Here is a 48,491-nt window from a genome sequence, read left to right on the forward strand (position 1 = left end):
GCACGACCCTGCGGAAACGCGCAGGGCGTGCCAGGGTGTCCGATTTGCGGCCGTCCGGGGGCGGTGTCCGGTGCCGCTGGCGCGTGGTCGGGGAATCCCGGCGTGCCGCCGGTGGTTACACCCTCTGAACGATCGCAGCAGCCCTCGCTGCCTGGCCCGACACCCCGGCGCTTGACGCCGTCGGCGGAATGATGCCGGGCCGGTGGTCGTTACACATGGTCCCGGCGCCGCGAGCGAGGCCGCCACGGCCCCCCGGCCCGCCGGACACCGATCCCCCTCTCATGAACTTTCCGCGCGCCTGTTCGCAGGCGTCCGTGCGTGGCCGCACCCCCATGCCACCCGCGCGTCGATGTGTGAAGGAGTCACCCCCATGAACACGATCATGCGTAAGAGCGTTCTCGGTATCGCCGGTCTGGCGTTCGCCGGTGGCCTGGCCGCCGGCCCGCTGAACCACGGCACCACCGGCGAGCCCGTCGACACGAACCCCATCGCCTTCGTCCAGGCCGACAAGCCGGCCGTGGACACCGCGAAGCTGGTTCCGCACGGTGTGCAGGGCGAGCAGTCGCGCATCGAGCTCTCCGACGAGCAGGTCGGCAACGTCAGGGCGATCATCGCCGCGACGAAGAAGGCCGGCATGGACGAGCGGGCCGCCGTGGTCGCGGTCGGGACCGCGTTGCAGGAGTCGAAGCTGGAGAACCTGGGCCACCTGGGTGACCGCAACGACCACGACTCGCAGGGCCTGTTCCAGCAGCGTCCGTCCTCGGGCTGGGGCACGGTGGAGCAGATCACCGACCCCGAGTACGCGACCACCGCGTTCCTCACCGGCCTGAAGCAGGTCGACGGCTGGCAGGACATGCCGCTGACCCGAGCCGCGCAGACCGTGCAGGTGTCGGCCTACCCGGACCACTACGCCCAGTGGGAACAGCAGGCCGCCGACCTCGTCGCCCAACACTGGAACAGCTGACCCACCCACAGCACGCTGGCCGGCACCCCACCCGGGGTGCCGGCCAGCGGCGTGCAGGCACCCTGCTCAGCTCGTCAACGCGTCCAGCGCCAGGTCGACGTCCGCCTCGGTGGTGTAGAGGTGGAAGGAGGCGCGGACCCGTCCGGCGCGGACGGCAGCCCGTACCCCGGCCCGTGCCAGCTTCTCCTGCGCGCCCGGCACCTCCACCGTGACGATCGCGCTGTCCCCGGGCGGCTGGCCCAGGCCGGCGAGGAAGCGGTTGGCCAGCGCCACGTCGTACGCCTGGATCACCGGCGGGCCGATCTCGGCGACCAGTTCCAGGGCGGGCGCGGTGCCGACCCAGCTGAACCAGGCCGGGGAGATGTCGAACCGACGGGCGTCGTCAGCCAGCCGCAACGGCGGGCCGTAGTAGGAGGAGTGCGGGTCGGCGCCCGCGTACCAGCCGGCGGCGTCCGGGCGCATCCGCTCGCGTAGCGCCGGGGCCAGATAGGCCAGGGCCGAACCCCGCGGCGCCATCAACCACTTGTACGCCCCGACCGCGACCGCGTCGGCCAGGCCCGCGTCGAAGGGCAGCCAGCCGCATGCCTGGGTGGCGTCGACCGCCACCAGCGCGTCGTGCGCACGGGCGGCGGCGACGACCTTCTCGTACTCGGCGACCGTGCCGTCGGCGGACTGCACCAGACTGAACGCGACCAGGTCGGTGTCGGAGTCGATCGCGTCGACCAGCCCCGCCAGCGGTACGGTACGCACCCGCACCCCACGCTGCTCCTGCACCAACCAGGGGAAGAGGTTCGAGGTGAACTCCACCTCCGGCACCACCACGCTCGCCCCGGCCGGAAGGGCCGCGGCGACCGGCGCGAGCAGCTGCGACACGGTACTGCCGACGGTGACGTCCGCCGCCGGTACGCCGACCATGGTGGCGAAGGCTGTCCGGGACCGTTCGGTGGCCTCCCCCCACACCTCCCAGGAGGTACGCCCCACCCGCCAGTCCGCGAGGGCGTCCTGCACCGCCGTCCAGACCGGTTCGGGCGGCAGCCCGTAGCTGGCGGTGTTCAACCAGCCGGGCTCCGGCTGCCACAACTTCTGCGCCTGCTCCAGTTCCATGCGGCCGACGTTAACCGCGCCCCGGCGGCGGCGTCAGCGCCAATCTCCGCCTCGTGGCCCGGGTCGCCGCCGACGTCGGTTGGCCGATGCGGGAAATGCGGCCGGGCCTGTCCGACCCGGGGACCGTGACCGGAGGCAGGTGACGACCGCGCGAAACGGTCAGCCGCCGCCTCCGGGACCACGGCGACCAGCGGGGCCTGCCAGCGTCAGCTGACGTTGGCCGGGCCGAGGACGCTCTTGAGGTCACCCATCAGCGCGGTGGTGGGCGCCACCCGGAACGGGCCGAGCCGCAGGGTGGTGGTCCTGCCGCCGTTGAGCAGCTTGACGTGCACCTCGGTGTCACCCGGGTGCAGCACCAGGGTTTCCTTGAGCCGCTCCACCAGCGGTGGGGTGCAGCGGTGCACCGGGATGGTGAGGGTCACCGGCTTGTTCGCCGGGTTGCTGCTGATATCCGGCATGGACATGTCCATCGCCATGATCCGTGGGGTGTCGTCACGGCGGTCCACCCGCCCCTTGACCACCACGATCGCGTCCTCGGCGATGTACTGCCCGATCACCTCGTACGTGTTGGGGAAGAACAGCGTCTCGACCCCACCGGCCAGGTCCTCCAGCGTCGCCGACGCCCAGGCACGGCCCTGCTTGGTGACCCGCCGCTGCACCCCGGAGAGGATGCCGGCGAGGGTGACCACCGCCCCGTCGGGGACGGTTCCCTCCTCGGACAGGGCGGCGATGGTGCAGTCCGCCGCCGCACCGAGCACGTGTTCCAGGCCGAAGAGCGGATGGTCGGAGACGTACAGGCCGAGCATCTCGCGTTCGAAGGCGAGCTTGTCGCGCTTGTCCCACTCGCTCTCGCCGATGGTCGGCATGACCGTGGTGCTGCCCCCGGTGTCGGCGTCACCGAAGCCGGCGCCGAAGAGGTCGTACTGCCCGACGGCCTCCTTGCGCTTGACGTCGGCGAAGGCGTCGATCGCGTCGGCGTGCACGGCGAGCAGGCCCTTGCGGGTGTGGCCCAGGGAGTCGAAGGCGCCCGCCTTGATCAGGGATTCGATGGTCTTCTTGTTGCAGACCACCGCGTCGACCTTGGACAGGAAGTCGTAGAAGTCGGCGTAGTCGCCCTTCTCCTGGCGGCACCGCATGATCGCCGCCACCACGTTCGCGCCGACGTTGCGCACCGCCGCCAGGCCGAAGCGGATGTCCCGGCCGACCGGGGTGAACGGGCCGGCCGAGGTGTTGACGTCCGGCGGCAGGACCTGGATGCGCATCCGCCGGCACTCCGACAGGTAGAGCGCCATCTTGTCCTTGTCGTCACCGACCGAGGTGAGCAGCGCCGCCATGTACTCGGCCGGGTAGTGCGCCTTGAGGTACGCCGTCCAGTACGACACCAGGCCGTACGCGGCGGAGTGCGCCTTGTTGAAGGCGTACCCGGCGAACGGCACCAGGACGTCCCACACCGCCTGGATCGCCTGGTCGGAGTAGCCGCGCTCGCGGCAGCCGTCCCGGAACGGGATGAACTCCTTGTCGAGGATCTCCTTCTTCTTCTTGCCCATCGCCCGGCGCAGCAGGTCGGCCTGGCCGAGGGTGTAGCCGGCGAGGATCTGGGCGGCGCGCTGCACCTGCTCCTGGTAGACGATCAGGCCGTGGGTGGGGGCGAGGATCTCCCGCAGTGGCTCCTCCAGCTCCGGGTGGATCGGGGTGATCTCCTGGAGGCCGTTCTTGCGCAGCGCGTAGTTGGTGTGCGAGTCCACGCCCATCGGGCCGGGCCGGTACAGCGCCAGGACGGCGGAGATGTCCTCGAAGTTGTCCGGTTTCATCAGCCGCAGCAGCGAGCGCATCGGCCCGCCGTCGAGCTGGAACACGCCGAGGGTGTCGCCTCGGGCCAGCAGTTCGTACGCGGCCTTGTCGTCCAGCGGCAGGGCCAGCAGGTCCAGCTCCTTGCCGTGGTTGAGCTGGATGTTCTTGACCGCGTCGTCGATGATCGTCAGGTTGCGCAGGCCGAGGAAGTCCATCTTCAACAGCCCGAGCGACTCGCAGGTCGGGTAGTCGAACTGGGTGATGATGACCCCGTCGGAGTCCCGGCGCATCAGCGGGATGTGCTCGATGATCGGCTCGGCGGACATGATGACGCCGGCGGCGTGCACGCCGGTCTGCCGGATCAGCCCCTCGATGCCCTTCGCGGTGTCGATCACCTTCTTGACGTCCGGGTCGGACTCGTACAGGCCACGGATCTCGCCGGCCTCGGCGTAGCGCGGGTGCTTCGGGTCGAAGATGCCCGACAGCGGGATGTCCTTGCCCATCACCGCCGGCGGCATCGCCTTGGTGATGCGGTCACCCACGGCGTACGGGAAACCGAGCACCCGGGCCGAGTCCTTGATCGCGGCCTTCGCCTTGATCGTGCCGAAGGTCGCGATCTGGGCGACCTTGTCCTCACCCCACTTGTCGGTGACGTACTTGATCACCTCACCGCGCCGGCGCTCGTCGAAGTCGATGTCGACATCCGGCATCGAGACCCGCTCGGGGTTGAGGAACCGCTCGAAGATCAGCCCGTGCGGGATCGGGTCCAGGTCGGTGATGCCCAGCGCGTACGCGACCAGCGATCCGGCGGCCGAACCACGGCCCGGGCCGACGGCGATGCCCTGGCTCTTCGCCCACTGGATGAAGTCGGCGACCACGAGGAAGTACGACGGGAAACCCATCTGGACGATGACGCCCAGCTCGTACTCGGCCTGGACGACGTGCCCCTCCGGGATCCCGTTCGGGAAGCGGCGGGCCAGCCCCCTGAAGGTCTCCTTGCGGAACCAGGACTCCTCGGTCTCCCCCTCGGGCACGGGGAACCGGGGCATCAGGTTGTGGAACTCGAACATCCCGGCCGGGTCGACCTTCTCGGCCACCAGCAGCGTGTTGCGGCAGCCCTGCTGCCACAGCTCCGAGGAGTCGACCGCGCGCATCTGCTCGGCGCTCTTGACGAAGTAGCCGCCGCCCTCGAAGCGGAACCGATTCGGGTCGGCGATGTTGCTGCCGGTCTGCACGCAGAGCAGCACGTCGTGCGCCTCGGCCTGCGCCTCGTGTGTGTAGTGCGAGTCGTTGGTGACCACCGGCGGGATGTCGAGCTTGCGGGCGATCTCGGTGAGCCCGTCGCGGACCCGGCGCTCGATCTCCAGGCCGTGGTCCATGATCTCCAGAAAGTAGTTCTCCCTGCCGAAGATGTCCTGGTACGCGGCGGCGACCTTGAGCGCCTCGTCGAACTGGCCCAGTCGCAGCCGGGTCTGCACCGCCCCGGAGGGACAGCCGGTGGTGGCCATGATGCCCTCGGCGTGCTCGGCGATCAGCTCCATGTCCATCCGGGGCCACTTGACGTAGTGGCCCTCCATCGAGGCGCGCGAGTTGAGGGTGAACAGGTTGTGCAGGCCGGTCTTGTTCGCCGCCCACATGGTCATGTGGGTGATCGCGCCGTTGCCGGAGACGTCGTCGCTCTTCTGTTCCGGCCGGCCCCACTTCACCCGCGCCTTGTGGAACCGCGACTCCGGGGCCACGTACGCCTCGACGCCGAGGATCGGCTTGACCCCGGCGGCCATCGCCTGCTTGTAGAAGTCGTTCGCGCCGTGCATGTTGCCGTGGTCGGTGATCGCCACCGCCGGCATGCCGAGCCGGTTGGCCTCGGCGAAGAGATCCTTGAGCCGGGCCGCCCCGTCGAGCATCGAGTACTCCGTGTGCACGTGCAGATGCGCGAACGAATCGCCCATGCGGAGCGCCCCCCGGGGTCGGATCGTGGATGGTCGGCCTACCCTATCGCCGGCCGGACGAGCGTCTCCAGCGCACGCGCGGAGACACCCGCGGCCAGTGGCGTGGATCTCCCACGGCCGGTGTGGATCTTCCCGGAACGGTGGGCCAACGCCGTCGCCGAGTCGGCTGCCGGACTCGGTCCGCGCACCGGCGCAGGTGTCGTCGTAGCCTGGACGCCAGCGCGGCATCGGCGAACACGGGACGGCGCAATGGGCCTGGGCAACGGCATCGACGAGCTGGCCGCGGCGGCGGCGCGCGGCGAGCCGGGGGCACTGGACGCCCTGCTGGCGGCGGTACGTCCGGAGGTGCTGCGGTTGTGCGGCCGGCTGCTGCCCAACCGGGAGGACGCCGAGGAGGCCTGCCAGGACGCGCTGCTCGCGCTGGCCCGGGGCATCACCCGGTTCGAGGGCCGGTCGTCGTTCCACACCTGGCTGTACCGGCTGACCGCCAACCGGGCCCGCTCGACGTACCGGGCGCTGCGCCGGCGTTGGCAACTGGAGGCCGGTGGGGTTCCGCTGCCGGATGCGGCCGACCCCCGGCGAACCAGCGTGGTCGCCGGCACCCGGCTGGACCTGCTCGACGCGCTCGACCACGTCCGCCCCGAACTCGCCGAGGCGGTGGTCCTGCGCGACGTGCTCGGACTGAGCTACCGCGAGATCGCCGACCTGCTCGACCTGCCGGAGGGCACCGTGAAGTCACGGATGCACGAGGCGCGCCGGCAGGTGCGCGGCCGGTTGGCCGGCTCCGGCGACTGATCCGCCGGACCGTCGGGTCGGTGGCGACCGGCGGGTGTGGGTGGGGGGTGGTTCCACCGCGCCGGAGAAGAGTCGACCATCCGACGAACCGCCACGGCCGGCGCGGGGACCAACAGGGCAGGCAAACCCCGCCGTCGAGAAGGAGACTCCCGTGCACCGTCTTGCGTACGTCGTCGTCGCGGCCGTGCTGGCCCTCGCCGGGCCGGCTCCGGCCGCTGCCCGGCTGGCGTCATCCGGCCACCAGTCGCCCGGCCGTCCGGCCGTGGCGCCCGCCGCGCACCCCGACAGCACCAACCCCGCCGGCGCGGGCCGCACCGGCACCATCGCACCGGCCGGGGTGGACCGCACCGGCACCGCCCGGGCCGGGGCCGGCCACCCGCGACCTGTCACCCCTGGGGCCGACGAGGTCGACCTGATGAGTGTCCGGGGTGCCGGCCCGTTCCGGATCGGTGCGCGCCTGGATGACCTGTCGGCCGCGGGCCTGATCGACTGGACGGCGTCCGACTGCGCGGGCGTGGTCCGGGCCGGGGTCACCGGCACCTGGGCGGGGGTGATCCTGCTGGCCTTCCGGAGCGGACGGCTGGTGGAGATCGGCACCGCCACCGCCCCGCCCCGCTCGCCCGCCGGGGCCGCCGTCGGGATGAGCTTCGCCCAACTGGAGGAGATCTACGGGCCCCGGGGAGAACTCATCGCGAACGACGCCGGGACCGCCAGCGCGTACCTGGTGCGGGTGGGTGCCCGGGTGGAGCTGTTCACCGGCCACCCGATCCGCTCGGGGGTCGGCTACTTCCAGGTGGGTCCGGCGTCCTTTGTCGAGCGCGCCTTCCGGCGAGGCGCCTGCTGAGCGGTGGGTACGGGCGTCCGGACCAGACCGGGCGCCCGGTACGCCGGATCCGTCCCGTTGCACAAATGACTGAACACAGCAATGTCCGCTCATCCATTAGTGTGTGCCGCACAGTATAGTGCGACACATGGTCAGCGATGACGTGCTACGAACACACCTCCAAGAGCTCCGCCGGGGCACGGTGGTGGTGGCGAGCCTGGTCGCCCTACGCCGCCCCGACTACGGCTACGCGCTGCTGCAACGCCTGACGGCGCACGGCTTCCCGGTCGACGCCAACACGCTCTACCCCCTGCTCCGCCGGCTGGAGGAGCAGGGGCTGTTGACCAGCGAGTGGAACACCGAGGAGAGCCGGCCCCGCAAGTTCTACCGCATCAGTGCCGACGGGGAGACGGTGCTGGGCCGCCTCCTGGACGACCTCGCCGCCGTGCAGACCTCCGTCACCGGGCTGATCGAAGGAGTGGAGCGATGACCTCACTGACCGACCGTTACCTCGCCGCGACCCTGCGGACCGTGCCCGCACCGCGGCGCACCGAACTCGCCGACGAGCTGCGCGCCTCGATCGCGGACATGATCGAGGGCCGGACCGCCGCCGGGCAGGACACCGCGGTCGCCGAGCGGGAGGTGCTCACCGAACTGGGCCACCCCGACCGGCTCGCCGCCCGGTACGCCGACCGCCCGCTCCAGCTCATCGGCCCGACGTACTACCTGGTCTGGTCGAGCCTGCTGCGCCGGCTGCTCACCATCATCCCGGCCCTGGTGGGGGTGGTGGTCGGCGTCCTTGAGGCCACCGTGGGTGACCAGCCGCACCGGGCGATCGGGGCGGGCATCGCCGCGGCCTTCCAGACCGCCGTGCAGATCGCCTTCTGGGTGACGGTCGTCTTCGCGGTGCTGGAACGCACCCGCACCCCGCTGGAGCTGCCGGAGTGGAGCGTGGACCAACTCCCGGAGGTGCCGTTGGAGCGGAACGTGCCCCTGACCGACACCTGCGCGTCGATCGCCTTCCTGCTGCTCACCCTCGCCTTCCTTCCCTGGCAGCACCACCGGTCCTGGGTCTCCGACGCCAACGGCGACAACCTGCCGATCCTCGACCCGGCACTGTGGACGTCCTGGCTGCCGGTGCTCGCCGCCGTGCTGGTCGCCAGCATCGGTCTGGAGATCGTCAAATACCGCGCCGGCCGGTGGACGTGGCCGCTGGTGGCCGTCAACACGGCGCTCGGCCTGGCCTTCGCGCTCCCGGTCGGCTACCTGGTGCTCACCGACCGCCTGCTCAACCCGGCCCTGGTGGACCGGTTCGAGTGGCTGCGCGAGGGTGACAACCAGGGCCTCACCGCCGGCATCGTGGTGGTGGTCGTCGCCGCCGTCACCGTCTGGGACATCGCCGACAGCGTGGTCAAGGCCCGCCGGCACCACCGCTGACCCTGCCCCGCCCCGGCGCGACCCGCGCCGGGGCGGACGGCTGTCCGGTCCGTCCGCCCCCGCCGGGTCGGCGCGGCGGCCGGGCGGCGGGGGTGCGATCCTCGACCCCGATGAGCACCATGACCGCCAGCGAATGGCGCCGCCCCGGCCCCACCCCCGAGCAGCAGCGGCTCGACGTCTACGCCGGCCTGGCACTGACCGTGCTGGCCCTGCTCAGCCTCACGCTGGCCCGCAGCACCGGAGCGTTCCTGCTCGGCCCGCCGCCGTCCGGGCCGGAGCAGATCTTCTGGACCGTCGCGGTCACCCTGCCGCTGCTCTGGCGGCGCCGGTTCCCCGCCGTGGTCATGATCGTGGTCTCGGTCACCTTCATCGGCTCCCAGGCCCGGTCCGCTCCGGAGACGCAGCTCTCCGGCTGGGCGCTGTTCGCCGCCCTCTACACGCTCGGGGCCTGGGGACGGAACCGCCGGACGGCACGGCGGGTGCGCGTCGCGGTGATCGCCGAGATGTTCGTCTGGCTCGGGATCTACCACGCGGTCAGCTACGGCAGGATCCCCGAGGACGCCTTCTCCGACGCGGTCGGGCCGGTCCCCCCGCTGCTGGCCGCGATCATCACCAGCGTCCTGGCCAACGTGCTCTTCTTCGGCTTCGCGTACTTCGTCGGCGAGACGGCCTGGTTGGCCGCCCGCCGACAACACGAACTCCAGGAACAGGCCGAACAGTTGCGCCGCTCGCAGGCCGAGGCCCGCGAGCGGGCCGTGGTCGGCGAGCGGGTCCGCATCGCCCGGGAGCTGCACGACGTGGTCGCCCACCACGTGTCGGTGATGGGGGTGCAGGCGTCCGCCTGCCGGCGGGTGTTCGACAAGGACCCGGCCAAGGCGCTCACGGCGCTGTCCTCGATCGAGGAGACCGCCCGTACCGCGGTCGACGAGCTGCGGCGCATGCTGGGCGTGCTGCGCACCTCCGACAGCGCCCCGGTCGGGCCGGAGCCGGACCGGCCGGCCGCGCTGGACCAGATCGCCGCCGTGGTCGATCGGGCGCGCGAGGCCGGGTTGCGGGCCACGCTCGGGGTGTACGGTGAGCGTCCGCCGCTGCCGGAGTCGGTCTCGCAGGCCGCGTACCGGATCGTGCAGGAGGCGGTCACGAACACACTCAAGCACGCCACCGGCGCCACCATGATCGACATCCGCATCCGCTACCTGGCCCAGGAACTGGAGGTCGACGTGACCGACGACGGACGCGCCACCCGGCCCACCAACGCCGACGGACTCGGCCTGGTCGGCATGCGGGAGCGGGTCGGCACCCATGGCGGTGTGCTGGAGGTCGGCCCCCGCGCCGGAGGCGGCTGGCGGGTACGCGCCCGGTTCCCGGTGTCCACGATGGCGGAGCGTTCCGCGTGAGCGCGACGCACCCGACGGCTGCGACCGGTCGGCCCGTCCGAGTTCTGCTCGCCGACGACCAGCACCTCGTCCGCACCGGCTTCCGGGTCATCCTCGAGGTGGAGGACGACATCGAGGTGGTCGGTGAGGCCGCCGACGGCGAGCGGGCCGTCGCCATGACCCGGGCGCTACGTCCCGACGTGGTGCTGATGGACGTCCAGATGCCGGGGATGGACGGCCTGGAGGCGACCCGGCGGATCATCACGGAGTTCCCCGCCGGCCCCGCGGTGCTGATCCTGACCACCTTCGATCACGACGACTACCTCTTCGCGGCGCTGCGGGTCGGCGCGAGCGGGTTCCTGCTCAAGAACGGCACCCCGGAGGACCTGGTGGAGGCGATCCGCGTGCTGGCCCGCGGCGACGGCCTGCTCGCCCCGGAGCTGACCCGGCGGGTGATCGCCACCTTCGCCCGACCCGGCGTCGCCGGTCCGACCGGGGTCGACGCCCAGGGGGCGCTGGGCGAGCTCACCCCCCGGGAACGGGAGGTGCTGGTGCTGGTGGCCAGCGGGGCCAGCAACGCCGAGATCGCCGCCGCCCTGCACCTGGGCGAGGCCACGGTGAAGACCCACGTCAGCCGGGTCCTGGCCAAGCTGGGGCTGCGCGACCGGGTCCAGGCGGTGGTCTTCGCGTACGAACACGGGGTGGTGCGACCCGGCGGCTGAGCTAATCCGCCTCGCGGCGGACGCCCAGGACCACCGCCGGACGGACGGCGACCCCACGGCGGCCGATCTAGCGTGAACGCCGTGACCAACGTGCTCCGTCTCGACGGCGTCGACCGCAGTTTCGGCGACCGTCGGGTACTCAGGAACGTGTCGTTCGACGTGACGGCGGGCCGGATGACCGGCTTCGTCGGCGGCAACGGCGCCGGCAAGACGACCTCCATGCGGATCATCCTCGGATTGCTCGCCCCCGACGCCGGCCAGGTGAGCTGGCGGAACGCGCCGCTGACCCGGCAGGCCCGCCAGCGCTTCGGCTACCTGCCCGAGGAGCGGGGCCTCTACCCGAAGATGAGCGCCCGGGAACAGGTGATCTACCTGGGCCGGCTGCACGGGATGGACGCGTCGGCGGCCCGGCGCGCCACCGACGCCCTGCTGGACCGGCTCGGCCTGGCCGAACGCGGCGACGACCTGCTGGAGACGCTGTCCTTGGGCAACCAGCAGCGCGCCCAGGTCGCCGCGGCGCTGGTGCACGACCCGGAGGTGCTCATCCTCGACGAGCCGTTCTCCGGGCTCGACCCGCTGGCCGTGGAGACGGTCGTCGCGGTGCTGCGGGAGCGGGCCGCCGCCGGCGTGCCGGTGCTCTTCTCCAGTCACCAGCTCGACGTCGTCGAGCGGCTCTGCGACGACCTGGTGATCATCGCCGACGGCACGATCCGCGCGGCCGGCTCCCGGGAACAGCTACGGGCGACGTACACGGTGCCCCGATACGAGTTGGTGGTGGCGACCGACGCCGGTTGGCTGCGGGACCAACCGGAGGTGACCCTGGTCGACCTCGACGGGGCACGGGCCGTGTTCGATCTCGCCCCCGGCGTCGACGAACAGCCGGTGCTGCACGCGGCGCTGGCCCGCGGCCCGGTCCGTGCCTTCCGCCCGGTCACCCCGTCCCTCACCGAGATCTTCCGAGAGGCCACCCAGTGAGCACCACGCAGGCCACCGTCCTGGTCGCCGCCCGGGAGATCCGGGTCAAGCTGCGCGACCGCACCTTCCTGATCAGTACGCTCTTCTTCCTGCTCATCGCCGCCGCGGCGACGGTGCTGCCGCCGTTGCTCGACGGCGGCCCGGCCAGCGTGGCGACCACCGAGGCGAGCGCCGGGAAACTGCGCGCGGCCGGGCTCGACGTCCGGGTGGTGCCCGACGACCGGGCGGCCGAGCAGGCGGTCCGCGACGGCGACGTGGACGCGGCGGTGGTCTCCGGCCCGACCGTGCTGGCCATGGACGAGACCCCCGACGAGGTGGTGTCGGCGTTGAGTGCGGCACCGCCGGTGCGGCTGCTCGACCCCGACGCGGTGGACCCGATGGTGGCTTTCCTGGTGCCCTTCGCCTTCGCCTTTCTCTTCTTCGCGACCTCGCAGACCTTCGGCGTGCAGATCGCGCAGAGCGTGATCGAGGAGAAGCAGACCCGGGTGGTGGAGATCCTGGTGGCGGCGGTGCCGGTCCGGGCGCTGCTGGCCGGCAAGCTGATCGCCGGCACCCTGCTGGCGTTGGGCCAGATCATCCTGGTCGCCCTCGCCGTGGTGGTGGGGATGCGGTTCGCCGACACCGGCGGACTGCTGGACCTGCTCGCCCCGGCGATCGGCTGGTTCCTGCCGTTCTTCCTGTTCGGGTTCGTGCTCGTCGCCGCCATGTGGGTGGCGGCCGGCGCCCTGGTCGCCCGGCTGGAGGACATCGGCGGGGTGTCGATGCCGGTGCAGTTGGCGGTGATGCTGCCGTTCTTCGCGGTGATCTTCCTCAACGACAACCCGGCGGCCATGACCGCGCTGTCGTACCTGCCGTTCTCCGCCCCGACGGCGATGCCGCTGCGCCTGTTCACCGGGGACGCGGCCGGCTGGGAGCCGCTGGTGTCACTGGCCGTGCTGCTGGTGACCGCCGGGCTGGTGCTGGCCGCCGGGGCACGGGTCTACGAGGGTTCGCTGCTGCGGACCAACGGCCGCACCTCGCTGCGGACCGCCTGGCGGGGACGCGAGCCGCTCGGCTGAGCGGCAAGCGGGCGCGAGGCTGCCGGGGCCGGGTCGCGGCGCGTCAGTGGACCGGCACGGCGGCCCAGCCGGCGGGCAGGGCCGGCAGCGGCCAGGTGGGATCGGGCCGCCACCGGGCCCAGCCCTCGTCCCACCAGCGTTTCCCGGCGTCGAGCAGCGCGGCGATCCGGTCGCCCTCGGCCCGGATCGCCGCCGCCATGCCCGGGTAACGCCCCTCGACCAGCCGTTGCGCGAACATCTCGACGTCCTTCCAGACGTACCGGTCCGCGCCCGCCGGCCACCACAGGTCCAGCTCGTGATCGAGGGTGTCCACCCCGATCGGGGTACGCCGCAACGGGTCCTGGAGGTTGAAGTACCAGCCGGCGAAGGCGCGGTCGGGACCGGTCCAGAAGACGTCCACCGAGTGCGCCTCACCGGGGCGCTGGAGCATCAGCTTGCCGTGCCCGGACCACGCGGTGTGCCCGGCGACCTGCCAGGGATGCCGGCCGCAGGGGAACGCGCCCCGCTCCGGAAAGCCGAACTCGGCCCCCGGCGGCAGGTAGAGCGCGAGCAGGTCGGCGGAGTCCTCGACGCAGATCGTCGGGCAGCCGAACCAGACCTCGCCGCGCAGCACCTCACGCCGGACGACCACGTCACCCGGCGTGAACCGGTGCCCGGCGACCGCCTGACCGGCGCTGTCCCCCGCGCCACCGCTCAGCTGCATCAGCCCAGCCTAGCCACGGCCCGGCGAGGCCCGGGCGGCCTGCCCGCACCGTGCGCAGCCGCGACGGCGGGGGCGTACAGGGCGGTGACCTCCCCGCGCCGGATCACGGGAGCCGGACGTGGGCAAGGCCGGGGTCGCAAGTCGGACAGCAGTCCCGCGCGGAATCGATGACATCGCCTTCGCTGCATCGCGCACCGCGGCGGGTCGATAGGGTGGCGCGGTGTTCTCCGCCGAGGAACGTGACACGATCCGGCAGCGCCTGCTGGACCTGGCCGCTGCCGACCCCATGATCGTCGGCGCGGCCATCACCGGTTCACAGGCCACCGGCGACGAAGACCGTTGGTCTGACATCGATCTCGTGTTCGCGGTCGACGGCTCGCTCGCCGTGACCATGCAAGGCTGGACCGACCGGCTTTATGACGACTTCGACGCGGCGCACCATTGGGACGTGCCGTCCGGCTCGGCCGTGTACCGAGTGTTCCTGCTTCCAGCATGCCTCGAGGTAGATATCGCGTTCACGCCGGCCGCTCACTTCGCCCCGCACGGCCCGAGCTGGCGGACCGTCTTCGGCAACCCCGCCCAGCCGCAACCCGCACCGCTGCCGGCCCCGGACCACCTGGCCGGCCTGGCATGGCACCACGCCCTACACGCCTGGATCAGCATCCAGCGGAATCGACTCTGGCAGGCCGAGTACTGGATCAGTGCACTGCGCAGCCACGTGATTGCACTGACCAGTCTGCGCCTCGGGCATCCGACCAGCTACGCAAAGGGCGCCCACCTGCTCCCGGCTGACCTGACGGAAGCACTTCACGCCACCCTCGTCCGTACACTCGACCACGCCGAGCTACACCGCGCCCTCACCGCTGCCATCAATGCCCTGATCGCCGAACTCGAGCGCACTGATCCGGCGCTGGCGAACCGGCTGTTTCCCGCCCTCGCAGAACTCGCGGGACATCAACCTCGTCACGCACCCATCCACACGTCTTGACAATTCCTCGCCGCGACATCACCGAAGCCACTCACTGGGCCAGCCGCAGCACGACCCGACCCTTCACCTTCCTCGGACTCAGACCATCGGGTGGAAACGCCTGTGTGGGCACGAGGAAGGGAGAGCCTCCGGGGCTCTCCCTTCCTCGTTATCCGCGACGACACAGGCCACAACCCTGGGTACCGGCTCCGTCGTCGGACGGGTCAGCTCAGGGCATCTGCCCGCACGCTCTCAATGAAGGTCTGCCAGGTCTGCGGAGCGAACACCAGGGCCGGCCCCTGAACATCCTTGCTGTCGCGGACGCCGACAATGCCGGGCAGGTTGTCAGCCACCTCGACACAGGCCCCCTCATTGCCGCTGCGGGTGGACTTGCGCCAGAGGGCACCACTCATGTCACTCATCGTAGCTCTCCTTGATCACGATACTGACCAGATCCTCTGACGCGCACTCATCGAGGGCAAGCTTCCACAGCGTCTGCCATGCGTCAACGTACGTCTCAACCTCACTTGGCCTGTCCAGGTAAAGGCTGCCTGTTAGTGACTCACAGTAGATGGTGGATGGCTCGGCAGGCCGAGTGCCGACCGCCGGGAAGTCCAGCACGATGAACGCGCCAGCAACGGACGCCTTGTGCGGGCCGACACTCAGAGGCAGCACGCGGAAGCTCACGTTTCGAGCCTGCGAGGCGTTGACCAAGTGGGCAAGCTGTCTACGCCACGCCTCGAGGTCACCGATCGGGCGCCGGATCACAGCCTCGTCAATGATTGCCTCGAAGCGTGGCGCAGCAGGACTACGCCTGGCGAGAAGCTTCTGACGCTCCATCCGCAGAGCGACCTTCTGGGCGACCTCCTGCGGCGAACGGCTCTGCTTCGTAGCGAACACAGCAGACATGTATTCAGGAGTCTGAAGTAGGCCGGGGATCAGGTTCGGCTCATAGTGCCGGACGTAGCAGGCTGCGGCCTCCAGACCGACGTATAGCTCGAACCATCCCGGGATCACTTCTCCGTAGGCGTGCCACCAGCCCCGGGCCTTGCTCTCCTTGGCAAGCGACACCAACACTTCCGTCAGGTCCGACGCGGTGCCGTACAGGTCGCACATGAGTTTCACGTCATGGGTACGCAGGGACGTGTGCCCGCCCTCAAGCCGATACATCTTGGCCCGGGACCACTCCAGTGCTTCTGCTGCCGCCTCAAGGTTGATCCCGGCTTCCTCCCGTGCCTGACGGAGGAGCCTGCCGAGCTGCCGTCGTGGGACGGAAGATCCACCATCGCCCATGTCGCCTCGTCTCAGTCTGCCGCAACCGACTGTCTCATTCAGAACACACTGCCGTGCTAGATGGCACGCCGTCAATCTCTAAGCACGAATTTCGCAGTGAGACGTTGCAGATACTTGCGCATCACCGCATCGTGGCAGGTAGAGAAGCTGGACGATGATCACGGGAGGTTGATTCATGTTTCGGTGGAAATGGTTTCAGCGTCGCAACGAGCCGGTCGACGTCGTGAAGCGACCCCGCTACGGGCACCAGACTGGGGCGTACGGCCCGTACCCGGACCAGGCGGCGGGCCGGAACCAACCGACCGTGCTAACGCCGGTCGTAACCCCGGGTGACTTGCGAAGGAACTGCCGTGGGTGAGTGCGACCTGGTTCCGGCTCCCCGGTGGCCCTTGGTGGAAGTGGGGGACGTTCTGACGGTCCAGCCGTGGGACTACGTGTACGGGGATGTCGTGCTACGGCTCAAGGTCACTCACGTGCCGAGCAACGCAGACCTGCTCTCCCTCGAATGGGTACGCCTGTTCGGCATTGAGCTACGCCCGGACGGTAGTCCGTGGAGGGAGCGGGATGCCCTGATCCGCGTCAAGGCGATACGCGCCAAACCTCCGGCACGAGACGGCGTTGGAGACGTGGGGCGTCTGCCGTGAAGTTCCAAGCTGGGGAACTGTTCTACGTGACGCGTCAGGCGTCACCGCAGTTCGTGAAGCCGATCTACTTCCGGCTCATCCGCGTTCTCGATCTGGTGACATACCAGGGGTGGATCTGGCTCGACGGCTACGAGCTGAACGCGGCGGGGGACGCCACCGAGCGACGGGAGATATACGTCCAGAAGGAAGGGCTCAAGAGGCTTCGCGTCATCCCTCGGCAGTACCGGCACCAGAAGGAGCCATCGGCATGAACGCGACAGAGGCCCTACCTCTGTCCGAGGTAGGGCCTCTGTCGCAGGCGTGGTCAGCCGACCGCGGCCATGACCTCGTCGGAGACGTCGAAATTGGCGTAGACGTTCTGCACGTCGTCGCTGTCCTCCAGGACGTCGATCAGCTTGAAGATCTTGCGCGCGCCCTCCTCGTCCAGCGGCACGGTGACGCTGGGGATGAGGGAGGACTCGGCGGACTCGTACTCGATGCCGGCGTCCTGCAACGCGGTACGGACGGCGATCAGGTCGCCCGGCTCGGAGACCACCTCGTACGCCTCACCGAGATCGTTGACCTCCTCGGCCCCGGCGTCCAGGACCGCCATCATCACGTCGTCCTCGGTGGTGCCGGCCTTGGGGACGATCACCACGCCCTTGCGGGAGAACATGTACGACACCGAGCCGGCGTCGGCGAACGAACCGCCGTTGCGGGTCAGCGCGGTACGCACCTCGGTCGCGGCGCGGTTGCGGTTGTCGGTCAGGCACTCGATGAGCAGCGCCACGCCGTTCGGGCCGTACCCCTCGTACATGATCGTCTGGTAGTCGGCACCACCGGCCTCCAGGCCGGAGCCCCGCTTGACCGCGCGGTCGATGTTGTCGTTCGGGACCGAGTTCTTCTTGGCCTTCTGGATGGCGTCGAACAGGGTCGGGTTACCGGCCGGGTCGCCGCCACCGGTGCGCGCCGCGACCTCGACGTTCTTGATCAGCTTGGCGAACATCTTGCCGCGCTTGGCGTCGATGACCGCCTTCTTGTGCTTGGTCGTCGCCCACTTTGAGTGGCCGGACATCTGTTACCTCCGTTGCTACCCGCCGTCTGCATCGACCGCACCGCGTACGCCCCGTTCCCGCTGGCGCACGCGGACGGTGCCGGTCAGCCCTGCGGGAAGCCGTGGCGGGCAGATGGCCCTGCCGAATCTCGGCAATCCTACCGACGTCCCGCCGGCCGGTGTCACGCGCCGCGCGCCGCAGCACCACCCCGCCCGCCCCTATCAGGACAGACGGGGCGAAAGCGCCGGCGCGAATCCGTCGCGCCAGTCAGCGGGCGGTCCGCACCAGATCCACGAAGTACGCGTGCACCCGCGTGTCACCGGTCAGCTCGGGATGGAACGAGGTGGCCAGCAGGTTGCCCTGCCGGACCGCGACGATCCGGCCGGCGGACGGCCCCTCGGTCACCGTGCCGAGCACCTGGACACCCGCACCCACCCGCTCGACCCACGGGGCCCGGATGAACACGGCGTGGAACGGCCCGCCCTCGACACCGGCCACGTCGACCGGCGCCTCGAACGAGTCGACCTGCCGGCCGAACGCATTGCGTCGCACCGTCATCTCGATGCCGGCGAATCCGCGCTGGTCGGGGCGACCGTCCAGGACCTCGGTGGCCAGCATGATCATGCCGGCGCAGGATCCGTAGACCGGCATGCCGCCGGCGATTCGCTTGTCGATCGGCTCACGCAGCTCGAAGATGTCGGCGAGCTTGCTGATGGTGGTGGACTCCCCACCGGGGATGACCAGGGCGTCGACCGCGTCCAGCTCCGCCGGCCGGCGCACCGGCCGGGCGTCCGCCCCGGCACCGGCCAGGGCCGTGACGTGCTCGCGGACGTCCCCCTGGAGGGCGAGCACCCCGATGACGGGCGTGTCGCTCATCGCGTCGTGGCTCCTTCTCGTGTCGTCCCCGCCACCGGCGCGGGCGGCGGGCGCGGGGCGCGCCGGTGACGCGCCCCGCGTAATCACCAGCCGCGCTCGGCGAGCCGGTGCGGCTGCGGGATCTCGTCGACGTTGATACCGACCATGGCCTCGCCCAGGCCCCGGGAAACCTTGGCCAGCACGTCCGGGTCGTCGTGGAAGGTGGTGGCCTTGACGATCGCGGCGGCGCGCTGGGCTGGGTTGCCGGACTTGAAGATGCCGGAGCCGACGAAGACGCCCTCGGCACCGAGCTGCATCATCATCGCCGCGTCGGCCGGGGTGGCGATCCCGCCGGCGGTGAACAGCACCACCGGCAGCTTGCCGGTCTCGGCGACCTCCTTGACCAGCTCGTACGGCGCCTGAAGCTCCTTGGCGGCGACGAACAGCTCGTCGGCGGGCAGCGACTGCAGCCGGCGGATCTCCTGCCGGATGCGGCGCATGTGGGTGGTGGCGTTGGAGACGTCACCGGTGCCGGCCTCACCCTTGGAGCGGATCATGGCGGCGCCCTCGGTGATCCGGCGCAGCGCCTCGCCCAGGTTGGTCGCACCGCAGACGAAGGGGACGGTGAACGCCCACTTGTCGATGTGGTTGGCGTAGTCCGCCGGGGTCAGCACCTCGGACTCGTCGATGTAGTCGACGCCGAGCGACTGGAGGATCTGCGCCTCGACGAAGTGGCCGATCCGCACCTTGGCCATGACCGGGATGGAGACGGCCTCGATGATGCCGTCGATCATGTCGGGGTCGCTCATCCGGGAGACGCCGCCCTGTGCGCGGATGTCGGCGGGTACGCGCTCCAGCGCCATCACGGCGACGGCGCCGGCGTCCTCAGCGATCTTGGCCTGCTCGGCGGTGACCACGTCCATGATCACGCCGCCCTTGAGCATCTCGGCCATGCCGCGCTTGACGCGCGCGGTGCCGACGACCGGAGAGGCGTTGCTGTTCGGGGAGGTGGTTTCGGACACGGTTCATCGCTCCTCGGACGTGCTCGGGGGTGGCTAGCACTGATGCTACGCCGGGGCCAACGCCGGCCCGACAGCCAATCAGCCCCACGGTGGCCTGCACTGTGGCCCTCATCACCGGAGGTCGTGCAGGCCAATCCGCCCGCCGGAACAGCCACCGGAGACGACGGGGCGCAGCGGGCACGTCAAGCCGCGGATGTCTCGCCAGGGACGAGGAGGGTGGGATCGTCGACGTCGAAGTAGCGGGGCCACTGCTGCCCACGCCCCATCCGCAACAACCGCACCAACGGTCTGCCGCGGGCCGCCCGGGCGTCGCGCACCAGGTCCGTGTGCACCTGCCGGGCCAGGGCCAGCCGCCGGCTCGCGGCGATCACCGCCTCGCAGGCCGGGTCGGTGGGATCGAGCTCCACCGCGCGCAACTGCCGGGTGAGGTCGTTCTCGGCGGCCTCACGCTCCTCCGGGGCGGCGTCCAGGGCGATCCGCGCCGCCGCGTACAACTCCACGCCGTAGCGCTGCTCCGCCAGCACCGCCGCGGCGGCCGCGCGGCGCAGCAGGTGGGCGTCGAGCGCGCGGGCCGCCGACTCCGCCCGGATGTGCAGCCGCTGCACCCGGCCGGCCGTCCAGGCCAGGTACGCGGCGACCAGCGCCACCAGGACCGCGGTGCCGAGCACCCACCACGCCGTCGCGCTCACCCCGGGCCACCCAGTCCGGCCCACTCCTGGTCGATGACCCGACCGTCGGTGGCCTCGATCGCGGCGGCGTACACCTCCAGGACCCGGCGGGCGACCACCGGCCAGTCGTAGTGGGCTACCACCTGGTCACCGCAGGCGGTCAACGCCGCCCGCTGGTCGGCGTCGTCGAGCAGCTCCACCAGGGCGTCCCGCAGCGCCGCCGCGTCCCCGGTGGGGAAGAGCCGGCCGGCCCGCCCCCCGTCCAGCACCCGGCGGAACGCGTCGAGGTCGCTGGCGACCACGGTGGTGCCCGCCGCCAGGGCCTCGGTGAGGATCATCCCAAAGGACTCCCCGCCGGTGTTCGGCGCGACGTAGAGGTGCAGGCTGCGCAGCATCCGGGCCTTGTCCGCCTCCGGCACCGTGCCGAGGAAGGTGACCCGATCGCGCAGCTCGGCCGGGAACCGGCCGAACAGGTCGTCGGGGTCGCCCGGGCCGGCCACCAGCAGACGCAAGCCGGGCCGGTACGGTGCCAGCGCGACGAACGCGTCCCGCAGGATCGGGAAACCCTTGCGGGTCTCGGTGAACCGGCCGAGAAAACCGATCGTGCCGCCGCTGCCCGGCGCGCACTCCCCCGGCCACCCCGGCAGCGGCTCCACCCCGGCGAACTTGGTCACGGCCACCCCGTTGGGGATCTCCACCGCGCCGCCGTCCATGTGCTCGACCTGCACCTTGCGGGCCAGCGCGCTGACCGCGATCCGGGCGGTGATCCGCTCCAACACGATCTGCAGGACACCCTGCGCGGCGGCCAGCACCCGGGAGCGGGTCATCGCGGTGTGGAAGGTGGCCACCACCGGGCCCCGGGCGGAGAGCACAGCGAGCATCGACAGGCTCAGCGTCAGCGGTTCGTGCACGTGCAGCACGTCGAAGTCACCCCGGGTGATCCACCGGCGTACCCGGGCGGTGGAGACCGGACCGAAGGCGATCCGGGCCACCGAACCGTTGTACGGCAGCGGCACCGCCCGCCCCGCCGACACCACGTACGGCGGCAGCCGGGAGTCCTCGTCGGCCGGCGCGAGCACACTCACCTCGTGGCCGAGCCCGATCAGTGCCTCGGCGAGATCCATGACGTGGTTCTGCACCCCGCCGGGGACGTCGAAGGAGTACGGGCACACGATGCCGATCCGCACGCGTCAACGCCTCTCAGACCTGTCCGGTGACCGGGCCGGCCGCGACGTGTCGCCGCCCGTGCCCCGCTGGTCCAGCCACATCCGCTGCAACATGTGCCAGTCTTCCGGATGCCGGGCGATGCCAGCCGCCAGACTCTCGGCAATCCGCTGGGTCAGCACCCGAACCCGCTCGTCCAACGGCGCGGCATCCGGGTCGGGCAGCGGCAGCGGACCCTCGATCGAGGCGCACGCGATGTCCGGCTCGTACCACAGCGAGGCGACGTAGAGCGGGGCGCCGGTGCGGATGGCCAGCAGCGCCGGACCCGCCGGCATCCGGGTCCGCCCGCCGAAGAAGTCGACCTCGATGCCCCGGGCCGAGAGGTCCCGGTCGGCCAGCAACGGCACCACCGTGCCGGCGCGCAGCCGGTCCACCAGCACGTCGAAGGCGGGGCGCGGGCCGCCGCTGGTGGGCAGGATCTCCATGCCCAGACCCTGCCGGAAGGCGAGAAACCGCTCGTAGAGGCCCTCGGGGCGCAGCCGCTCGGCGACAGTGGCGATCGGCCAGCCGGTGGCGGCCACCCAGGCGCCGGCGGCGTCCCAGTTGCCGGCGTGCGGCAGCGCCACCACCGCGCCCCGCCCGCTGGCGACGTCGTCGGCGAGCATCTCGGTGCCCTTCGGGTCCAGCCGGAACCCGGCGAGAATCTCCGCGCGGCTCAGCGCGGGCAGCCGGAACGCCTCCATCCAGTACCGGGCGTACGAGCGCAGGCCCCGCCGGACCAGGTCGTCCAGTTCGACCTCGGGCAGCTCCGGGCCGACCACCCGACGCAGGTTGGCGCGCAGTCGGGCGGTACCCCCGCCGCCGGCGCGGTGGGCGCGGTCGGCGCCCGCCCGGAAGGCCGCGGCCACCACGGACCGGGGCAGCGCGCGGACCAGGCGCCACCCGGCCACGTAGCCGAGCTCGGTGAGGTTCACTCCTGGCCGACCCGCTGAACCTGCCGGTACACGTGGACCATCCGCTGCCCGACCGTGAAGATCGAGACTGCGGCGAGCAGCCAGAGCGCGACCTCCAGGGCCGGGCCGACGCCCAAGCCGGTGAGCAGACCGCCCACCCCGACGATGAGCAGCCGTTCGGTGCGTTCGGCGACACCCACGTCGCAGGTCAGCCCGAGCCCCTCGGCGCGGGCCTTGACGTAGGAGACCAGGCCGCCGGCGGCCAGGCAGAGCAGCGCGGCGGCCACCCCCGAGTGGTCGCCCTCGGTGGCCAGCCAGTACGCGACCGCGCCGAACACGGCGCTGTCGGCAATGCGGTCCATGGATGAGTCGAGGAACGCGCCGAACCGGGTGGAGCCGCCGCTCATCCGGGCCATCGTCCCGTCGAGCAGGTCGGTGAGCGCGAAGACGGTGACAATCAAGGCACCGGCGACCAGCTTCCCGCGGGCGCCGAAGCCGAGCGCACCGACGAGCACGCCGACGGTGCCGGTCACCGTGACCACGTTGGGGGACACGCCCGCGCGGAGCAGGCCGCGCGCGACCGGCTCCACGACTCGGGTCATCCCCGCGCGGGCCGTCACTTGGAAGATCTTCGCCATGGCGGTCCCACGATAACGGCCGGCAGCAGGGTGCGATACGCCCGGTCGTCCGACCCGCGCGCCGCGGGCTTGTGCCCGGTCGGCAACGGGTGTGAGATCGGTGTGGAAGGGTGACCCAGTTCACCGACCGCACGGCTCAGACCCGCCGGCCAGCAGAGCACCGGAGGATATCGCCGCGGCACCCGCCCCGGGCCCGCTTCCCGTCGTGCGCGGCGGTCGCCACCAACCACCGTGAGGGAGGTGCGCCGCGATGGCGCAGAAGAACCAGGAGAAGGGTGTCACCGGCGGCGTGCCGGTGGTGACCGAGCCCGGCAGGGTTCGCAACGTGGTGCTCGTGGGGCACTCCGGGGCGGGCAAGACCACACTGGTCGAGGCGCTGCTGGCGGCCAGCGGGACGATCGGCCGCGCCGGCACGGTCACCGACGGCACGACCGTCTGCGACCACGACCCGGCGGCGGTACGCCAGCAGCGCTCGGTGAGCCTGGCCTGCGCTCCGCTGGTCCACTCCGGCGTGAAGGTGAACCTCCTGGACACCCCCGGTTACGCCGACTTCGTCGGCGAGCTGCGCGCCGGCCTGCGCGCCGCCGACGCCGCGCTCTTCGTGGTCTCCGCCGTCGACGGCATGGACCTGGCCACCGCCGCCCTGTGGGAGGAGTGCGCGGCGGTCGACATGCCGCGTGCCGTGGCGGTCTCCCGGCTGGACCACCCGCGCGCCGACTTCGACGAGGCGGTGGCGCTGTGCCAACGGGTCTTCGGCGACAACGTGCTGCCGCTCTACCTGCCGATGCTGGGCGACGACGGCGAGTCGGTGGCCGGTCTGATGGGGCTGGTCACCCGGCGGGTCTTCGACTACTCCGGGGGTCTGCCCGCCGCCGTACGGGACCCGGACCCGGAGCACCTGCCGGCCATTGTGGAGGCCCGCAACGAGCTGATCGAGGGGATCATCGCCGAGAGCGAGGACGAGACCCTGATGGACCGCTACCTGGGCGGCGAGGAGATCGACACCGGGGTGCTGATCACCGACCTGGAGAAGGCGGTCGCCCGGGGCCACTTCTACCCGGTGGTGCCGGTCTGCGCCCCGACCGGCGTCGGCCTCGACGTGCTGCTCGACGGCCTGGTCGCCGCCTTCCCGTCGCCGTTGGAGCACGACCTGCCGCCGGTCACCGGGGTCGACGGCTCCCCCCGCCCGCCGCTGGCCTGCGACCCGGACGGCCCGCTGGTCGCCGAGGTGGTCAAGACCACCGTCGACCGGCACGTCGGCCGGGTCTCCCTGGTCCGGGTCTTCTCCGGCACGCTCCGCCCCGAGCAGGTGGTGCACGTCTCCGGGCACGGCATGGCCGAACGGGGGCACCCCGACCACGACGCCGACGAGCGGGTCGCGCACGTCTACAGCCCGCTGGGCGCGACGCTGCGCGAGGTGCCGGCTGCCGTCGCCGGCGACATCTGCGCGATCACCAAGTCGGGCAGCGCGGAGACCGGCGACACCATCTCCGCCAAGGACGACCCGCTGCTGATCGCACCCTGGGACATGCCCGAGCCGCTGCTGCCGGTGGCCGTCGTGGCCCGCAGTCGGGCCGACGAGGACGCCCTGGCCCGCAACCTGGGCCGGCTGGTGGCCGGTGACCCGACCCTGCGCCTGGAACGCAACCCGGAAACCAACCAGCTGGTGCTGTGGTGCATGGGCGAGGCGCACGCCGACGTCGTGCTGGACCGGCTGCGTGCCGGCGGGGTGGAGCTGGACACCGAGCCGGTACGGGTGGCGCTGCGGGAGACCTTCACCGTCGCCGCCACCGGCCACGGCCGACACGTCAAGCAGTCCGGCGGGCACGGCCAGTACGCCGTCTGCGACATCGAAGTGCAGCCGCTGCCGCGCGGAGCCGGCTTCGAGTTCGTCGACCGGGTGGTTGGCGGGGCCGTCCCGCACCAGTACGTCCCGTCGGTGGAGAAAGGCGTGCGCGCCCAGATGGAGCGGGGTTTGGTCGCCGGTCACCCGATGGTGGACCTGCGGGTGACCCTCGTCGACGGCAAGGCGCACAGCGTCGACTCCTCCGACGCGGCTTTCCAGACCGCGGGCGCGCTGGCGCTGCGCGACGCCGCGGAGAAGGGCCAGCCGACGCTGCTGGAGCCGGTGGACGAGGTGGTGGTCCGGGTGCCCGACGGCTCGGTCGGCGCGGTGCTGGGCGACCTGTCCGGCCGGCGTGGCCGGGTGCTCGGCACCGAATCCGACCCGGACGCCGAGGGGCGCACCCTGGTCCGCGCCGAGGTGCCCGCCACCGAACTGCTCCGCTACGCCATCGAGCTGCGCTCGATCACCTCCGGCACCGGCACCTTCCGTCGCGCCTTCGTCCGGTACGAACCCATGCCCGTCCACCTGGCCGAGCAGGTCCGCGGGGAACACGCCACCCGTACCTGACCGGTGCCCGGCCCACGCCGGGGCGGCGACGACCCGACGCGGCGGCTCAGGGGCGGGCGGCGGGAACCGGGGGCATCGGCCAGTACGGGCGGTCGGCGTCGCGCAGCGCAGCCGCGCGCAGCCCCGCGAGCTGCCGCTCCACCTCGGCGAAGTGGTCCGGGGCGAGCGGGCCGAGCCGCAACGCGGCGGCGTTCTCCTCGACCTGGGCGACGGTGCGACAGCCGGGGATCGGCACCGTCCGGCCGCTGCGCGCCCAGAGCCAGCCCAGCGCGCCCTGGGCCAGGGTGCGGCCGTCGGCGGTGAGCGCGCCGCGTACCGCCCGGACCCGACGCAGCCACTCCGGTGCCGGCCGCCCTCCTCGGAACCACTCGAGCCAGGTCGGGGTGAGACCCCGCACGTCGTCGCGGGGCAACCTCGACTCGGTGGTGTACTTGCCGGTCAGCAGCCCCATGCCGAGCGGGCCCCGGTTGACGCTGGCCAGGTCGTGCTTGTCGCAGACCGCCAGCATCGCCGGGGCGTCCCGCAGCACCGAGAGGCTGTGCTGCACGGCACTGGCCCGCGGCGCCGCCTCGGCGAACGCGCCGACCCGGTCGGCCCGGTCGGTGCTCCAGCCGTACGACCGGATCAGCCCGTCGGCCACCAGTTCCTCGCACGTGCCGATGAGCGCCTCGGCCCGGGCCAACGGCAGATCCCCCAGGTGCAGCTGGTACAGGTCGATCCGGTCGGTGTCCAGCCGGCGCAACGAGTCGACCACCGCCCGGCGCAGGTACGCCGGTGAGGCGTCCTCGCCGGTGGCCTGCCGGCTCCGCTCGTCGAAGGTGTACCCCCACTTCGTGGCGATCACCGCCTGGTCGCGCCGACCGGCCAGCGCCCAGCCGAGAATCCGCTCGCCGTGCCCGGCCCCGTACGTGTCGGCCGTGTCGAAGAACGTCACCCCCAGGTCGAGGGCGCGACGGACCGCCCGTACCGACTCCTCGTCGTCGACCCGGCCCCAGCCCAGCGGTCGGCTGCCCTCCGCCCAGGGGCCACCGATCGCCCAGCAGCCCATGCCGAGCGCGCTGACCTCGATGCCGCTGCGGCCCAACATCCGCGTCGCAACTGCCACCGCCGCATCCTGCCACCTTCCGGACTTCCGGGGGCACAAACGTCACCGAGCGTGGAACAGGTCATACGCGATGGTGAGGGAGGCATCGGGTGTCCCGGCGGGGGTTCGACCGGAGCGGAGCCGGCCGGTCGGCGTGTGGGCGTACCGGTTGGCGGGCCGCACCGGCTAGGAGTCAGCGCGGGACGGCGTACGCCAGCGGCATCGGGGCCGGCTGTCCCAGCAAGGTGCCGCACAGTGCGGCGTCCTCCCGCACCGCCCCGGCACCGAGCCGGCGGACGATGGCCAGCTCGACGGAGTCGGTGACGATCAGCGTCGGATCGCCGTCCACCACCCGCAGCGACCCCGCCACGACCGGCGGATCCGACCGGTCGGCGCAGCTGCTGGTGATCTCCATGCTCGGCGGCCGGTGCTCCCGCACGCCGTCGACCTCGAAGAACTCCTGCGCCTGGACGGCACCGCCGAGGATCGCAGCGGTCAGGACCAGCGCGTAGACCGGGTCGCCGCAGGCGTCGTACACCCAGCGCTGGCCGAGCGCGGAGTGGTGCAGGGTGCCGACCAGCCGGTCGTCGGCGTCAGCCAGCGGCGTACCCCGATAGGTGAGCGGCACCTGGTACATCGGCCCGTCACCGACGCGGACCAGCAGCGTCTCGACCCCGACCGCGCCAGCCGGATCGTCGAACCGGTACGACGCCACCCGGGTCACCCCGGCCGCCGACCCGCCGTCGTACCAGTCCTGGTCGGGCAACCAGGAGGCCAGGAGTTCGAGCTTGCTGGGACGCAGTTCCGCTTTGTGCAAGAGGGCCATGCCAAGATCGTAAGAGCTGTCTCCCGCCCGCGCACCCCATCAACCGGCGGCCGAGTCTCGGGTCAGGCCGGCCAGGCCTCGGCGAAGAGGTCGCGGGTGTCGGTGAGGAGCTGCGGCAGCACCTTCGTCCGGCCGATCACCGGCATGAAGTTGGCGTCGCCACCCCAGCGCGGCACCACGTGCTGGTGCAGGTGCGCGGCGATGCCGGCACCGGCCACGCCGCCCTGGTTCATGCCCAGGTTGAACCCGTGCGCGTTACTGACCTTGCGGATCACCCGCATCGCCGTCTGGGTGAACACCGCCAACTCGCCGGTCTCCTCGGCGTCCAGGTCCGTGTAGTCGGCGACGTGCCGGTACGGGCAGACGAGCAGGTGACCCGGGTTGTACGGGTACAGGTTCAGCACCGCGAAGACGTGCCTGCCCCGAGCCACGACCAGGCTCTGCTCGGCGGGCAGGCCCGGGGCGAGACAGAACGGGCAGCCAGCGGGCTTGTCGTAACCGCCCTCGGGGCGGTCCTCGCCGGAGATGTAAATCATCCGGTGCGGCGTCCAGAGCCGTTCCAACCCGTCCGCCAGGCCGGCGTCTCCGCTGCTGTTCCCGCCGTCGTCAACGTGCCGCGCCGCCCCAGTCACACGCCGATCCTACGGTCACCGCACCGGGTTCCAGCCATCCGCACCAGTCAGCCAGGTGCCCGGGGTGAGCCGGGCGGCCTCCTGTGTGGTCAGCTACGGACGGTCCGGCCCGAGGCCGGTCACCAGGGACGGACCGAGGATCCGGACGTCGGGCAGGAGCGACGGACCCGGATCCTCGGGCGGAACGGAGCGGCGGATCAGTTGGCCACGGCGGACGGACCGGAGTTCGTACGCGAGCGGACCACGTCCAGTACGTGCGTGACCGCCTCGGCGACCGGTACCCCGTTGCGTTGCGAGCCGTCGCGGTAGCGGAAGGAGACGGTACCGGCGGCCACGTCGTCGTCACCGGCGATCGCCATGAACGGGATCTTCTGCTGCTGCGCGGTGCGGATCTTCTTCTGCATCCGGTCGTCACCAGCGTCGACCTGGGCCCGGATCCCCTCGGCGCGCAGCGCCGCGACGAAGCCGTGCAGGTAGTCGGTGTGGTCCTCGCGGATCGGGATGCCGACCAGCTGTACCGGCGCCAACCAGGCCGGGAACGCGCCCGCGTAGTGCTCGGTGAGCACCCCGAAGAAGCGTTCGATCGAGCCGAACAACGCTCGGTGGATCATCACCGGTCGCTGCCGGGTGCCGTCGGCGGCCTGGTACTCCAGGCCGAACCGCTCCGGCTGGTTGAAGTCGACCTGGATGGTCGACATCTGCCAGGTCCGGCCGATGGCGTCCTTGGCCTGCACGGAGATCTTCGGGCCGTAGAAGGCCGCGCCGCCCGGGTCCGGCACCAACTCCAGGCCGGAGGTCTCGGCGGCGGTGCGCAGCGCCTGCGTCGCCTCGTCCCAGTCAGCGTCGGCACCGATGAACTTCGGCGAGTCATCGCGGGTGGACAGCTCCAGGTAGAAGTCGTCCAGGCCGTAGTCGCGCAGCAGGTCCAGCACGAAGGTGAGCAGGGTGGTCAGCTCGCCCGGCATCTGCTCCCGGGTGCAGTAGATGTGCGAGTCGTCCATGGTCAGGCCACGCACCCGGGTCAACCCATGCACCACGCCGGACTTCTCGTACCGGTACACCGTGCCGAACTCGAAGAACCGCAGCGGCAGCTCCCGGTACGACCGCCCGCGTCCCTTGAAGATCAGGTTGTGGAACGGGCAGTTCATCGGCTTGAGGAAGTACTCCGCGCCCTCCAGCTGCATGGGCGGGAACATGGTGTCGGCGTAGTAGGGCAGGTGACCCGAGGTGTGGAAGAGCTGCCCCTTGGTGATGTGCGGGGTGTTGACGAACTCGTACCCCGCCTCCTCGTGCCGGCGGCGCGAGTAGTTCTCCATCTCCCGGCGGATGATCCCGCCCTTGGGATGGAAGACCGCGAGACCGGAGCCGATCTCGTCGGGGAAACTGAACAGGTCGAGGTCCGCGCCGAGCTTGCGGTGGTCGCGCCGGGCGGCCTCCTCCAGCAGCTTCAGGTACGCCTTGAGTTCGTCGCGGGTCGGCCAGGCGGTGCCGTACACCCGCTGCAACTGCGGGTTGCGCTCGGAGCCCCGCCAGTACGCGGCGGCCGAGCGCATCAGCTTGAAGGCGCCGATCAGGCGGGTGTTCGGCAGGTGCGGCCCCCGGCACAGGTCCGACCAGCAGACCTTGTCTTCGTTCGCGGCGAGGTTGTCGTAGATGGTCAGCTCGCCGCCGCCCACCTCCATCACCTCGGAGGAGTCGAGCCCCTCCCCCTTGACGTCGATCAGTTCCAGCTTGAACGGCTCGGCGGCCAACTCGGCCTTCGCCTCGTCCAGGCTGCCGAAGCGGCGACGACGGAACCGCTGGCCGGATTTGATGATCTCCTGCATCCGCTTCTCGAGCCGGGCCAGGTCGTCGGGCTGGAACGGCTTGTCGACGGCGAAGTCGTAGTAGAAGCCGTTCTCGATCGGCGGGCCGATGCCGAGCCGGGCCTCGGGGAACACGTCCTGCACGGCCTGGGCGAGCACGTGCGCGGTGGAGTGGCGCAGCACGTTGAGGCCGTCCGGGGTGTCGATGGCGACCGGTTCGACCTCGACGTCCTCGGCCGGCGACCAGTCCAGGTCGCGCAGCTGGCCCTGCGGGTCGCGGACCACCACGATCGCCTTGGGGCCGCTGGTGGGCAGCCCGGCCGCGGCCACCGCGTCGGCCGCCGTCGTCCCGGCGGCGACGACGACGGGGTCGGCCACTGCGGGGGTACGAGGTGCGGACACGGTGACTCCTCAACTGCAGGCGGTAAGGGTGTGCCGGTTACCGGCTCCTGCGATGCTATCGGTCGCCCCGGTCCGTGCGGTCGCCGGGAAAGGACGACGACGTCGGGTCCGCGTTGAACCTTTCCGGCCCCGCATCCGAACTACCAGGTGTGGCCGGAGCCGGTACCGGCCTGTTGGACACGGATTGGGGGCACCGATGACGACGACCCGTGGCGGAAACCGTCGACACCGGGCCGGGCTCGTGCTGGCCGCGGCGGTGGCCGGCGTGCTGGGCTGGCCGGCAGCGGCACTGGCGACGGAGGTGACGGCCACGCCGACGCAGGCGACGCAGGGCGACGCGGTGACCTGGCACCTGGCGGTGCCGGAGGAACGGCCGGGCGCGCGCACCGAGAAGATCGAACTGAAGCTGCCCGAGGCCACCCCGATCGGCGAGGTCTACCCGTTGTCGGTGGACGGCTGGGCTCCCCTGATCACCTTCCGGGACCTGAACCAGCCGGTGGCCGGCATCCACGCGCCAGGCGTGACCCAGGTGACCGCGGCGGTGACGTGGACCCGGGCCGCGGGGCCACCGGTGCCGGGACCGGCCCGGCTCTCGCTGGCCATGGGCCCGCTGCCGCAGGTCGACCGGATGAGCTTCGAGCTGGTGCAGACGTACTCGGACGGCACGGTGGTCCGGTGGGCCGACCCGGTCGGCGGGGCCCACCCGGCCCCGACGCTGGCCCTGGTGCCGCCGGCTCCCGGCGCGGCCGTCGGGCACGCCCACGGCGGCGCGGCGCCGCTGGCCGCGGACGCCGACGGGGGTGGCACGGCCGACGGCCGGCCGGACGGCTCCGGCGGACCGAGCGCGGACGTGCTGCTCGGCGGTGGCCTGGCGATCGGTCTCGGCGGTGGTGCGCTGATCGGCTGGCTGGTGAGCCGGGCCCGGCACCGCGCCGAGCCGGACGACGACGAGCCGCAGGAGGAGCCGTCGACCGGGCATCCCGAGGGCGGGCGGACGTCCGGGGACGTCCGGCCGTTGGCCGAGCCGGTGCCTTCCCGCTGAGGTCAGCGCACCCACTCCGGCAGCGGCTCCCGGGCCGCCAGCCAGTGGTCGGGTACCCCGCCGGAGGTGCCCACCCCGGTGTACGCGGCGACCACCGCGCCGGCGATCGCGGCGGTGGTGTCGACGTCTCCGCCCGCCGCCACGCAGGCCCGGATCGCGGCCGGGTAGTCGGACAGGTGGGTGGCGGCCACCCAGAGGGCGAAGGCCACGGTGTCCTGGGCGGTGACCCGCGAGCCGTTGCCGAGCGCCGCCACCGCCTCCGGCAGCGGCCGGCCGAGCAGCGTGGCGGCCCGGCGTACCCCGGCGGTGACCGCACCGGCCGGGTCGAGCGCACCGGCGACGGCGGCCAGCGACCGGGCCGGGTCGGGCAGGTCGCCGCCGAGCCGGGCGCGGGCGGCCAGCGAGGCGGCGATGGCCACCGCGACCGCCCCGGCGACCCCCTCCGGATGGGCGTGGGTGACCTCGGCGCTGGCCCGGGCCTGCGCGGCGGCCCGGGTGGTGGAGTCGGCGAACCAGGCGCCCAGCGGCCCCACCCGCATCGCCGCCCCGTTGCCGCAGGAGCCCTGCCCGTCGAAGGCGGAGGCGGCGGCCACCGGCCAGGGGGTGCCGGTCCGGATCAGGCGCAGGATCGCCACCGCCCCCGGCCCGTACCCGCGGTACGGCTCGCACCGCTCGGCGAAGGCGAGGGCCAGCCGGTCCTGGTCGACGCCGCCGTGGGCGGCGAGTTCGGCCAGCACCGAGCAGGCCATCTCGGTGTCGTCCGTCCACTGCCAGGGTGGCGGGGGGAGCCGGTCGGCGGCCAGGTCCGCCGGGTGCCGGCCGGGCACGAAGAACTGGGAGCCGAGGGCGTCGCCCACGGAGAGGCCGGCCAGGCTGTCCCGGGCCAGGGCCAGCCGGGCGTCGGGGAACAGGGTGAACGTCATCGTCGTGCCAGCTTGCCTGGTTTCGGGGTACGCCGCAACGTGATCAACTTGCCACCGGCAGTACGGTGCTGACGTGGCCACCGTGCTCCTGGTCGAAGACGACCACGTCGTACGCGGAGCGATGCTGCGTTCCCTGACCGAGCGGGGGCACGCGGTACACGCGGTCGGCACCGCGTTGGACGCGTTACGCCGGGTGGCCGCCGAGAGCCCCGACCTGGTCGTGCTCGACCTCGGCCTGCCCGACCTGGACGGCGCGGACGCGCTGCGGATGCTGCGCGGCATCACCGACGTACCGGTCATCATCGCCACCGCCCGCGACGACGAGCAGTCGGTGGTCCGGCTGCTGCGCGCCGGCGCGGACGACTACATGGTCAAGCCCTTCACCGGCGCCCACCTGGACGCCCGGATCACCACCGTGCTGCGCCGGGTCGGCCGGGCCAGCCGGGCGGTGCCGCCGGCGGTGCACACCGTCGGCGGCCTGCGGGTTGACGTGGGCGAGCGCAGCGCGGTGCTCGACGGCGAACCACTGGCGCTGACCCGCAAGGAGTTCGACCTGCTGGCCTATCTCGCCGCCCGACCCGGCCGGGTAGTGTCCCGGCGGGAACTTTTGGAGGAGGTATGGCGGCAGCCGTCGGTCGGCGAGGACCAGACCATCGACGTTCACCTGTACTGGCTGCGCCGAAAGATGGGCGAGTCCGCGGCGAAGCCGCGTTACCTGCGCACCGTGCGGGGGGTCGGCTTCCGGCTGGTGGTCCCGGACTGAGGCTGGCGCTGGCGTACCTCACCGCCGGCATGTGCGCGCTGGTCGCACTCGCCTTCCTGGTGCCGCTCGGGTTGACCCTGCGCGAGGAGGTCCGCGACGCGGCGCTGGCCGACGCGGCGCGGCGGGGCGCACTGGTCACCGGGGCTCTCGCGGTGAGCACCGATCCAGCGGCGGTACGCCGGGCGGTGCTGGCCAGCGGCGACGATCCGGCCATCCGGCCGGTGGTGCACGGGTTGGGCGACGCGGAGCCGGTCGGCCGCGCCCCCGAGAGCGACCTGGATCGGGCCCGTACCGAGCAGCGGTCGATCATCGCCGCCGTCGACGGTGGCCTGGTGCGGCTCGATCCGGTGGTCCTCGACGATCGGATCGCCGTGGTGGAGACCTTCGTTCCCGACGCACGGTTGCGGGAGGGGGGCGACCGGACGTGGTGGTTGCTGGCCGGGGTCGCCGTGGCGCTGGTGGGGGCGGCGGTGATCGTGGTGGACCGGGTGGCGACGCGGACGGTCGACGCCACCGCCGGGCTGGTCGGGGCGGCCATCGCGGTCGGCGACGGTGATCTGGGCGTCCGGGTGGAGCCCGGCGGTCCCCGGGAACTGGTCGAGGCGGGGTACGCCTTCAACCGGATGGCGGACCGGCTGGTAGCCGCCCGCACCGACGAGCGGGAGCTGGTCGCGGACCTGTCGCACCGGCTGCGTACGCCACTGACCGTGCTGCGGCTGGACGCCGAGGGGTTGGACTCGGACGACACCGGCGTCGGCACGTTCAGCGCGGCGGAGTTGGACCGGCGGCGGACGATCCGACGGATTCGGCAGGCGATCGTCACCCTGGAGGGCGAGGTCGACGTGCTGATCAAGACGACCCGCAAGGCTGTCACCCGCGAGACCGGGCCGGCCGAGTGCGACGTCAGCGAGGTGGTCCGGGAGCGGATGGTGTTCTGGGCCGCGCTGGCCGGCGACCAGAACCGCCCCTACCAGGTGATCGGCGCCCAGTTGCGGGTCCCGGCGCCGGTCCCCCGGGCCGAGTTGGCCGCCGCCCTGGACGCGGTGATCGGTAACGTCTTCCGCTACACGCCGCAGGGGACGGCGTTCGAGGTGGCGGTCTCCCGCCGGGACGGGTACGTGGCGATCCGGGTCGACGACGCCGGCCCGGGCATCGCCGACCCGGACCGGGCGCTGCGTCGCGGCGCGAGCGACCAGGGTTCCACCGGGCTGGGGCTGGACATCGCCAAGCGGGTGGCGGTGCAGGCCAACGGCTCGGTGAGCATCGACCGGGCCCGCCTCGGCGGGGCCAGCGTGGTGATGCTGCTGGCGGACCCGGGGGCGACGCCCCGGCAGGTCAGCCGGTTCGGGCTGGTCGGCCGGATGGCCCGGGAGGTCCGGGAGCAGCAGGGGACCCGCTGGCCCCGCCGTCGTTCCTGACCCTCACCGGCCGCTCAGCGCCGCCCGGCCGCGTACGCGTCGATCTCGGCGCTGATCCGGGCCTTGTCCCCGGGCGCCAGGAACGAGGCGGTCACCGCGTCCTTGGCCAGCGCGGCCAGTCGGTCGGTACCGGCGTCGAGCAGCCGGGCGGCCACGGCGTACTCGTCGTTGAGGGTGGTGCCGAACATCGGCGGGTCATCGGAGTTGACGGTGACCAGGACGCCGGCGTCGACCAGCCGCCGCAGGGGATGGACGGAGATGTCGGGAACCGCCCGGGTCCGCACGTTGGAGGTCGGGCAGACCTCCAGCGCGATCCGGTGCTCGGCCAGGTACGCCAGCAGTTCCGGGTCGTCGGCGGCGGAGATGCCGTGGCCGATCCGCTCGGCGCCGAGTTCACGCAGCGCGTCCCAGACCGTCTGCGGGCCGGTGGTCTCCCCGGCGTGCGGCACCGACCGCAGCCCGGCCGCCCGGGCCTGGTCGAAGTACGGCTTGAACTGCGGCCGGGGCACGCCGATCTCCGGGCCGCCCAGGCCGAAGCTGATCAGCCCGTCGGGCCGCTCCTCCAGCGCGATGCGCAGGGTCTCCTCGGCTGCCGGCAGTCCGGCCTCGCCGGGGATGTCGAAGCACCAGCGCAGGGCGATGCCGAAGTCGGCCTCGGCCCGTTTGCGGGCGTCCTCGATCGCCTCGCAGAACGCCGGTGCGGGGATGCCGCGGCGCACGTGCGAGTACGGGGTGACGGTCAGCTCGGCGTAGCGGACCTGCTGCCGGGCCAGTTCGCGGGCGACCTCGTGGGTGAGGATCCAGACGTCCTCCGGGTCGCGGATGAGGTCCACCACGCTCAGGTAGATCTCGATGAAGTGGGCGAAGTCGCGGAAGGCGAAGTAGTCGGCCAGCGCCTGCGGGTCGGCCGGGACCGGGCTGCGCCCCTCGTGCCGCGCGGCGAGCTCGGCCACGATGCGGGGCGAGGCGGAGCCGACGTGGTGCACGTGCAGCTCCACCTTGGGCAGGCCGGCGATGAAGGTGGGCAGGTCGGTCACGGGTTGTTCTCCTCTGCACGGGCGCCGGTGCGGGCGACCACGAAGATCCGGCGGAACGGGAAGTACACCCGACCATGCCGCACCGGGTACGCCTCGGCGAGGCGTAGCCCCAGTTCGGTCCGGAAGTCGGCCCAGCCGTCGGCGTCCAGCGCGGCCTGTACCGGGCGCAACGCGGTGCCCTCCATCCAGCGCAGCACCGGATGGTCGGCTCCCGGTTCGGCGGGTAGCAGGTGCACGTACACAGTCTCCCAGGCGTCGACGGCGCACCCGATGCCGGCCAGTGACGCCGCGTAGTCGACGGCGTCGTCGACCGGGTCGGCCCGCAGCAGCGGGCCGAGGGTGTCCACCCACCGGTCCCGGCGGGCGATCTCGTGCAGGGCCCGGTGCGACGGGGCGGTGAAGTTGCCGGGCACCTGGAACGCCAGCCAGGCGCCGGGGGGCAGTTCCTGGGCCCAGCGGGCCAGCAGGTCCCGGTGCTCGGGCACCCACTGGAGCACCGCGTTGGCGACGAGCACGTCGACGTCGGGCCCGGGTCGCCAGTCGGCGGCGTCACCGACGCGGAACTCGGCCCGGGTGTCGAGGGCGGCGGCGCGGGCGATCATTTGCGGGGACGTGTCGAACCCGACGACCCGGGCGTCCGGCCAGCGGGCGGCGAGGGCCGCGGTCAGGGTGCCGGGGCCGCAACCGAGGTCGACCACGGCACGCGGCCGGTCCACCGGGATCCGGGCGACCAGGTCGTGGAACGGACGGGACCGCTCGCTGCCGTAGCGGAGGTAGGTGCCGGGATCCCACATCGTCAACTCCAAACCGTACGTACGTTTTGTTCAAACCTACGGCCCGCGTCCCGGGCCGGCAAGCCGGTCACTAGGCTCGGGCGCATGGAACAGCGCAGCTTCGACCGGCTCGGCCGGCAGGTGGGTGTGGTCGGCCTGGGTGCCTGGCAGCTCGGGGCGGACTGGGGACAGGTCGGCGAGGACGACGCCCTGGCCGTCCTGGCCGCCGCCGTGGACTCCGGAGTCACCTTCCTCGACACCGCGGACGTCTACGGCGACGGCCGCAGCGAACAGATCATCGGCCGCTTCCTGCGGGAACGACCCGGGCACGGGCTGACCGTGGCGACCAAGATGGGCCGCCGGGTGGCCCAGACGCCGCAGGCGTACACCCTGGACAACTTCCGGGCCTGGACCGACCGGTCCCGGGCCAACCTCGGGGTGGACACCCTGGACCTGGTCCAACTGCACTGCCCGCCGACGCCCGTCTTCGCCGACGACCGGGTCTTCGACGCCCTGGACACCCTGGTGCAGGAGAAGCGGATCGCCGGGTACGGCGTCAGCGTCGAGACCTGCGACCAGGCGCTCACCGCGATCGCCCGGCCCGGGACCGCCAGCGTGCAGATCATCCTCAACGCCGTCCGGCTCAAGCCCCTGGAGCGGGTGCTGCCCGCCGCCGCCTCCGCCGGTGTCGGGATCATCGCGCGGGTGCCGCTCGCCAGCGGTCTGCTCTCCGGCAAGTACGACGAGCACACCACCTTCGCCGCCGACGACCACCGGAACTACAACCGGCAGGGGGAGAGCTTCGACATCGGGGAGACCTTCTCCGGCGTCGACTACGACCTCGGCCTGGCGGTCGTCCGCCGACTCGCCCCGCTGGTCGGTCCCGACCGCACCATGGCGCAGTTCGCGCTCCGCTGGATCATCGACCAGCCCGGCGTCACGGTCGTCATCCCCGGCGCCCGCAACCCGCAGCAGGCGCGCGGCAACGCCACCGCCGCGGCGCTGCCGCCGTTGACCGACGCGGAACGCGACACCGTACGCGCCGTCTACGACGAGTTGGTCCGGCCCCGGGTGCACGACCGGTGGTGAGCCGTGCCGGCAGGGTGCTCGCGGCCGGCCCCGCCAGCCCGGATGCTGGGGGTGGGGCCGGCGTGGCCGGCGCACTGGAGGTGGCACGAATGAGAGGTTGGTTCACGCTCACCCTCGGCCTTCTGGCCGTGGTGACCGGCGCCGTCTGGACGGTGCAGGGGCTCGGCTACGTCAGCGACAGCGTCATGACCGACCAGCGGATCTGGGCCGTGCTCGGTCCGGCGCTGGCGGCGGTCGGGCTCGGCCTGCTCTGGCACGGCATGCGGTCCCGGCGGGGCGGCTGAACCGACGGCGGGCGACCGCCCGGACGGCCCGGGAACGCGGAAAGCCCCGCGTCCGAAACAGACACGGGGCTTCTCGTCGATCCGGCTGGCCGGATCACCCGGGCCGGCGGCTGCCGACCGGCACTGGTCAGATGGGGCGGACCTGCTCGGCCTGCGGACCCTTCTGACCCTGGGCGATCTCGAACTCCACCCGCTGGTTCTCCTCCAGCGTGCGGTAGCCGCTGGTCTGGATGGCCGAGAAGTGGACGAACACGTCAGCACCCCCGCCGTCGACGGTGATGAAGCCGAAGCCCTTGTCAGCGTTGAACCACTTCACGGTTCCCTGCGCCATGTGTATCTCCTTCTAAAACTGGCGGCCGAGCACACCGTGCGGCCGATTGGCCGTTTTCGAGCAGCGGTGCCTGAGGCGGCCCCCACGAAGGAGACTTCTCTCAACCCACGCCGTCTCTACAACAGCGGGGATCAGCAAACCACGTACGCAAAAACTTCGCACAGCCTACCGGACGAAATTCTCCGACATGTGACCTGACGGATGCCGGATCTCCGCTCGGCGGCTCCCTCGGGTCATGCGAAAGGCCCCCGACCGCCGCCGCGGGAAGGGGCACACCGCCGGTCCCGGTCAGTCCGGCCAGCTGCCGGTCAACCGGCGTACGCCGACCGCGCCGCCACGGTCCACCGCCGCCCGGACCACCGCAAAAATCGCCCCCTGCAGCGCCGCCGCGGCGAGGACCTCGCCCCAACCGCGGTCCTCATCGGTCGCGCTGGGGGCCTCACCATCCCCCGCGGTCATCTTCCAGACCTGCCGGAAGATGACCCCGGCGACCGTGCCGGCCGCCAGACCGAGCAGCACCCCGACGGGTCGGTATGCCGCCTTGCCGATGCCCTTGCTCACCTACGCCTCCCCCGCACGATCAGCAGCACCACCACCGCTGCCAGCGCCCCAGCCGCGACCGCCGCCCAGGGGGCCGGGCCGCGCCGCAGCGCCTCCCGGTATTCCTGCGACCGCAGCTCGTCGGTCTTCTGCGCCGCCTGCCCGCGAACCCGGGCCACGGTGAGCGCCGCCTGCCCGCGCATCCGTTCCCTCGCCTGCCCGGCGGAGGACCGCAGCCGGGCCTTGACGTCGGCCTTCGCGGCCAACAACTCCATCGTCTCGCCCAACTCCACCCGGGTACGCCGGATCTCCTCGCGCAGCGCCTCGGTGTCGCCGGTCCCGTTGCCCGTCATGCCCGTCCCCTGTCCTTCACGGCCGCGGTGACCACGTCCATGTCCGCCCGCAGGCTGCGGACCGTCCTCTCCGGAACCGGGGGTACGGCACGGCTGACCTGCTTCTTCCCGACCAGGGCGAGGACCCCGGCGACCAGGAACAGCAGCACCGCCACGATCAGGGCGGCCGCCCACGCCGGCAACGCCAGGTCCAGCAGCAGGATCGCCGTGGTGACCAGCGCGCCGAGGCCGTAGAAGGCGAGCGCCCCGCCACCGCCGAAGAGGCCGATGCCGATCCCGGCGTGCTTGCCCTTCTGGGTCAGCTCCGCCCGGGCCAGCGCCAGCTCGTCCCGCACCAGTCGGGAGACCTGCTCGGTGGCCCGCTGCACCAGCTCGGCGGTGGAGGGCTCGTTCCCCTTCGTGGACGTGCGGTGGTTCGCGACGTCAGCCATGCTGTCCTCCTTTCGTCATCACCGCGCTGAATGCCCGCAGTCGCTGCCCGTCAATCCTGCGTACGGTGACCAACCACATCTGACCTCAGGTTGGGCCGTACCGTCCGGCGAAACGCAGAAGCCGATCCGACGAAGCCCCCGTGACCGCCGGTCACGGGGGCTTCGTGGAGACGGGTCAGCGGTGGCCGTCGAGGGAGTCCCGGGCACCGACGAGCGGCCCGCCGCGGCCATCGGCGTCAGCGCCGCTGCCGTCGTCGCCGGACTCGCCCCGGCCGTCGGACCCAACCTCGATCTTCTCCCGGGGCTCGGCATCGTTGTCCGGGCCGACGAAGGCCTCGCTGCGCGCCTCACCGTCGCCGCTGCCGCCGAAGACGCGGGCGTCGTCCGGCACGTCGGTCTCCGTACGACGGCGCACCGGGCGGCGCGGCTGCACCCACTGCCAGGGCAGGGTGCCGGAGGAGTCGCCGATCTCGGTCCGCGAGCGCGGCAGGGCGGTCGGCCGCTGGTCGCGGATCCAGCCGACCAGATGCTCGCGGACCAGGCAGCGCAGATCCCAGAGGCTGCCCGCGTCGGCGGCGCTGACCAACGCGCGGAGCTTGACCAAACCGCCGGTCGCGTCGGTCACCTGGAGCACGCACACCCGGCCGTCCCACAGGTCGGTGCTCTCCACCAGCCGGCGCAGTTCCTCGCGCATCGTCTGCACCGGGACCGACCAGTCGACGTCGAACTCGGCCGTGCCGAGCACCGCCGCCTCGGTCCGGGTCCAGTTCTGGAACGGGGTGCTGGTGAAGTAGGAGGTGGGCAGGATCAGGCGTCGGTCGTCCCAGATCTGCACCACCACGTAGCTGAGGGTCAGCTCCTCGATCCGCCCCCACTCCCCCTCGACAACCACCACGTCGTCGAGGCGTACCGCGTCGCTGAAGGCGAGTTGGAGACCGGCGATGACGTTGCCGAGCAGGCTCTGGGCGGCCAGCGCGGCGACCACACCGGCCACCCCGGCACTGGTCAGCAGGCCGGCGCCGATGCCGCGTACGGCGGGAAAGGTCATCAGCATCACGCCGATGGCCAGCACCACGATCACCGCGATGGTGAGCCGCCGCAGCAGGACAACCTGGGTGCGCACCCGCCGGGCGTGGCGGTTGTTCGGCACGTCCACCCGGAACCGGGCCAGTGCGGTGTCCTCCACCACCACCAGCAGCGCCGCCACCAGCCAGGCGGCGGCGGCGACCACGGCGAGCACCAGGGTGTGCAGCACCACCTGCCGCCACTGGGTGCCCACCGCGTACCCGGTGCTGAACCGCACCGCGAGTTGCACGGCCAGCACCGTCGTGGCGACCTGGAACGGCCGATGGACGTGCTCGGCGAGTTCGGTCATCAGCAGCGAACGCCGGCCGAGCCGGCGGATCATCCGATGCACCACCGCGGCGGCGAACAAGGCGATGGCTGCCGCGGCTGCCGCGGCAGCCATCGTCACGAGGTAGTTCCGCACTGAGTCTCCCTCCGAACAGGCGGGTCAGCTCCGGGCAAAAGCCCTATGGTGCCTGGGCATCCGGATATTGACCAACTCAGACGCGGCGGTAGCGGGACTGCACGAAACAGTAGACACCGAAGGCGGCGATGCCGAGGGCCATCAGCACCAGCAGGAGCTGACCGTAGGGCTGGTCCCGCAGGGTACGCAGGGCGCCGTCCAGGCCCCGCGACTTCTCCGGGTCGTAGCGCACGGCGGCCACCACGATCAGCAGGCCGGCGATCGCGAACACGGCCCCTCGGGCGCTGTAGCCCGCCATACCCAGCCGGCGGCTGAGCGTCCGGGTCTTCGGGCTCATCTCGCCAATCTTCAGGTTGCGCTCGAACTTCTTCTTGAGGCCGTAGACCACCATGCCGATGCCGACGGCGGCGAGCACCAGGCCGGCGAGCCCGACCAGCCAACGACCGCCGGTGGAGGCCATCAGCCGGGCGGAGAAGGCTTCCTGCTGGTCGGCGCTGTCGGCGCTGGCGTCGCGAACGACCAGGACCGCGGTCCAGGCGAGCCAGAGGAAGACCACGGTACGCACGACCGAGGCGATCCGCTCGAACAACCGCTCCCTGCCCCGCTTGGCGTGGTGGCCGACGGCCGCCTCCAGCGCCTGCCAGACGGCCATGGCGGCCAGGCCGACGGCGATCGCGATCAACAGAAACTTGCCCATGGGCTGCGCGCCCAGGGTACGTAGCGCACCGTCGTGGTTGGCCTTCTCGCCGGAGCCGCCGAAGGCGACCTGGAGGGCGAGCCAGGCGAAGAGCAGGTGCACGATCCCGTAGCCGACGAAGCCGGCCCGGGCGAGGAGTTCCAGCCAGCGGCTGTCCGCGGTGCGGGCGGCGGTGGCTCCGGCGTTCCGGGTGAGAGACATGGGGCCGTCTATTGCCGGTCGCGCAGATCGGCAAACGTGGGCCCCGCCGGGCCGGTCAGCCGTTGGGGTTGCGCGCCACCCGGATCTTGACCTCCTGGTCGGTGACGCTGTCCAGCGTCACCGCGAAGCCGCCGACCTCGGCGGCCTGCTGGCCGGTGGTCAGCGAGACCCGCTCGCCGGCGACCTCGACGGTGACCTGGTCACCCTCCGCGCCGATCAGCTTGGCCTTGACGCCGAGAATGTTGGCCTGGGCGTCGACGCCCCGGTCGAAGGTGATCGTGCAGGCGTCCAGACCGCAGTCGGTGCTGGCGCCCTCGGAGCTGCAGCCGGCCAGCAGCGCCGCACCGAGAGCGAGGGGGGCCAGCAGGCCGGCGGCCCGTCGGGTGAGGGAGGAGATACCGGTTCGGGTCGTCACCCGACCAAGGGTACGAGACGCGGGCCAGACGGGCACCGCTCGAGCCGAGGCGGGCGGTTACCGCCGAACCGGACCGGCCGGCCCGGCGCCGGGAGACAATGGCCCGGTGAGTTTCCTGGTCGAGGAGAACCCTGCCAAGCGCCGCTTCGAGATCCTGGTCGACGGCGCGCTGGCCGGCTTCACCGCGTACCTGCCCCGGGGCGAGGTGCGGGTGTTCACCCACACCGAGGTACGCCCGGAGTACCAGGACATGGGCGTCGGCGCGGCACTGGCCCGCAACACCCTGGAGCAGGTACGCGCGGAGGGTGGCCGGGTGGTGCCGCAGTGCCCGTTCATGCGGGCCTTCATCACCCACCACCCCGAGTACGCCGACCTGGTGGTCGCGCCCACCTGACCGCTGTGGCGGCCGGCCCCGGGACGTGCGACAGTGCCGGGATGGACGCGCTGCCGCTGGCCGACGCCAGCACACCGGCCGACATCCCGGGCGTACGCCTGCTCGGCCTGGTGGTCGGCGGCTTGCTGCTGCTCGCCGCCATCCGGGCGATGTTCCGGCGACGCTGACCGGAGGGTTTCGTCGATGATCGGCACGGGTACCTCCGGCTCCTGATGAAGCTGTCCACGAACTCCATGACGTTGCGGCGCGCGGCGCGCAGCCTGTTCGGCTGGACCGCCCTGCGGCCCCATCAGCTCGCCGCGATGCGCGCCGTGATGAAGCGGCGCGACGCGCTGGTGGTGCTGCCCACCGGTGCCGGCAAGTCGGCGATCTACCAGATCCCGGCCAGCCTGATCCCCGGCCCGACGGTGGTGATCTCCCCGCTGCTGGCCCTTCAGCAGGACCAGATCGCCGCGCTCAACGAACGGCAGCGTCCGGAGCTGCGGGCGGTACGGATCAGCTCCGCGGAGAGCCCGGCCCAGCAGGCCGAGGCGATCACCGAGATCCGCGACGGGCGGGCGGAGTTCCTCTTCATCACCCCGGAGCAGCTCGGCAACCCCGACCGGATGGCCGAGGTGAGGTCGCTGAAGCCGGCACTGGTCGCGATCGACGAGGCACACTGCATCTCCGCCTGGGGCCACGACTTCCGCCCGGACTACCTGGCGCTGGGTCACCTCGTCGACGGCCTCGGCCGGCCGCCGGTGGTCGCTCTGACCGCCACCGCGTCACCCCCGGTACGCGACGACATCATCGCCCGACTGCGGCTGCGCGACCCGGAGGTGGTGATCTCCGGGCTGGATCGGCCGAACCTCTTCATCGAGGTCGCCCACTGCCCGACGGACGACTACCGGTGGCGGCGGCTGACCACGCTGCTGGGCGACGACGAGCGCCCCGGCATCATCTACGTTCCCACCCGCCGCACCGCCGAGGAGCTGGCAACACGGCTCACCGATGCCGGTTTCCCGGCGCGGCACTACCACGGCGGTATGCCCACCGGTGCCCGCCAGGACCTGCACGAGGCCTTCCTCGCCGACCAGGTGCCGATCATGGTGGCCACCTCGGCCTTCGGCATGGGCATCGACAAGCCGAACATCGCCTGGGTGGTCCACATGGCGCTGCCCGACTCCCCGGACAGCTACTTCCAGGAGATCGGCCGTGCCGGTCGGGACGGCGAACCGGCCCGGGTGCTGCTGCTGTGGCGGGCCGAGGACGTCTCACTCCAGCGCTATTTCAGCGGCGGCCTGCCCGACCCCACCGAGCTACGGGACCTGGCCGCGCTGCTGCGCAAGCAGCCCCGCACCAGGAAGGAGCTGCGCGAGCTGACCGGCCTCGGCGCGCGCAAACTGGGCCAGTACCTGGCACTGCTGGAGCAGGTCGGGGCGGCGCAGCCACGCGCGCGGCAGAAGATCGGCGCTTCCCGGTACTCCCCCACTCCGGTGGACGCCGCCCGCGCGGCGGTGGCCGAGGCGGAACGCCGGCAGACCGTCACCCGCTCGCGCACCGACATGATGCGCGCCTTCGCCGAGACCACGGCCTGCCGGGGGCAGACGCTGCTGGCGTACTTCGGCGAGCAGATGTCCGCCGTCTGCGGGCACTGCGACAACTGCCACGAGGGCACCAGCCGCGCCGACGACGGCGCGGTCGGCCCGTTCCCGGTGCACAGCCAGGTCCGGCACCCGGAGTGGGGGACCGGCCTGGTGCTCAACTACGTCGACGACCGGATGACGGTCCTCTTCGACGAGGTCGGCTACAAGACGCTCTCCGTGCCCGTGGTGTCGGAGCAGGGCCTGCTGACGCTGGACTAGCCTGACCGGGCACCCGCGCGGGTGCCACGGACGTGTGAGAAGTGACCCAGGGCGAGAGGGGCTCAAGTCGTGATCGAACAGCCGGCGTACACCGGTTTCGGGTTCTCCGACGAGGAGTGGGGGCTGCTGGTCGGCCTGCCGCAGGCGGTGCTCACCGCCGCCAGCGCCGCCGAGTCCGACGGCTCCCGACGCACCCGTGCGGAGACCGCCGCCGGGCTGGAGACCATCGCCGCCGGCCGGGAGTCGGCCAGCCCGCTGGTCGCCGCGGTGGCCGGGGAACTCGTGTCCCGGGTGGGCGATCCGGAGGCGGGCGAGGAACTGCCGGTCATCGAGCCGGCCGACCCGCAGGGCCTGATCGACGACGTGCTGGCCCGGGCCGGTCAGGCGTCGGCCCTGCTCGCCGCCAAGGTCGACGAGGGCCAGGCCGGGGCGTACCGACACTGGCTGGTGGAGATCGCCGAGCAGGTGGTGGGCGCGGCCTCGACGGGCGGCATCCTCGGCATCGGTGGCGACCAGGTCAGCGACTCGGAGCGGCGCTTCCGGGACCGGCTCTCGCACGTGCTCAACGACTGACGGCCGACGACGACGGCGGTCCCGGTGGACCGCCGCCGTCTCGTGGCGCCGACCGATCAGGCGACCCGGCGCCGGAACAGCACGGCGGCGAGCAGCACGGACACCAGCAGGATGCCGAGGCACCAGGCCGCCGCGATGGCCGGTGCCGACCCGGGCGGCGTGCCGAGCAGCAACGCCCGCAGCGTCTCGATGACCGGGGTGACCGGCTGGTGGTCGGCGAAGCCGCGCAACCAGCTCGGCATAGTCTGCACCGGAACGAACGCGCTGCTCGGGTAGGGCAGGAACATGACCAGGAAGGTGAAGCCGCTGGCCGCCTCCGGGGTCCGGGCGATCAGCCCGAACGCGGCGGACAGCCAGGACACCGCGAGCAGGAACAGCAGCAGCACCCCGGCCGCGGCGAGCCAGCCCAGCGGGTCGACGGCCGGGCGGAACCCGATCGCCACGGCCACGCCGAGGACGAGCACCGTCGAGACCAGGTTGCGCAGGACGCTCGCGACGACGTGGCCGCCGAGGATCGCGGTGGCGGCGACGTCCATCGTGCGCAACCGCTCGACCAGGCCGTTGCCGAGGTCGGTGGTGACGCTCATCGCGGTGCCCGCCGCCCCGAAACCGGCGCAGAGCAGCAGCACCCCGGGGACGACGTAGGTGACGTACGCGCCGCCGGTGTCGATGGCGCCGCCGAAGAGGTAGACGAAGATCAACATCAGGATCACCGGCAGCAGCAGCGAGGTGAGCAGCGCGTCGACGTTTCGGCGGGAGAGTCGTACGCACCGTTGCACCAGGACGGACAGCTCGGCGCCCCGGGCGGTCAGCTCAGACACCGGCTACCTCCCGGTGGGTGGCGGGCGTCTGCCCGGTCAGGGTGAGGAAGACGTCGTCGAGCGTCGCGGTGCGCAGGTGGAAGCGCTCGACGCCCTGCCGGTCGGGGTCGACCTCGTCGAGCAGTCGGCGGACCTGCGGCGCGTCGCCGTCGATGGGTACGGCCAGTTCGCGCCGGCCGGGGTCGATGTGGGCCAGCCGACCGCCGAGCCGGCGGGCCGCGGCGGCGAACCGGTCGTCGTCGCGCATGGTCAGTTCCAGCCGGTGGGCACCGAAGCGCCGCTTCAGCTCCTCGGCGGTCCCCTCGGCCGCCAGCCGGCCCCCGTGCAGGACCGCGACCCGGTCGGCGAGTTGGTCGGCCTCCTCCAGGTACTGCGTGGTCAGCAGCACCGTGACACCTCCGGCGGCCAGCTCCGCGACGACCTCCCACAGCGCCTGCCGGCTGCGCGGGTCGAGCCCGGTGGTCGGCTCGTCGAGGAAGATGACCGACGGCGAGCCGACCAGGCTGGCCGCGAGGTCGAGCCGGCGACGCATCCCGCCGGAGTAGGTCGACACCCGGCGGTCGGCCGCCGCCGCCAGGTCGAAGCGCTCCAACAGGTCGGCGGTGCGCCGACGGGCCGCCGGGCGGGGCAGCCCGGCGAGCCGGGCCAGCATCGTCAGGTTCTCCATCCCGGTCTGCGCGTCGTCGAGGGCCGCGTGCTGGCCGGCGAGGCTGATCAGTCGGCGCACCCGGCGCCGGTCGCGGACCACGTCGAGACCGTCCACCCGGGCGCTTCCGCCGTCGGGGGCGGTCAGCGTCGACAGGATCCGAATCGTGGTGGTCTTGCCCGCGCCGTTGGGTCCCAGCAGGGCGTGCACGCTGCCCCGGGCCACCCGCAGTGTCAGCCCGTCGAGCACCGTCACCGCGCCGAAGGACTTGCGCAACCCGACGGCCTCCACCGCCGAAGTTGTCCGCTCCCCCATGGTTCCTCACTCTCCGCATTCTGCGTATGCCATACGCTCTACTGCGTAGAGGATACGCAGAAGCTAGGATGGGGTGTCAACACCGCGAGCGAGAGGCGAGGATGAACGAGCCGGACGACGACCTGCCCGAGAGCGTGGCTATCGCCTGGGGCCTGCGGGAGCGTCCCGGCAAGGGCCCCCGACGCAGCCTCACCCTGGACCAGGTCGTGGCCGCCGCCATCCGGGTGGCCGAGGCCGACGGACTGGCCGGGGTCTCGATGAGCCGGGTCGCCGGCGAGCTGGGCGTGGCCACCATGTCGCTCTACCGCTACGTCCCGGCGAAGACCGACCTGGTGGATCTGATGACCGACGCCGCCTACGGCGATCCTCCGCCGCCACGCGACCCGGACGAGGGATGGCGGTCGGCGCTCACCCGCTGGGCCGAGGGCAACGTGGCGGCCATCCGCCGCCACCCGTGGCTGCGGCACGTGCCGGTCAGCGGCCCGCCGATCCGCCCCAACCAGGTGCGCTGGATGGAACGAGGGCTCGACTCCCTGCGCGGCACCGGCCTGTTGCCGAGCGAGCGCCTGTCGACGGTCCTGCTGGTCAGCGGATACGCCCGGAACTGGGCGACGCTGACCGTCGACCTCGCCGAGGCGGCCGCCCGCTCCCAGCTCACCGCCGAAGAGGCCGGCGTCCGCTACTGGCAACACCTCGAACGGCTCACCCGGGCGGGCGCCTTCCCGGCGATCCGGGAACTGCTCGCCGAGTGGGCCGCCGCAGAGGACGACGAGGAGTTCGACGCGGAGTGGCAGTTCGGCCTCGACCGCCTGCTCGACGGTGTCGAGGCCCTGATCAGTGGCCGGACGCCCGCCACCTGAGCGGCAGCGGGGCCGGGTCAGGTCTCCTGCAACAACGTGAGCACCGCCCGCTCCGCCTCGTCGCGCGACGCCCGCCGGCCAACCGGCACCAGCACACCGTCGTGGTAGAGATCCACCACCCGCGGATCCACGTACGACGTGCGCGCCACCGTCGGGGTGTTGCCCAGCAGCTCCGCCACCGCACGCATCACGGCGGCGACCGCCCTGCGGCGCGCGGTGGCCGACCGCTGCCGGCCCACCGTAGCCAGCTCGGTGGCCGCCAGCACGGTGGCGTGCCAGGTCCGGAAGTCCTTCGCGGTCATCTCCCCGCCACTGGCCTCGCGCAGGTAGTCGTTGATCTCGTCGCTACGCACGTCGCGCCAGGCGCCGCCGTCCCGGTAACCGAAGAGCCGCTGCTCGCCGCGGCGGCGGCGGCGCAGCGCGGTCAGCACCCGGCACAGCTCCGGGTCCTCGATCCGGCGGACCTGCTCGATGCCACCCTTCGCGGGAAACTCGAACACCACGCAACCGCCCCGAAACCGGGCGTGCTCGGGGCGCAGGGTGGACACGCCGAAGGTGGCGTCCTCGCCGACGGCGTACTGGCCGTTGCCGACCCGGAACATACCCATGTCGAGCAGCCGGGTGACGGTGGCCAGCACCCGCTCCCGGTGCAGGCCATGCCCGTCCAGGTCACGTGCGATCCGGGCACGCAGCGCCGGCAACCGGCGGGCCACCTCCAACACGTGGTCGAACTTCGCCTCGTCCCGCCTGCGCCGCCACTGCGGGTGGTAGAGGTACTGCTTGCGCCCGGCCGCGTCGATGCCGGTCGCCTGGATGTGCCCGTTCGGGTACGGCGAGATCCACACGTCCTGCCAGGCCGGCGGGATCACCAGATCCCGCAGCCGGGCCCGCTCCTGCGGGTCGCGGACCGGCTCGCCCTGCGGGTTCAGGAACACCCAGCCCCGACCGGCCCGGCGACGCCCGTAGCCCGCCCGGCCCGGATCACTACGCCGCAACCGCACCGGATATCCGCACCGCCTCTTCGGCCTCGTCCACGGCGGCCAGCACCCGGTCCACCGCAATGGCCGCCAACGTCGGATGGGTTCCTACCCCGGGCCGGCACGGGCAATCCCGCTCCCCGCCCCACAGCACGCGGTGCCGGGGCCGGTCCGGTGG

Annotated in this window: 50 protein-coding genes and 1 pseudogene; 22 read left to right on the forward strand and 29 right to left on the reverse strand. The window is 72.1% G+C overall.

What is annotated here, in order from left to right; all coding sequences use genetic code 11:
- The first annotated feature begins 370 nt into the window (after positions 1 to 370).
- Complete coding sequence (locus E1182_RS06230; protein WP_132261855.1) at positions 371 to 964, forward strand: hypothetical protein; 594 nt, start codon at positions 371 to 373, stop codon at positions 962 to 964.
- 66 nt (positions 965 to 1,030) lie between these two features.
- Here the strand turns inward: E1182_RS06230 and E1182_RS06235 are convergent, their stop codons facing one another.
- Both E1182_RS06235 and dnaE read right to left on the reverse strand, forming a co-directional pair.
- Positions 1,031 to 2,068, reverse strand: coding sequence for an aminotransferase class V-fold PLP-dependent enzyme (locus E1182_RS06235; RefSeq protein WP_132261857.1), 1,038 nt, complete (start codon positions 2,066 to 2,068; stop codon positions 1,031 to 1,033).
- Between the two features lie 206 nt (positions 2,069 to 2,274).
- Entirely contained in the window at positions 2,275 to 5,808 is a 3,534-nt protein-coding gene (gene dnaE / locus E1182_RS06240) for a DNA polymerase III subunit alpha (RefSeq protein WP_132261859.1), read from the reverse strand.
- A gap of 249 nt (positions 5,809 to 6,057) precedes the next feature.
- Between dnaE and E1182_RS06245 the strand changes: the two genes are divergently transcribed.
- From E1182_RS06245 to E1182_RS06280, 8 genes are all read left to right on the forward strand, one after another.
- Positions 6,058 to 6,603 (forward strand): RNA polymerase sigma factor, encoded by a 546-nt coding sequence (locus tag E1182_RS06245; protein ID WP_132261861.1) that lies wholly within the window; start codon positions 6,058 to 6,060, stop codon positions 6,601 to 6,603.
- Positions 6,604 to 6,754: 151 nt separating this feature from the next.
- Positions 6,755 to 7,447 carry a hypothetical protein gene (locus E1182_RS31975; protein ID WP_243706062.1) on the forward strand — a complete coding sequence of 231 codons (693 nt, stop codon included), beginning with the start codon at positions 6,755 to 6,757 and terminating at the stop codon, positions 7,445 to 7,447.
- Positions 7,448 to 7,574: 127 nt separating this feature from the next.
- The gene (locus E1182_RS06255; protein ID WP_132261863.1) at positions 7,575 to 7,916 is read left to right on the forward strand and encodes a PadR family transcriptional regulator; all 342 of its coding nucleotides are present in this window, start codon (positions 7,575 to 7,577) and stop codon (positions 7,914 to 7,916) included.
- Complete coding sequence (locus E1182_RS06260; protein ID WP_132261865.1) at positions 7,913 to 8,863, forward strand: permease prefix domain 1-containing protein; 951 nt, start codon at positions 7,913 to 7,915, stop codon at positions 8,861 to 8,863. Before E1182_RS06255 ends, E1182_RS06260 begins: the two co-directional genes overlap by 4 nt.
- Before the next feature lie 110 nt (positions 8,864 to 8,973).
- On the forward strand, positions 8,974 to 10,260 hold the full coding sequence (locus E1182_RS06265) for a sensor histidine kinase (protein ID WP_132261867.1): 1,287 nt from the start codon (positions 8,974 to 8,976) through the stop codon (positions 10,258 to 10,260).
- Positions 10,257 to 10,961: a response regulator transcription factor gene (locus E1182_RS06270; RefSeq protein ID WP_132261869.1), complete on the forward strand. Its 705-nt coding sequence runs from the start codon at positions 10,257 to 10,259 to the stop codon at positions 10,959 to 10,961. The genes E1182_RS06265 and E1182_RS06270 overlap by 4 nt, the downstream gene beginning before the upstream one ends.
- Positions 10,962 to 11,042: 81 nt before the next feature.
- Positions 11,043 to 11,936 carry an ABC transporter ATP-binding protein gene (locus E1182_RS06275; protein ID WP_132261871.1) on the forward strand — a complete coding sequence of 298 codons (894 nt, stop codon included), beginning with the start codon at positions 11,043 to 11,045 and terminating at the stop codon, positions 11,934 to 11,936.
- Positions 11,933 to 12,994, forward strand: a complete 1,062-nt coding sequence (locus E1182_RS06280; RefSeq protein WP_132261874.1) for an ABC transporter permease — start codon at positions 11,933 to 11,935, stop codon at positions 12,992 to 12,994. The genes E1182_RS06275 and E1182_RS06280 overlap by 4 nt, the downstream gene beginning before the upstream one ends.
- Positions 12,995 to 13,037: 43 nt before the next feature.
- Here the strand turns inward: E1182_RS06280 and E1182_RS06285 are convergent, their stop codons facing one another.
- Entirely contained in the window at positions 13,038 to 13,697 is a 660-nt protein-coding gene (locus tag E1182_RS06285; RefSeq protein ID WP_132261876.1) for a DUF402 domain-containing protein, read from the reverse strand.
- A 220-nt stretch (positions 13,698 to 13,917) separates the two neighbouring features.
- Here E1182_RS06285 and E1182_RS06290 point away from each other — a divergent pair, with 220 nt between their 5' ends.
- Positions 13,918 to 14,685 carry a hypothetical protein gene (locus tag E1182_RS06290; RefSeq protein WP_132261878.1) on the forward strand — a complete coding sequence of 256 codons (768 nt, stop codon included), beginning with the start codon at positions 13,918 to 13,920 and terminating at the stop codon, positions 14,683 to 14,685.
- Between the two features lie 203 nt (positions 14,686 to 14,888).
- On the opposite strand, the gene E1182_RS06295 is transcribed toward E1182_RS06290, so the two are convergent.
- Together E1182_RS06295 and E1182_RS06300 are read right to left on the reverse strand one after the other, a co-directional pair.
- Positions 14,889 to 15,086: a DUF397 domain-containing protein gene (locus tag E1182_RS06295; protein ID WP_132261880.1), complete on the reverse strand. Its 198-nt coding sequence runs from the start codon at positions 15,084 to 15,086 to the stop codon at positions 14,889 to 14,891.
- Positions 15,079 to 15,957 carry a helix-turn-helix transcriptional regulator gene (locus E1182_RS06300; protein ID WP_132261882.1) on the reverse strand — a complete coding sequence of 293 codons (879 nt, stop codon included), beginning with the start codon at positions 15,955 to 15,957 and terminating at the stop codon, positions 15,079 to 15,081. The genes E1182_RS06295 and E1182_RS06300 overlap by 8 nt, the downstream gene beginning before the upstream one ends.
- Positions 15,958 to 16,597: 640 nt before the next feature.
- Between E1182_RS06300 and E1182_RS06305 the strand changes: the two genes are divergently transcribed.
- A complete protein-coding gene (locus tag E1182_RS06305; protein ID WP_132261884.1) occupies positions 16,598 to 16,852 on the forward strand; it encodes a hypothetical protein in 255 nt (84 codons plus the stop codon).
- Between the two features lie 53 nt (positions 16,853 to 16,905).
- Here E1182_RS06305 and E1182_RS06310 read toward each other — a convergent pair whose 3' ends face one another.
- From E1182_RS06310 to pgsA, 7 genes are all read right to left on the reverse strand, one after another.
- Positions 16,906 to 17,655 (reverse strand): YebC/PmpR family DNA-binding transcriptional regulator, encoded by a 750-nt coding sequence (locus E1182_RS06310; protein ID WP_132180049.1) that lies wholly within the window; start codon positions 17,653 to 17,655, stop codon positions 16,906 to 16,908.
- A 247-nt stretch (positions 17,656 to 17,902) separates the two neighbouring features.
- Positions 17,903 to 18,511, reverse strand: coding sequence for a pyridoxal 5'-phosphate synthase glutaminase subunit PdxT (gene pdxT / locus E1182_RS06315; RefSeq protein WP_132261886.1), 609 nt, complete (start codon positions 18,509 to 18,511; stop codon positions 17,903 to 17,905).
- Between the two features lie 83 nt (positions 18,512 to 18,594).
- On the reverse strand, positions 18,595 to 19,512 hold the full coding sequence (gene pdxS, locus E1182_RS06320) for a pyridoxal 5'-phosphate synthase lyase subunit PdxS (RefSeq protein WP_132261889.1): 918 nt from the start codon (positions 19,510 to 19,512) through the stop codon (positions 18,595 to 18,597).
- Between the two features lie 182 nt (positions 19,513 to 19,694).
- A complete protein-coding gene (locus E1182_RS06325; protein ID WP_132261891.1) occupies positions 19,695 to 20,201 on the reverse strand; it encodes a hypothetical protein in 507 nt (168 codons plus the stop codon).
- Positions 20,198 to 21,367 (reverse strand): glycosyltransferase family 4 protein, encoded by a 1,170-nt coding sequence (locus tag E1182_RS06330; RefSeq protein WP_132261893.1) that lies wholly within the window; start codon positions 21,365 to 21,367, stop codon positions 20,198 to 20,200. Before E1182_RS06330 ends, E1182_RS06325 begins: the two co-directional genes overlap by 4 nt.
- A gap of 3 nt (positions 21,368 to 21,370) precedes the next feature.
- Entirely contained in the window at positions 21,371 to 22,318 is a 948-nt protein-coding gene (locus tag E1182_RS06335) for a phosphatidylinositol mannoside acyltransferase (RefSeq protein WP_132261895.1), read from the reverse strand.
- Positions 22,315 to 22,935 carry a phosphatidylinositol phosphate synthase gene (gene pgsA, locus E1182_RS06340; protein WP_132261897.1) on the reverse strand — a complete coding sequence of 207 codons (621 nt, stop codon included), beginning with the start codon at positions 22,933 to 22,935 and terminating at the stop codon, positions 22,315 to 22,317. The genes E1182_RS06335 and pgsA overlap by 4 nt, the downstream gene beginning before the upstream one ends.
- A gap of 250 nt (positions 22,936 to 23,185) precedes the next feature.
- Between pgsA and E1182_RS06345 the strand changes: the two genes are divergently transcribed.
- A complete protein-coding gene (locus E1182_RS06345) occupies positions 23,186 to 25,348 on the forward strand; it encodes an elongation factor G-like protein EF-G2 (protein ID WP_132261899.1) in 2,163 nt (720 codons plus the stop codon).
- Between the two features lie 46 nt (positions 25,349 to 25,394).
- Here the strand turns inward: E1182_RS06345 and E1182_RS06350 are convergent, their stop codons facing one another.
- The 4 genes from E1182_RS06350 to thrS form a co-directional block, all read right to left on the reverse strand.
- A complete protein-coding gene (locus E1182_RS06350) occupies positions 25,395 to 26,453 on the reverse strand; it encodes an aldo/keto reductase (RefSeq protein ID WP_132261901.1) in 1,059 nt (352 codons plus the stop codon).
- A 172-nt stretch (positions 26,454 to 26,625) separates the two neighbouring features.
- Positions 26,626 to 27,258, reverse strand: coding sequence for a hypothetical protein (locus E1182_RS06355; protein WP_132261903.1), 633 nt, complete (start codon positions 27,256 to 27,258; stop codon positions 26,626 to 26,628).
- Between the two features lie 62 nt (positions 27,259 to 27,320).
- Entirely contained in the window at positions 27,321 to 27,833 is a 513-nt protein-coding gene (locus E1182_RS06360) for an HIT domain-containing protein (RefSeq protein ID WP_371687519.1), read from the reverse strand.
- Positions 27,834 to 28,087: 254 nt separating this feature from the next.
- Entirely contained in the window at positions 28,088 to 30,097 is a 2,010-nt protein-coding gene (thrS, locus tag E1182_RS06365; protein WP_132261905.1) for a threonine--tRNA ligase, read from the reverse strand.
- Positions 30,098 to 30,293: 196 nt separating this feature from the next.
- On the opposite strand from thrS, the gene E1182_RS06370 reads away from it, so the two are divergent.
- Entirely contained in the window at positions 30,294 to 31,139 is an 846-nt protein-coding gene (locus E1182_RS06370; protein WP_165942527.1) for a DUF1775 domain-containing protein, read from the forward strand.
- A 2-nt stretch (positions 31,140 to 31,141) separates the two neighbouring features.
- Here the strand turns inward: E1182_RS06370 and E1182_RS06375 are convergent, their stop codons facing one another.
- Positions 31,142 to 32,062 (reverse strand): ADP-ribosylglycohydrolase family protein, encoded by a 921-nt coding sequence (locus E1182_RS06375; RefSeq protein ID WP_132261909.1) that lies wholly within the window; start codon positions 32,060 to 32,062, stop codon positions 31,142 to 31,144.
- Positions 32,063 to 32,135: 73 nt separating this feature from the next.
- On the opposite strand from E1182_RS06375, the gene E1182_RS06380 reads away from it, so the two are divergent.
- Together E1182_RS06380 and E1182_RS06385 are read left to right on the forward strand one after the other, a co-directional pair.
- Positions 32,136 to 32,825 (forward strand): response regulator transcription factor, encoded by a 690-nt coding sequence (locus tag E1182_RS06380; protein WP_132261911.1) that lies wholly within the window; start codon positions 32,136 to 32,138, stop codon positions 32,823 to 32,825.
- A 29-nt stretch (positions 32,826 to 32,854) separates the two neighbouring features.
- On the forward strand, positions 32,855 to 34,243 hold the full coding sequence (locus E1182_RS06385; protein ID WP_132261913.1) for a HAMP domain-containing sensor histidine kinase: 1,389 nt from the start codon (positions 32,855 to 32,857) through the stop codon (positions 34,241 to 34,243).
- Between the two features lie 14 nt (positions 34,244 to 34,257).
- Here the strand turns inward: E1182_RS06385 and E1182_RS06390 are convergent, their stop codons facing one another.
- Both E1182_RS06390 and E1182_RS06395 read right to left on the reverse strand, forming a co-directional pair.
- Positions 34,258 to 35,280, reverse strand: a complete 1,023-nt coding sequence (locus E1182_RS06390) for an adenosine deaminase (protein ID WP_132261915.1) — start codon at positions 35,278 to 35,280, stop codon at positions 34,258 to 34,260.
- Positions 35,277 to 36,074 carry a trans-aconitate 2-methyltransferase gene (locus E1182_RS06395; protein WP_132261951.1) on the reverse strand — a complete coding sequence of 266 codons (798 nt, stop codon included), beginning with the start codon at positions 36,072 to 36,074 and terminating at the stop codon, positions 35,277 to 35,279. Before E1182_RS06395 ends, E1182_RS06390 begins: the two co-directional genes overlap by 4 nt.
- Before the next feature lie 84 nt (positions 36,075 to 36,158).
- Between E1182_RS06395 and E1182_RS06400 the strand changes: the two genes are divergently transcribed.
- Together E1182_RS06400 and E1182_RS06405 are read left to right on the forward strand one after the other, a co-directional pair.
- Positions 36,159 to 37,142 (forward strand): aldo/keto reductase, encoded by a 984-nt coding sequence (locus tag E1182_RS06400; protein ID WP_132261917.1) that lies wholly within the window; start codon positions 36,159 to 36,161, stop codon positions 37,140 to 37,142.
- An 89-nt stretch (positions 37,143 to 37,231) separates the two neighbouring features.
- Positions 37,232 to 37,426, forward strand: a complete 195-nt coding sequence (locus tag E1182_RS06405; RefSeq protein ID WP_132261919.1) for a hypothetical protein — start codon at positions 37,232 to 37,234, stop codon at positions 37,424 to 37,426.
- Between the two features lie 127 nt (positions 37,427 to 37,553).
- On the opposite strand, the gene E1182_RS06410 is transcribed toward E1182_RS06405, so the two are convergent.
- The 7 genes and pseudogenes from E1182_RS06410 to E1182_RS06440 all read right to left on the reverse strand — a co-directional run bounded on the left by E1182_RS06410 (position 37,554) and on the right by E1182_RS06440 (position 41,883).
- Positions 37,554 to 37,757, reverse strand: a complete 204-nt coding sequence (locus tag E1182_RS06410) for a cold-shock protein (protein ID WP_007075740.1) — start codon at positions 37,755 to 37,757, stop codon at positions 37,554 to 37,556.
- A gap of 288 nt (positions 37,758 to 38,045) precedes the next feature.
- Positions 38,046 to 38,318, reverse strand: a complete 273-nt coding sequence (locus tag E1182_RS06415; RefSeq protein ID WP_132261921.1) for a DUF4235 domain-containing protein — start codon at positions 38,316 to 38,318, stop codon at positions 38,046 to 38,048.
- Positions 38,315 to 38,650 carry a DUF3618 domain-containing protein gene (locus tag E1182_RS06420; RefSeq protein ID WP_132261923.1) on the reverse strand — a complete coding sequence of 112 codons (336 nt, stop codon included), beginning with the start codon at positions 38,648 to 38,650 and terminating at the stop codon, positions 38,315 to 38,317. The genes E1182_RS06415 and E1182_RS06420 overlap by 4 nt, the downstream gene beginning before the upstream one ends.
- Positions 38,647 to 39,081, reverse strand: coding sequence for a phage holin family protein (locus E1182_RS06425; protein ID WP_132261925.1), 435 nt, complete (start codon positions 39,079 to 39,081; stop codon positions 38,647 to 38,649). The genes E1182_RS06420 and E1182_RS06425 overlap by 4 nt, the downstream gene beginning before the upstream one ends.
- Positions 39,082 to 39,379: 298 nt before the next feature.
- A pseudogene (locus E1182_RS06430) lies at positions 39,380 to 40,570 on the reverse strand (mechanosensitive ion channel family protein); the annotation flags it as partial.
- 76 nt (positions 40,571 to 40,646) lie between these two features.
- Positions 40,647 to 41,468, reverse strand: coding sequence for a DUF1206 domain-containing protein (locus E1182_RS06435; protein ID WP_132261929.1), 822 nt, complete (start codon positions 41,466 to 41,468; stop codon positions 40,647 to 40,649).
- A gap of 55 nt (positions 41,469 to 41,523) precedes the next feature.
- Positions 41,524 to 41,883 (reverse strand): hypothetical protein, encoded by a 360-nt coding sequence (locus tag E1182_RS06440; protein WP_132261931.1) that lies wholly within the window; start codon positions 41,881 to 41,883, stop codon positions 41,524 to 41,526.
- A 106-nt stretch (positions 41,884 to 41,989) separates the two neighbouring features.
- On the opposite strand from E1182_RS06440, the gene E1182_RS06445 reads away from it, so the two are divergent.
- From E1182_RS06445 to E1182_RS06455, 4 genes are all read left to right on the forward strand, one after another.
- Positions 41,990 to 42,277 carry a GNAT family N-acetyltransferase gene (locus E1182_RS06445; protein WP_132261933.1) on the forward strand — a complete coding sequence of 96 codons (288 nt, stop codon included), beginning with the start codon at positions 41,990 to 41,992 and terminating at the stop codon, positions 42,275 to 42,277.
- Positions 42,278 to 42,318: 41 nt separating this feature from the next.
- On the forward strand, positions 42,319 to 42,444 hold the full coding sequence (locus E1182_RS32690; RefSeq protein WP_256370817.1) for a hypothetical protein: 126 nt from the start codon (positions 42,319 to 42,321) through the stop codon (positions 42,442 to 42,444).
- 45 nt (positions 42,445 to 42,489) lie between these two features.
- A complete protein-coding gene (locus E1182_RS06450; protein WP_132261935.1) occupies positions 42,490 to 44,121 on the forward strand; it encodes a RecQ family ATP-dependent DNA helicase in 1,632 nt (543 codons plus the stop codon).
- Between the two features lie 69 nt (positions 44,122 to 44,190).
- The gene (locus E1182_RS06455) at positions 44,191 to 44,694 is read left to right on the forward strand and encodes a hypothetical protein (RefSeq protein ID WP_132261937.1); all 504 of its coding nucleotides are present in this window, start codon (positions 44,191 to 44,193) and stop codon (positions 44,692 to 44,694) included.
- 56 nt (positions 44,695 to 44,750) lie between these two features.
- Here E1182_RS06455 and E1182_RS06460 read toward each other — a convergent pair whose 3' ends face one another.
- Both E1182_RS06460 and E1182_RS06465 read right to left on the reverse strand, forming a co-directional pair.
- The gene (locus tag E1182_RS06460) at positions 44,751 to 45,515 is read right to left on the reverse strand and encodes an ABC transporter permease (protein WP_132261939.1); all 765 of its coding nucleotides are present in this window, start codon (positions 45,513 to 45,515) and stop codon (positions 44,751 to 44,753) included.
- Positions 45,508 to 46,476: an ATP-binding cassette domain-containing protein gene (locus E1182_RS06465; RefSeq protein ID WP_132261941.1), complete on the reverse strand. Its 969-nt coding sequence runs from the start codon at positions 46,474 to 46,476 to the stop codon at positions 45,508 to 45,510. Before E1182_RS06465 ends, E1182_RS06460 begins: the two co-directional genes overlap by 8 nt.
- A 101-nt stretch (positions 46,477 to 46,577) precedes the next feature.
- Between E1182_RS06465 and E1182_RS06470 the strand changes: the two genes are divergently transcribed.
- Positions 46,578 to 47,336 carry a TetR/AcrR family transcriptional regulator gene (locus tag E1182_RS06470; protein ID WP_132261944.1) on the forward strand — a complete coding sequence of 253 codons (759 nt, stop codon included), beginning with the start codon at positions 46,578 to 46,580 and terminating at the stop codon, positions 47,334 to 47,336.
- Between the two features lie 17 nt (positions 47,337 to 47,353).
- On the opposite strand, the gene E1182_RS06475 is transcribed toward E1182_RS06470, so the two are convergent.
- Positions 47,354 to 48,337: a DNA topoisomerase IB gene (locus E1182_RS06475; RefSeq protein ID WP_132261946.1), complete on the reverse strand. Its 984-nt coding sequence runs from the start codon at positions 48,335 to 48,337 to the stop codon at positions 47,354 to 47,356.
- Positions 48,338 to 48,491: the final 154 nt, after the last annotated feature.

The organism is Micromonospora sp. KC721, from assembly GCF_004348355.1.
Lineage (GTDB): Bacteria > Actinomycetota > Actinomycetes > Mycobacteriales > Micromonosporaceae > Micromonospora.

Excerpts from the sequence above, each read along its gene's own strand:
- E1182_RS06230 (WP_132261855.1), top strand. The coding sequence starts at position 371 with ATGAACACGATCATGCGTAAGAGCGTTCTCGGTATCGCCGGTCTGGCG.
- E1182_RS06235 (WP_132261857.1), bottom strand. The coding sequence starts at position 2,068 with ATGGAACTGGAGCAGGCGCAGAAGTTGTGGCAGCCGGAGCCCGGCTGG.
- dnaE (WP_132261859.1), bottom strand. The coding sequence starts at position 5,808 with ATGGGCGATTCGTTCGCGCATCTGCACGTGCACACGGAGTACTCGATG.
- E1182_RS06245 (WP_132261861.1), top strand. The coding sequence starts at position 6,058 with ATGGGCCTGGGCAACGGCATCGACGAGCTGGCCGCGGCGGCGGCGCGC.
- E1182_RS06255 (WP_132261863.1), top strand. The coding sequence starts at position 7,575 with ATGGTCAGCGATGACGTGCTACGAACACACCTCCAAGAGCTCCGCCGG.
- E1182_RS06260 (WP_132261865.1), top strand. The coding sequence starts at position 7,913 with ATGACCTCACTGACCGACCGTTACCTCGCCGCGACCCTGCGGACCGTG.
- E1182_RS06265 (WP_132261867.1), top strand. The coding sequence starts at position 8,974 with ATGAGCACCATGACCGCCAGCGAATGGCGCCGCCCCGGCCCCACCCCC.
- E1182_RS06285 (WP_132261876.1), bottom strand. The coding sequence starts at position 13,697 with ATGCAGCTGAGCGGTGGCGCGGGGGACAGCGCCGGTCAGGCGGTCGCC.
- E1182_RS06295 (WP_132261880.1), bottom strand. The coding sequence starts at position 15,086 with ATGAGTGACATGAGTGGTGCCCTCTGGCGCAAGTCCACCCGCAGCGGC.
- E1182_RS06300 (WP_132261882.1), bottom strand. The coding sequence starts at position 15,957 with ATGGGCGATGGTGGATCTTCCGTCCCACGACGGCAGCTCGGCAGGCTC.
- E1182_RS06310 (WP_132180049.1), bottom strand. The coding sequence starts at position 17,655 with ATGTCCGGCCACTCAAAGTGGGCGACGACCAAGCACAAGAAGGCGGTC.
- pdxT (WP_132261886.1), bottom strand. The coding sequence starts at position 18,511 with ATGAGCGACACGCCCGTCATCGGGGTGCTCGCCCTCCAGGGGGACGTC.
- pgsA (WP_132261897.1), bottom strand. The coding sequence starts at position 22,935 with ATGGCGAAGATCTTCCAAGTGACGGCCCGCGCGGGGATGACCCGAGTC.
- E1182_RS06345 (WP_132261899.1), top strand. The coding sequence starts at position 23,186 with ATGGCGCAGAAGAACCAGGAGAAGGGTGTCACCGGCGGCGTGCCGGTG.
- E1182_RS06355 (WP_132261903.1), bottom strand. The coding sequence starts at position 27,258 with ATGGCCCTCTTGCACAAAGCGGAACTGCGTCCCAGCAAGCTCGAACTC.
- E1182_RS06370 (WP_165942527.1), top strand. The coding sequence starts at position 30,294 with ATGACGACGACCCGTGGCGGAAACCGTCGACACCGGGCCGGGCTCGTG.
- E1182_RS06375 (WP_132261909.1), bottom strand. The coding sequence starts at position 32,062 with ATGACGTTCACCCTGTTCCCCGACGCCCGGCTGGCCCTGGCCCGGGAC.
- E1182_RS06385 (WP_132261913.1), top strand. The coding sequence starts at position 32,855 with ATGTGCGCGCTGGTCGCACTCGCCTTCCTGGTGCCGCTCGGGTTGACC.
- E1182_RS06395 (WP_132261951.1), bottom strand. The coding sequence starts at position 36,074 with ATGTGGGATCCCGGCACCTACCTCCGCTACGGCAGCGAGCGGTCCCGT.
- E1182_RS06400 (WP_132261917.1), top strand. The coding sequence starts at position 36,159 with ATGGAACAGCGCAGCTTCGACCGGCTCGGCCGGCAGGTGGGTGTGGTC.
- E1182_RS06405 (WP_132261919.1), top strand. The coding sequence starts at position 37,232 with ATGAGAGGTTGGTTCACGCTCACCCTCGGCCTTCTGGCCGTGGTGACC.
- E1182_RS06410 (WP_007075740.1), bottom strand. The coding sequence starts at position 37,757 with ATGGCGCAGGGAACCGTGAAGTGGTTCAACGCTGACAAGGGCTTCGGC.
- E1182_RS06420 (WP_132261923.1), bottom strand. The coding sequence starts at position 38,650 with ATGACGGGCAACGGGACCGGCGACACCGAGGCGCTGCGCGAGGAGATC.
- E1182_RS06425 (WP_132261925.1), bottom strand. The coding sequence starts at position 39,081 with ATGGCTGACGTCGCGAACCACCGCACGTCCACGAAGGGGAACGAGCCC.
- E1182_RS06435 (WP_132261929.1), bottom strand. The coding sequence starts at position 41,468 with ATGTCTCTCACCCGGAACGCCGGAGCCACCGCCGCCCGCACCGCGGAC.
- E1182_RS32690 (WP_256370817.1), top strand. The coding sequence starts at position 42,319 with ATGGACGCGCTGCCGCTGGCCGACGCCAGCACACCGGCCGACATCCCG.
- E1182_RS06450 (WP_132261935.1), top strand. The coding sequence starts at position 42,490 with ATGAAGCTGTCCACGAACTCCATGACGTTGCGGCGCGCGGCGCGCAGC.
- E1182_RS06465 (WP_132261941.1), bottom strand. The coding sequence starts at position 46,476 with ATGGGGGAGCGGACAACTTCGGCGGTGGAGGCCGTCGGGTTGCGCAAG.
- E1182_RS06470 (WP_132261944.1), top strand. The coding sequence starts at position 46,578 with ATGAACGAGCCGGACGACGACCTGCCCGAGAGCGTGGCTATCGCCTGG.